The following is a 55358-nucleotide window of genomic DNA, read 5'->3' on the forward strand; positions in this document are numbered from 1 at the left end:
GTCCCACCCCTCGCCCGCGAGGGACGACGGTGCGCCGACGACGGGAGTGACATGACCGACCTTCCCGCCCCCGCCACCGCGGCGACCAGCACCAGCGCCGTGCCGCCGGCCGTGCCCTTCTCGGCCGTGCCCGCACCGTCCGGCCTCTACGACCCGGCCAACGACAAGGACGCCTGCGGTGTCGCCTTCGTGGCCGACGCCCGGGGTCGCAAGAGCCGGCGCATCGTGCAGGCCGGCCTGACCGCGCTGCACAACCTCGACCACCGCGGGGCCGCCGGCTCCGAGCCGAACTCCGGTGACGGCGCCGGGATCCTCACCCAGGTCCCGGACGCGCTGCTGCGCGCCGAGGTCGGCTTCGACCTGCCGCCGCTGGGCGAGTACTCGGTCGGCATCGCGTTCCTGCCCACCGACGAGGCCGAGCGGGCCGCCCGCTACGAGGAGGTCGCCCGTCTCGCCGAGGAGGAGGGGCTCACCGTCCTCGGCTGGCGCGACGTCCCGGTCGACCCCGACGGCGCCGACCTCGGCCCCACGGCCCGGGCGGTCATGCCGCACTTCGCCCAGGTTTTCGTCGCCGAGACGATGGGCGCCCGCGCCGACGAGCGCGCCTTCGGCGGCAACGTCGTCTGCAACGGCGTCACCCGCCTGGAGCGCCGGTCGTTCGTGCTGCGGAAGCGGGCCGAGCGCGCCGCGGTCGACGCGGGCAGCTCCCTGTACATCGCCTCGCTGTCGTCGCGGACGATCACCTACAAGGGGATGCTGACCACCGATCAGCTGCCGCTGTTCTTCCCCGACCTGCGCGACGAGCGCTACGAGTCGGCGATCGCGCTGGTGCACAGCCGGTTCTCCACCAACACCTTCCCGAGCTGGCCGCTGGCGCACCCGTTCCGGTTCATCGCGCACAACGGCGAGATCAACACCATCAAGGGCAACCGCAACCGGATGCGCGCCCGCGAGGCCAAGCTCGCCACCGAGCTGTTCGACGGCCCGGCCGGCACCGCCGCCGAGCTGGGGCTGGACCGCATCTTCCCGGTCACCGCCAGCGACTTCAGCGACTCGGCCACCTTCGACGAGGTGCTCGAGCTGCTGCACCTGTCGGGCCGTTCGCTGCCGCACGCGGTGCTGATGATGATCCCCGAGGCGTGGGAGAACCACGACGAGATGGACCCGGCCCGGCGGGCCTTCTACCGGTTCCACTCCTCGATCATGGAGCCCTGGGACGGGCCGGCCGCCGTCTGCTTCACCGACGGCACGCTGATCGGGGCGGTGCTCGACCGCAACGGCCTGCGCCCGGGCCGCTGGTGGCACACCCGCGACGACCTGGTGGTCATGGCCAGCGAGGTCGGCGTGCTCGACATCCCGGCCGCCGACGTCGTCGCCAAGGGCCGGCTGCAGCCGGGCCGCATGTTCCTCGTCGACACCGCGTCGGGGCGGATCGTCTCCGACGAGGAGGTCAAGGGCGCGCTGGCCGCCGAGCACCCGTACGAGGACTGGCTGCACGCCGGTCTGGTGCACCTGCCGCAGCTGCCCGAGCGCCGCCGCTCGCGCCCCAGCCACGAGTCCGTCGTCCGCCGGCAGATGCTCTTCGGCTACACCGAGGAGGACCTGCGCATGCTGGTCACCCCCATGGCGGCCAGCGGCGCCGAGCCGATCGGCTCGATGGGCACCGACACCCCGATCGCGGCGCTGTCGGACCGCTCCCGGCTGCTCTACGACTACTTCGGGCAGCTGTTCGCCCAGGTGACCAACCCGCCGCTGGACGCCATCCGCGAGGAGCTGGTGACCAGCCTGGGCCGCACCTTCGGGCCCGAGCAGAACCTGCTCACCGCCACCCCGGCGTCCTGCCGGCAGGTGCACCTGCCGTTCCCGGTCATCGACAACGACGAGCTGGCCAAGATCCTGCACATCGACGACGACGGCGACCTGCCCGGGTACGCCGCCGTCCGGATCACCGGTCACTTCGACGTCAACGGCGGCGGCACCGCCCTGGCCGAGGCCGTGGAGCAGCTGCGCACCAAGGTCTCCAAGGCGATCTCGGCCGGCGCCCGGATCATCGTGCTCTCCGACCGGGACTGCGACGAGCAGCGCGCCCCGATCCCGTCGCTGCTGATGACCGCCGCGGTGCACCACCACCTGGTGCGGGAGAAGACCCGCATGGAGGTCGGCCTCGTCGTCGAGTCCGGCGACTGCCGCGAGGTGCACCACGTCGCGCTGCTGCTGGGCTACGGGGCGGCCGCGGTCAACCCCTACCTGGCGTTCGAGTCGATCGAGGACCTCATCCGCGACGGCCACCTCACCGGCGTCGAGCCCGCCCAGGCGGTGCGCAACGTGGTGAAGGCGCTGGGCAAGGGCGTCCTCAAGGTGATGAGCAAGATGGGCATCTCGACCGTCGGCTCGTACACGATGGCGCAGATCTTCGAGGCCGTCGGGCTGTCCCGCGAGGTCGTCGACGAGTACTTCACCGGCACCTCCGCACCCCTGGGCGGCGTCGGCATCGACGTCCTGGCCGAGGAGGTGGCCATGCGCCACCGCCGGGCCTACCCGGTGAACCCCACCGAGCGGGCGCACCGCCGGCTGGAGACCGGCGGGGAGTACCAGTGGCGCCGCGAGGGCGAGGTGCACCTGTTCAACCCCGAGACGGTGTTCCTGCTGCAGCACGCCACCCGGTCGCGGCAGTACGAGGTCTTCGAGAAGTACACGCAGTCGGTCGACAAGCTGTCCGAGGAGGCCGCCACCCTGCGCGGCCTGTTCACGCTGCGGACCGGGGTCCGCCCGCCCGTCCCGCTCGACGAGGTCGAGCCCGCGAGCGAGATCGTGAAGCGCTTCAACACCGGCGCGATGAGCTACGGCTCGATCTCGCAGGAGGCGCACGAGACCCTGGCCATCGCGATGAACCGCCTCGGCGGCCGCTCGAACACCGGCGAGGGCGGTGAGGACCCCGACCGGTTCACGCCCGACCCGAACGGCGACCTGCGCCGCTCGGCGATCAAGCAGGTCGCCTCGGGCCGGTTCGGCGTCACCAGCGAGTACCTGGTCAACGCCGACGACATCCAGATCAAGATGGCGCAGGGGGCCAAGCCCGGCGAGGGCGGCCAGCTGCCCGGCGGCAAGGTCTACCCGTGGGTGGCGCGCACCCGGCACTCGACGCCGGGCGTCGGGCTGATCAGCCCGCCGCCGCACCACGACATCTACTCGATCGAGGACCTCAAGCAGCTCATCCACGACCTGAAGAACGCCAACGACCAGGCGCGGGTGCACGTCAAGCTCGTCGCCGAGGTGGGCGTCGGGACGGTCGCGGCGGGCGTGAGCAAGGCGCACGCCGACGTCGTCCTCATCTCGGGGATGGACGGCGGGACCGGCGCCGCGCCGCTGACCTCGCTCAAGCACGCCGGCTCCCCGTGGGAGCTCGGGCTGGCCGAGACCCAGCAGACGCTGCTGGCCAACGGGCTGCGCGACCGCATCGTGGTGCAGGTCGACGGGCAGATGAAGACCGGCCGGGACGTGATCGTCGCGGCGCTGCTCGGGGCCGAGGAGTTCGGTTTCGCGACCGCGCCCCTGGTGGTCTCCGGCTGCGTGATGATGCGGGTGTGCCACCTGGACACCTGCCCGGTCGGCGTGGCCACGCAGAACCCGGAGCTGCGCAAGCGGTTCACCGGGCGCCCGGAGTTCGTCGTCACCTTCTTCGAGTTCCTCGCCGAGCAGGTGCGCTCCTACCTGGCCGAGCTGGGCTTCCGCTCCATCGACGAGGCCGTCGGCCACGCCGAGCTGCTCGACACCCGCCAGGCCGTGGACCACTGGAAGGCGGCGGGCCTGGACCTGGCGCCGGTCCTCGTCGTGCCCGAGCTGCCCGAGGGCGCCCCGCGGCGCGCGGTCCGCACCCAGGACCACGGGCTCGACGTCGCGCTGGACCAGACCCTGATCCAGCTGTGCGAGGGCGCGCTGCTCGACGCGCGGCCGGTCAGCCTCGAGCTGCCGGTGCGCAACGTCAACCGCACCGTCGGCACGATGCTCGGGTCGATGGTCACCCGCCGCTTCGGCGGGGAGGGGCTGCCCGACGGCACCATCGACCTGACCTTCGGCGGGTCGGCCGGCCAGTCCTTCGGCGCCTTCGTGCCGCGCGGCATCACCATGCGGCTCTTCGGCGACGCCAACGACTACGTCGGCAAGGGCCTCTCCGGCGGGCGGATCGTCGTCCGGCCGTCCCGGGAGGCGCCCTTCCTCGCCGAGGACAACGTCATCGCGGGCAACGTCATCGGCTACGGCGCGACCGGCGGGGAGATCTTCCTGCGCGGCCGGGTCGGCGAGCGGTTCTGCGTGCGCAACTCCGGCGCGCTGGCCGTCGTCGAGGGCGTCGGCGACCACGCGCTCGAGTACATGACCGGCGGGCGCGCGGTGATCCTCGGTGCCACCGGCCGCAACATCGCGGCCGGCATGTCCGGGGGCATCGGCTACGTGCTCGACCTCGCCCGGCACCGGGTGAACCCCGAGATGGTCGACGTCGAGCCGCTGGACGTCGAGTCCGCGCAGTGGCTGCGCGACGTGCTCGTCCGCTACGCCGCGGACACCGAGTCGACGGTGGCCGGCGCGCTGCTGGCCGACTGGGGCCGTTGGTCGGAGCGGTTCAGCGTGATCATGCCGCGCGACTACCGGCGCGCCCTGGAGGCCCGGCGGGCCGCCGAGGCCGCCGGGACCGACGTCGACCGTGCGGTGATGGAGGCGGCACGTGGCTGACGTCGTCGTCCGCAGGTGGAACGAGCAGCAGAGGGAGGCAGCACGTGGCTGACCAGACCGGTTTCCTGAAGTACGAGCGCGCGCTGCCGCCGCGCCGGCCCGTGGAGGTCCGCCTCCTGGACTGGAAGGACGTCTACAGCCGTCGGGAGAACGGGGAGGACCCGCTCTTCCCGACGGCCGCGGTGCGCACCCAGGCCGCTCGCTGCATGGACTGCGGCATCCCGTTCTGCCACCACGCCTGCCCGGTGGCGAACCTGATCCCGGAGTGGAACGACCTCGCCCGGCGGGACGACTGGCAGGACGCGATCGAGCGGCTGCACGCCACGAACAACTTCCCGGAGTTCACCGGGAAGCTGTGCCCCGCGCCGTGCGAGGGCTCCTGCGTGCTGAACCTCCAGGAGTCGCCGGTCACGATCAAGCAGATCGAGTGGGAGATCATCGACCGCGCCTGGGACGAGGGCTGGGTGCAGCCGCAGTCCGCGGCCGAGCGCACGGGCAAGAAGGTCGCCGTCGTCGGGTCCGGCCCCGCCGGGCTGGCGGCCGCCCAGCAGCTCACCCGCGCCGGGCACGAGGTCACCGTCTTCGAGCGGGCCGACCGCGTCGGCGGGCTGCTCCGCTACGGGATCCCCGAGTTCAAGATGGAGAAGTCCGTCCTGGACCGCCGGCTGGACCAGATGCGCGCCGAGGGCACGCGCTTCGTCACCGGTGTCGAGGTCGGCAGCGGGCGGGACGGCGACCCGAGCGTCGAGCAGCTGTGCGCCGACCACGACGCCGTCGTGCTGGCCATGGGCGCGACCGTGGGCCGCGACCTGCCGGCCCCCGGCCGGGAGCTGGCCGGCATCCACCTGGCCATGGAGTACCTGCCCATGGGCAACCGGCAGGCGCTCGGTGAGCTGGACGACCCGCCGATCGACGCCCACGGCAAGCACGTGGTGATCATCGGCGGCGGTGACACCGGCGCCGACTGCCTGGGCACCGCGCACCGGCAGGGCGCGGCCTCGGTGACCCAGCTGGAGATCATGCCGGCGCCGCCGGACCGCCGGGACGAGGCCAGCAACCCGTGGCCCACCTACCCGATGGTCATGCGGGTCTCGAGCGCCCACGAGGAGGGCGGCGAGCGGCTCTACTCGGTCAACACCGAGAAGTTCGTCGGTGACGACGCCGGCAACGTGCGGGCCCTGCTGCTGCACGAGGTGGAGCGGGTCGACGGCCGCTTCCAGAAGGTCGAGGGCACCGAGCGCGAGCTCCCCGCCGACCTGGTCTTCCTCGCCATGGGCTTCACGGGGGCCCAGCGCGAGGGCCTGGTCGACGGCCTGGGCGTGGAGGTCGACGGGCGCGGCAACGTGGTCCGCGACGCGGAGTTCATGTCCACCGTCCCCGGGGTCTTCGTCGCCGGTGACGTGGGCCGTGGCCAGTCGCTGATCGTGTGGGCCATCGCCGAGGGCCGGGCCGCGGCCGCCGGCGTCGACACCTGGCTGACGGGGGAGTCCATGCTGCCCCGGCCGGTGACCCCCACGGCGGTCGCGCTGCGCTGACGTCGCTGTGACACCGCGGTCCTCCGGACCGCACCGCGACCGACCCACCACCTGACGGGGCGGGACCTGCCGACACGCCGGTCCCGCCCCGTCACGTAGTTCGTCGTGGCACTAGCGTTATCCCCATGTCCCGCCGCGCGAAGATCGTCTGCACCCTCGGTCCGGCCACCAGTTCCGCCGAGCAGGTCACCGCCCTCGTCGAGTCGGGCATGGACGTCGCCCGGCTGAACTTCAGCCACGGTGCGCACGAGGACCACGCCGCCGCGTACCACCTGGTGCGCAAGGCCTCCGACAGCACCGGGCGCGCCGTCGCCATCCTGGCCGACCTGCAGGGCCCCAAGATCCGCCTCGGCACCTTCGCCGACGGGCCGGTCACCTGGGCCACCGGCAGCCAGGTCTGCGTCACCGTCGAGGACGTCGAGGGCACCGCCGAGCGGGTCTCGACCACCTACAAGGACCTCGCCAACGACGTGCGCGTCGGCGACCGGCTCCTGGTCGACGACGGCAACCTCTCGCTCAGCGTCGTCCGCGTGGAGGGCCCCGACGTCTTCTGCCTGGTCGTCGAGGGCGGCAAGGTGTCGAACAACAAGGGGCTCTCGCTGCCCGGGGTCTCGGTGAGCGTGCCCGCTCTGTCGGACAAGGACGAGCGGGACCTGCGCTTCGCGCTGCACCTGGGCGTGGACTTCATCGCGCTCTCCTTCGTGCGCTCGCCGACCGACGTCGCCCTGGTCCGCGACATCATGCGCCAGGAGGACATCCACGTCCCCGTCATCGCCAAGCTGGAGAAGCCCGAGGCCGTCCGCAACCTCGACGCCATCGTCGAGGCGTTCGACGGCATCATGGTCGCCCGCGGCGACCTCGGCGTGGAGCTGGCCCTGGAGCAGGTGCCGCTGGTGCAGAAGCGCGCCATCCAGGCCGCCCGCGAGCGGAACAAGCCCGTCATCGTGGCCACCCAGATGCTCGAGTCGATGATCACCAACTCGCGGCCGACCCGTGCGGAGGCCTCCGACGTCGCCAACGCAGTCCTCGACGGCGCCGACGCGGTCATGCTGTCGGGGGAGACCTCGGTGGGGCAGTACCCCATCGGTGCGGTCCGGACGATGGACCGGATCATCGAGGCCGTCGAGAGCGACCACCTGTGGGTGCCCGAGCTCGCGCGCCGCTCGCGCTCGCGGTCGGGGGCGATCGTGCGTGCTGCCCGGGACATCGGCGAGTCGCTCGACGTGAAGGCGCTGGCGACCTTCACGCAGACGGGGGAGACGGCCCGCCGGCTGGCCGCCCTGCACCCCCGGCAGCCGCTGCTCGCCTTCACGGTGGACGCCCGCGTCCGCAGCCTGCTCGCGCTCTCCTGGGGCGTGGAGACCTTCCTGGTGCCCGCGGTCGAGCACACCGACGACATGGTGGCGCAGGTGGACTTCTCCCTGCTGTCGATCGGCCGCCTGGAGGTGGGCGACCGCGTGGTCGTCGTCGCCGGCAGCCCGCCGAACACCGTCGGCTCCACCAACCTGATCCGGGTGCACGAGGTGGGTACCGACTCGTGAGCGAGGTCGCGGGCGAGGTGACCGCCGGCAGCCAGGCGGCCGCCCTCATGACGGTGCTGGACCTCGAGCAGGCCGACACCGACGTCTACGTGGGCCGGACGCCGCGCAGCCCGTTGCAGCGCATCTTCGGCGGTCAGGTGGCCGGTCAGGCGCTGATGGCGGCCACCCGCACGCTGCCGGAGGACCGCTCGGTGCACTCGCTGCACTCCTACTTCCTGCGGCCCGGTGACCCGCACGAGGAGATCCGCTACGCCGTGGACCGGATACGCGACGGGCGCAGCTTCACCACGCGCCGGGTGGTCGCCTGGCAGCGGCGCAACGGTGCCGATGTCGCGATCTTCTCGCTGACCGCGGACGCGTCGGCGCCGCAGCCGGTGGTCGCCGAGCACACCCGGCCGATGCCCGAGGTGCCACCGGCGGAGACGCTGCCCACGCTGGCCGAGCTGGTGGCGCCCTACGGCGAGCACGCCTCGGCGGCGCTGGCCATCAGCCGGTCGGTGGAGCAGCGCCTCATGGAGGACCCCTTCGCCCGCGCGCCGAAGGTCCCGCCGCACACGAAGACCTACGCGTGGATGCGCGTGGCGGGCCGCCTGCCCGAGCAGCCCGCCGTCCACGCCGCGGCCCTGACGTTCGTCAGCGACCTGACACTGCTGTCGGCGGGGCTGGCCCGGCTCGGCGGCGGCTGGGGCGGCCGGTACGTGGGCGCGAGCCTCGACCACGCCGTGTGGTTCCACCAGCCGGTGCAGGCCGACGAGTGGTTCCTCTACGAGACCGACAGCCCGGCGGCGACGGGCGGCCGGGCGCTCTGCTCCGGCGACATCTGGTCGGCCGACGGCCGGCACGTCGCCACGGTGGTGCAGCAGGGCCTCATCCGCTCGCTGGAGCGCTGAGACCCCGCCGCACCGGTCAGGCGGGGCTGTCGGCCTCCTGGGGCTCGCCGGCCGAGGTCTCGTCGGCGGCGACGGGCTCCGGCTCGGCCGCCTGCTCCCGTTCGGCGCGCTCGCGCTCGGCCCGCTCCCGCTCGGCGGCACGGGCCGCCGCCTGCTCGGCGGCCTGGGCGGCGAAGTCGGCGGCCAGCCAGTCGTGCCCCTCGACGAGGAGCGCCCAGACCCGCTCGACGTCGGCGCGCGTGGTCGCCGGCGCGCCGATCGCCACGCGCAGGACGGCCTGACCGCGGACGGTCGTGTGGGTCAGGAAGACCTCGCCGCCGTCGTTCAGCCGGTCGAGCAGGGTCATCGTCGCGACGTCGGCGTCCACCCCGTCCGGCCAGCGCGGCCGCAGGCAGACCAGCGAGAGCGGGTGCGGCGCGACGACGTCGAACCGCTCGTCGGCCGCGGCCCAGCCGGCGAGCTCCTGGGCCAGGGCGACGTGGCCGCGGACGTGGGCACGCAGCCCCTCCGCGCCGTACCACCGGAGCACGAACCACAGCTTGAGGGCGCGGAACCGCCGGCCGAGCTCGATCTGCCAGTCGCGGTAGTCGACGACGGCGCCGGCGTCGGTGGCGGCGTTGCGCAGGTAGTCCGGCAGGATCGCCAGCGCACCGGTGAGCGCCGCGCGGTCGCCGACCCAGAAGAGCGTGGCGTCGAAGCCGGTGAGCAGCCACTTGTGCGCGTCGGTGGTGTAGCTGTCGGCCCACTCGACGCCGTCCTGCAGCGTGCGCAGCTCCGGGGCGACCGCGCTCACCCCGGCGTAGGCGGCGTCGACGTGCAGCCAGACGCCGTGGTCCCGGCAGATCGGGCCGATGGCGGCGAGCGGGTCCACCGCCGTGGTCGAGGTGGTGCCGACCGTGGCGCAGACCAGCACCGGCCGGTAGCCGCGCGCGACGTCCCGCTCCAGCCGGGCGGCGAGCGCGCCGGGGTTCATGGCGAGGTCGCCGTCGACCTCGACGATGCGGACGGCGTCGGTACCCAGCCCGGCGATGCGGACGGCCTTCTCCATGGACGAGTGCGTCTCGCTGGAGACGTACACGGTGGCGCGCTCGGGCTGCACGCCCTGGCGCACGGTGGCGCCGCCGCCGGCCCGGTGCAGCGCGGCGAGCAGCGCGACCAGGTTGGCCCCGGAGCTGGAGTCCTGGACGACGCCACCGCCGGTGCCGGTCGAGCGGAACGACGCGGGGAGCCCGAGGAGCCCGGCGAACCAGTCCATGAGGTGCTGCTCGAGCTCGGTGGCGGCGGGGCTGGTCACCCAGGACATGCCCTGCACGCCGAGGCCCGCGGAGACGAGGTCGCCCAGGACCGAGGGGCCGGAGGTGTTGGCGGGGAAGTAGCCGAAGAAGCCGGGGTGCTGCCAGTGGGTGATGCCGGGCAGGACGACCCGGTCGAGGTCGGCCAGCACCGCGGCGAAGGGCTCGCCCTGCTCGGGTGCCTGCTCCGGAAGCGCCGCCCGGACGTCACCGGGGGAGACCTGCGAGCGCACCGGGAACGTGCCGATGCGCGTCCAGTAGTCGGCGATCCAGTCGACCACCTCGTGGCCGTGCTGCCGGAACTGCTCGGGCGTCATGTGCGGCGCGGGCTCGGTCACCAGCCGAGGGTATTGCCCGCGACGGGCGGGCCCCGGAGGGGTCCTCGAGGAGCGGCGGCAACGGCGGGTGCCCCCGGTGCGACTCGAACGCACACTGCGCGGGTTTTGAATCCGCTCCCTCTGCCGATTGGGGTACGGGGGCGTGCCGGGTGGGACCGGCGCCCGAGAAGAGTAGCGGGGCGGTGCCCGGCGGCCGACGTCGATAGGCTGCCGTCCTGTGAGCAGCGAGCCGATCCGGGTTCTGATCGCCGAGGACGAGGCACTGATCCGCCTCGACCTCAAGGAGATGCTCGAGGAGGAGGGGTACCACGTCGTCGCCGAGGTCGGCGACGGCCAGCAGGCGGTGGAGCGCGCCGAGGAGCTCCGCCCCGACCTGGTCATCCTCGACATCCAGATGCCGGTGCTGGACGGCCTCTCCGCCGCCGAGCGGATCGCGTCGGCGCGGATCGCGCCGGTCATCGTGCTCACCGCCTTCAGCCAGCGGGAGCTGGTCGAGCGCGCCCGCGACGCCGGCGCGATGGCCTACCTGGTCAAGCCGTTCTCCAAGAACGACCTCGTCCCGGCCATCGAGGTCGCGCGGGGCCGGTTCGCCGAGATGACGGCGCTGGACGGGGAGGTCAAGGACCTCCAGGAGCGGCTGGAGACCCGCAAGGTCGTCGAGCGGGCGAAGGGCCGGCTGATGGCCGACCAGGGCATGACCGAGGCCGAGGCCTTCCGGTGGATCCAGCGGACGGCCATGAACCAGCGGACGAGCATGAAGGCGCTGGCGGAGTCGATCCTGGCGGCGACGACGGCCGGCGACGGCACGGCCTGACCCCGCTCAGCGCGCCGGGCCGCGCCTGCCGCGCTGCTCCGTCACAGGACGGTCACCCCCCGTCGTCCTTCGTCCCCGGTGTGAACGTCGAGGTCACGACCTCATCACGGTCCCTCCGCAGCGGGGTGCAACGCCCTGGTCGGCAGCTAGGTTCTGCGCACCGATCGGCGCCCGGTCGGTGGTCGTCGCGTACGCGCCGGCGCCCGGGCGCACTGATGACACTGGGAGTTGCTTGATGCGCACTCGCACTACTGCCCGCAGCATCGCCGTCACCGGTGCTGCCCTGCTGGCGCTGACCGCCTGCGGTGGCGGCGACGAGGGTGGCACGTCGGCCGAAGGTGGTGGCGACAGCGGCGGCGGCGGCGAACGGCAGGTCAACGTCTACGGCACCGACGGCAACATGGGGAACGCCCTGGGGGAGTCGTTCACCACCGAGGGCGCCCTCGCCGGGATGCGGGGCACCACGCCGCTCACCGACCTCGGCGACGACTTCACCAACCGGCTGCTCGAGGTCGACCCGAACCTGCAGGACTTCAACTACGCCGGCGAGACCTACGACGCGATCATGATCTCCGCGATCGCCGCGCAGCTGGCCGGCAGCACCGACCCGGCCGTCTTCGCGCCCTACATCAACGGCGTCACCTTCGGCGGCGACACCTGCACCACCTTCGCCGAGTGCAAGGAGATCGTCGACGGGGGCGGCAACCCCGACTACGACGGCATCTCGGGGCCGCTGGCCTTCACCGAGCCGGGTGAGCCGGCGGTGGCGAGCTTCGGCATCCTGGAGTTCGGCCAGGACAACGCCATCGACTCCGAGGCCACCGAGTTCGTGCTCGCCGGCGACGAGGCCAACGCGGCCACCGACGAGGGGCCCGCCCCGGCTGCCCCGGGTGCCACGTCCGACGACCCGCTGGTGATCGGCACGCTGCTGCCGCTCACCGGTAACCTCGCCTTCCTCGGCCCCCCGGAGGTCGCCGGCGCCCGGCTGGCCGTCCAGGAGATCAACGAGACCGGCGGCGTGCTCGGTCAGCCGGTCCAGCTGGTCGAGGGTGACTCGGGCGATGCCTCCACCGACACGGCCTCGCAGACGGTCAACCGGCTGCTGAACGAGAACGTGGACGTCATCGTCGGTGCCGCCTCCTCCGGCGTGAGCCTGACCGTCATCGACGCGATCACCCGCGCCGGCGTCGTGCAGATCTCGCCGGCGAACACGTCCGACCAGTTCACCACCTACAACGACAACGGGCTCTACTTCCGGACGGCTCCGCCGGACACGCTGCAGGCTCGGGCGCTCTCGGACCTGATCATCAACGACGGCAACAACACCGTCGGGATCATGGCCCTGAACGACCCGTACGGCACCGGTCTCATGGAGAACACCGTGGAGAACCTGGTCGCTGCGGGTCTGTCGGAGGACAGCATCGAGACGCTGACCTACGACCCGCAGGCGGCGAACTTCGACTCCGAGATCCAGCAGATGGTGGAGTTCAACCCGGACGCCATCGTGGTCATCGGCTTCGAGGAGTCGGCCCGCATCATCGAGGGTCTGAACGCCGAGGGCATCGGCCCGGCGCGCGACTGACCCGGCCGGCGGATCGCTGATCCGCCGAGGCCACCAGGGGCCCGGCACCGCACGGTGCCGGGCCCCTGTGCGTCCGCAGCGGGCCCGCGCGGACGGCGCACCGCCACGGGGGCCGGGCCGGGCGCGGCCGCGGGACGCCGCAGCACGACGACGGCGCCGACCCCCCGACAGGGGGCCGGCGCCGTCGTCGTGCCGTCGCGGCTCAGTGCGCCTTGGCGAGGGTCCCGAGGTAGAGCTCGATGACCTTGGGGTCGTGCATCAGCGACTCGCCGGTGGCCGTGTAGGCGTTCCGGCCCTGGTCGAGGACGTAGCCGCGGTCGCAGATCTGCAGGCACCGCCGGGCGTTCTGCTCGACCATGATGATCGAGACGCCGGTCGCGTTGATCCGCCGGCAGCGGATGAACACCTCGTCCTGGTAGGCGGGGGAGAGCCCGGCCGAGGGCTCGTCGAGGAGCAGCACCGACGGCTCCATCATCAGCGCGCGCCCCATCGCGACCATCTGGCGCTCACCGCCGGACAGCGAGCCCGCCTTGATCCTGCGGCGCTCCCCGAGCAGGGGGAACAGCTCCGCGACGTAGTCGAACCGCTGCTTGATCACCTTGGGGCGGAGGTAGGCGCCCATCTCCATGTTCTCCTCGATGGTGAGGGAGGGGAACACGTTGTTGTTCTGCGGCACGTAGCCCACGCCCAGGGACACCAGCCGGTGCGCGGGCGCGGAGGTGATGTCCTCGCCGCGCAGCGTCACCGAGCCGGACCGGACCGGGATGAGGCCGAAGAGTGCCTTGAGCAGGGTGGACTTGCCGGCGCCGTTGGGGCCGATGATCCCCACCAGCTCGCCGTCGTTCAGGTAGAAGTCGCACTCGTTGAGGATGTTGACGCCCGGGAGGTAGCCGGCGACCAGCTGGTCCGCGCGGATCAGCGCGTCTCCGGCCAGCCGGACGTGCTCCTCCCGGGTCGCCGCCCGCTCGGCGGGCGAGAGGTCGCCGGCCGCCTCGGCCCGGGTGGGGCCGCGCCCGGTGATCGCCGGGTCGTCTCCGTCACCGACCGGGCGGTCGAACTCGTACTCGGGGTCGGTGCTCTCGCGCGGATCCCTGCCCTGGCTCGGGTCGATGGTCATCGGTCCGTCCTCTTCTTCTCCCCGCGACCGGGCCGCCCGACGTCATCGGTGCGCTCGTCGTCGGCGATGCTGGCCTCGGCCTCGGCGAGGACGCGGTCCTCTTCCTCCACGGTCAGCGGCGCGTCGTGGTGCGCGCCGAGGTAGGCGTCCACCACGGCACGGTTCTGGCTGATCGACTCGGGCGGGCCCTCGGCGATCACCTTGCCCGCCGCCATGACGACCACCCAGTCGCTGATGTCCCTGACGACGTCCATGTCGTGCTCGACGAAGACCACCGTCATCCCCTGCTCCCGCAGGTCCTTCACGTGCCCGAGCAGGCTCTGGGTCAGCGCCGGGTTCACGCCGGCCATCGGCTCGTCGAGCATGACGACCTTCGGGTCGCTCATGAGTGCCCGTGCCATCTCGAGCAGCTTGCGCTGGCCGCCGGACAGCGTGCCCGCGAAGTCGTCCTTCTTGGCGTCGAGCTTGAACCGGCGCAGCAGCTCCATGGCCTTGTCGGTGTTGGCCTTCTCCTGCGACCGCCAGATCCCCGGCACGAGGGCGCGGAAGAAGCTCTCGCCCTTCTGCCCCTGGGCGCCGAGCAGCATGTTCTGCAGCACCGTGAGCCGGGACAGCGCCTTCGTCAGCTGGAAGGTGCGGACCACACCGAGCCGGGCGACCTGGTGCGGGGAGAGCTTCCCGAGCGGCCGGCCGTCGAACGACCAGGTGCCGCCGTCGGGCTGGTCGAACCCGGTGAGCAGGTTGAACAGCGTCGTCTTCCCGGCCCCGTTCGGGCCGATCAGGCCGGTGATGCCGCCACGCTGGATCTCCAGGTGGTCGACCGAGACGGCCGTCAGGCCGCCGAAGGTCCGGACCACGCCGTCGACCACGATGGCGGGCTCGGGCTTGGCGACCCCGACCTCCCAGGGCACGTCCCGGAGGGCGGCCTGGGCCAGCCGCTGCGGCGGGGCCCCCGCACCCGTCGCCGTCGACGCGGCGTGCGCCCCGGTGGGCGTCGGCTCAGCGGGCATCGAGCATCACCTCTCGTCGGTCACCGAAGATGCCCTGCGGGCGGAAGATCAGCAGCAGGATGAGCCCGAGCCCGATGAGCACGAACCGGATCTGCGCGACGTCGGTCGCGGACAGCAGGTCCTCCGGGATGACCCCGTTGCCGATCAGGGTACGCAGACCGGTGTCCGCGAACTGGATGATGAAGTACAGCAGCATCGCGCCGATGACCGGCCCGAGCACCCGTGCGGCGCCGCCGAGGATCAGCGCTGCGTAGGCCAGGAACGTGTTGGCGTTCTGGTACTGGTCCGGCGTCGCCGACGCGGTGCCGACCGCGTAGACCATGCCACCCAGGGCGCCCAGGACACCGCCGAGCACCAGGGCCTGCATCTTGTAGACGTAGACGTTCTTGCCGAGGGCGCGCACGGCGTCCTCGTCCTCGCGGATCGACTTCACCACCCGGCCCCACGGGCTGCGGACGAGCAGCCAGACGAGCAGGCAGGCGAGGGCCACGAGCACCCACCCGACGAGGGTGACCCACAGGTCCGCGCCGCTCCAGGTGGTGCCGAGGATCCTGAACCGCGCGGCCGGGTCCCACGGCGCGAGCGACACGAACGGGTCGCTGAACCCGGAGAGCCCCCGGGTGCCCGCGGTGACGGGCGTGGCGGAGACCGACCGGAAGGTGAGCCGGAGCCCTTCCGCGGCGGCGATGGTGGCGATGGCGAGGTAGTCGGCGCGCAGGCGCAGCGTCGGGATGCCCAGCAGCAGGGCGAGCACCACGGCGGCGGCGAGACCGATGAGCACGCCCACCCAGAACGGGAGGCCCCACTGGGACACCGAGATCGCGATCCCGTAGCCGCCGAGCAGGGCGAACGCGATCTGCCCGAAGTTCAGCAGCCCCGTGTAGCCGAACTGGATGTTCAGCCCGATGGCGAGCAGCGCGAAGAAGACGGCCTGGAAGCCGATCCCCGCCTTGAGTGCGACGGCGAGTGCGTCGAGGAGTTCAGCCATGGCTCAACCAATCCGGGCCCGGCTGCCGAGGATGCCCTGCGGCCGCACGATGAGGATGACGATGAGGAGGAGCAGACCCCCGACGTACTTCATGTCGTTGGGGATGACCAGCGTGGACATCTGCACGAAGACGCCGACCACGATGCTGCCGATGAGGGCGCCGTACGCGGTCCCCAGGCCGCCGAGGGTCACGCCGGCGAACATCAGCAGGAGCAGCCGGAAGCCCATGTCCCACTGGACCTCGTCGGAGAGCCCGAGGAGCACGCCACCGAGCGCGGCGAGGGCGCCGCCGACCATCCAGACCACCAGGATGACGCGGTTCACGTTGATGCCGGAGGAGGCGGCGAGGTCGCGGTTGTCGGAGACGGCCCGCATGGCCTTGCCGATCGTGGTCCGCTGCAGCATCACGGCCACGAGCACGAGCACGACCAGCGCGATGATCATGGACGTGAGGTCCTTGTTCGTCATCGAGAAGGGGCCGTAGTCGACCGTGCGCTGTCCGCGGTAGTCGGCGTAGGCGTTCGAGCGCCCGCCGTACACGATCTGGTACAGGTAGCGCAGCAGCAGCGACAGCCCGATGGAGATGACCAGCGCCGCCACCAGCCCGGTGCCGCGGCGGCGCAGCGGCCGCCACAGACCCAGTTCGTTGAGGGCGCCGATGCCGGCACCCACGAGCATCGCCAGCAGCGCGGAGACGATCAGGGGCACGCCCGCACCCACGTTGATGAACCAGGCGACGACGGCGCCGATGGTCACCAGCTCGCCGTGCGCGAAGTTGACCAGGCCGGTGGTGCCGAAGATCAGCGAGAGCCCGATGGCCGCCATGGCGATGAGGAGGCCGAACCGGAGGCCCGACACCAGGAGCTCGACCCAGCGGATCGTGCCGCCACCGGCGCCCCGGGTGCCGTCGTCGAGGCCGATGATGACGCCCTGGGTGCGGCCGGCGTCGACGGTGACCGTGCGGCTGTTGCCGGCGTTGAACTCCACCCCCTCGGGGAGCGCGTCCTCGGGGACGGTCACCGTGTACTCGCCCGGCCCCGGGAGGTCGACGGCGAAGCGGCCGTTCTCGTCGGTCTCGTCGGTGCCCACCTCGTCGCCGCCGGCGTCGGTGACGACGACCTCGACGTCCTCGAGGGGGCCGCTCAGGCTCGTCCGGAGGGTGCCGGTGACCTGCTCGGACGCCGCCTGCTCGGCCTGGGCCAAGCCCGGGGTCAGGGTGGCCAGGCCGGCGGTGAACAGCGCGACCAGCAGCAGGCGCAGGACGGTGACGCCTCTGCGGCGGGCTGCACCGGCCGGCGTCGGAGACCCTCGTCGAACGGGCCTGCTTCGTCGACCGTGCCGGCGGACACGGTCCGTCGGGTGCGTCACTCGACCTCCTCGGCGGATTCGTTGAGGTCGGAACCTAACGTAGTTCCGGGGTCCTGCCGCCAGAGTGAGCCGAGCTGTGACCTTTCCGCGACACGCCGTACCGCCCGCGTCACGGCCAGTGGCGCAGCACCGGTCGAGGCGCCGTCCGCCGGGTCAGCCCCCGTCGCGGCGGCTGCGGTTCCGCGCGGCCAGGGTCATGCAGGTCAGCCGCGCGGTGGCGGTCCGCCGCCCCTCGGCGTCGCTGACGTCGATGAGGAAGGTGGACAGCGAGCGGCCCCGGCGGACCGGCGTGCAGACGGCGGTGACCGTGCCGGCGGTCGCGGCGCGCAGGTAGCTCACGTTGAGCTCGACGCCGACCACCTGGTTGTCGGGCCCCGCGCCGAGCGCCGCGGCGACCGAGCCGATGGTCTCCACGAGCGTGCAGGTCGCGCCGCCGTGCAGCAGGCCGAAGGGCTGCTCGTTGCCGGCGACCGGCATCGTGGCGACGAGCCGGTCGGGGTCGTAGTCGGTGATCCGGACGCCGAGCTTGTCGTCGAGGGGGCTGCTCATGCCCTCGGGCAGCCAGGCCGGGGGAGGGGTGCTCACCGGGGCACCGTAGCGGCGTCCCGGGGGCGGCCCGGGTGTCGGTGGGTGCCCCTACGATCGGCGGCGATGTCCGCTCCGGTCTCCACCCCCGCGCCCGCCGTCCCCACGACGACGGCTCACCCGCCCGCCCAGCGCCCGAGGCTGCTGCTCCTGGACGGGCACTCGCTGGCCTACCGCGCGTTCTTCGCGCTGCCGGTGGAGAACTTCTCGACCACGACGGGCCAGCCGACGAACGCCGTCTACGGCTTCACGTCGATGCTGATCAACATCCTGCGGGACGAGCAGCCCACCCACCTCGCCGTCGCCTTCGACGTCGGCCGCAAGACCTTCCGCAGCGAGATCTACGCGGAGTACAAGGCCAACCGCGCCGAGAGCCCGACGGACTTCCGCGGGCAGGTGAGCCTGGTCCAGGAGGTCCTGGGCGCGCTGCGCGTCCCGGTGATCACCGCCGAGGGCTACGAGGCCGACGACGTGATCGCCACGCTCACCGTGCAGGCCGTCGAGCAGGGCATGGACGTGCTGATCGCCACCGGCGACCGCGACGCCCTGCAGCTGGTCAACGAGCACGTCACCGTCCTCTACCCGCGCAAGGGCGTCTCGGACATGACGCGCTTCACGCCGCAGGAGGTCGAGGCCAAGTACGGCCTGTCCCCGGCGCAGTACCCCGATTTCGCTGCCCTCCGGGGGGACCCGAGCGACAACCTGCCCAGCATCCCCAGCGTGGGGGAGAAGACCGCCGCGAAGTGGGTGCGCGAGTACGGCTCGCTGGACGCGCTGGTCGACCAGGTCGACACGGTGAAGGGCAAGGTCGGGGAGAAGCTGCGCGAGCACCTCTCCTCGGTACTGCAGAACCGGCGGCTCACCGAGCTCGACCGGCAGGTGCCGCTGGAGGTGGCGCCGGTGGACCTCGCCGTCCAGCCGTGGGACCGCAACGAGGTGCACACCCTCTTCGACAACCTGCAGTTCCGCGTCCTGCGCGACCGGCTGTTCGCGACGTTGTCCAGCGCGGAGCCGGAGGTGGACGGCGGCTTCGAGGTCACCGTCGACGAGGTGGCCGCCGGCGGGCTGGGAGCCTGGCTGGACGCGCACGCCCGCACCGGCCGCACCGGCGTGATCTTCCGCGGGAGCTGGGGCCGCGGCACCGGCGAGCTCACCGGCCTGGCGCTCGCCGCGGCCGACGACCACACCACCTTCGTCGACCTCGGCCCGGCGCTCGACGTCGCGGACGAGCAGGCGCTGGCCGCCTGGCTGGCCGACGCCGACCGCCCGAAGGTGGTGCACGAGGTCAAGGGCCCGCTGCTGGCCATCTGGGCGCGCGGCTGGGAGCTCGCCGGGGTCGTCAGCGACACCGCGCTGGCCGCCTACCTCGCCCTGCCTGGTCAGCGCTCCTTCGACCTCGGCGACCTGGCGGTCCGCTACCTGCGCCGCGAGCTGAAGGACGCCGCCGAGGAGGAGGCCCAGCTCACCCTGGACGGCCTCGGCCCGTCGGAGGCCGACGTCGCCGCCGAGGCGGCCAAGGCCGACGTGCTCAAGGCGGTGGCGGTCAACGACCTGTCCGACGCCCTCGAGCAGGTGCTCGGGCAGCGCGGTGGCGGGCACCTGCTCGGCGAGATCGAGCTGCCGCTGACCTTCGTGCTCGGCCGGATGGAGCACCGGGGCATCGCCGCCGACCTCGAGTTCCTGCACGAGCTGCAGCGCGAGTTCGCCGAGGGCGTCGCCGCGGCGGCGGCCGAGTGCTACGCCGTCATCGGCCGCGAGGTGAACCTGGGCTCGCCCAAGCAGCTGCAGATCGTGCTGTTCGACGAACTCGGGCTGCCGAAGACCAAGAAGAACAAGACCGGCTACACCACCGACGCCGAGGCGCTGACCAACCTGCTCGCGCAGACCGGCCACCCGTTCCTCGAGCACCTGATGCGCCACCGCGACGTCACCCGGCTGCGCACGGTCATCGACGGGCTGATCCCCATGGTCGACGACGCCGGCCGCATCCACACCACCTTCCAGCAGACGATCGCGGCGACCGGCCGGCTCTCCTCGACCGACCCGAACCTGCAGAACATCCCCATCCGCACCGCCGAGGGGCGGCGGATCCGCCAGGCGTTCGTCGTCGGCCAGGGCTACGAGTCGCTGATGACGGCCGACTACAGCCAGATCGAGATGCGGATCATGGCGCACCTGTCCGGCGACGCGGGCCTCATCGAGGCGTTCACGTCGGGGGAGGACCTGCACTCCTTCGTCGCGTCCCGGGCCTTCGACATCCCGATCGAGGAGGTCGACCCGGAGATGCGCCGCCGGATCAAGGCGATGAGCTACGGGCTGGCCTACGGGCTCTCCGCCTACGGGTTGTCCCAGCAGCTGCGCATCTCCACCGAGGAGGCGCGGGCGCAGATGCACGCCTACTTCGAGCGCTTCGGCGGGATCCGCGACTACCTCGACGGGGTCGTCGACGAGGCGCGGCAGACCGGTTTCACCGAGACCACCCTGGGCCGCCGCCGCTACCTGCCCGACCTGACCAGCGACAACGGGCAGCGGCGGCAGATGGCCGAGCGCATGGCGCTCAACGCCCCGATCCAGGGCTCCGCCGCCGACGTCATCAAGGTGGCGATGCTCAACGTCGAGAAGGCGATCGCGGCCGAGGGGCTGTCGTCCCGGATGCTCCTGCAGGTCCACGACGAGCTCGTGCTCGAGGTGGCGCCGGGGGAGAAGGAGGCCCTGGAGGCCCTGGTCCGCCGGGAGATGGCCGGCGCCGCGCAGCTCTCGGTGCCGCTGGAGGTCTCCGTCGGCGTCGGCTCGAGCTGGGACGCCGCGGCGCACTGACGGCGGGCGCCCGCGTTACGGGCTCTTGTCGATCCCCGGTGGCGGAGGCGCCCGATGTGTCGGGAGCGGCCTCCCGGTCCACACCCGGAGCATGGGCTCTCCACCCCCGTCCGCTCCGACCCCGCCCGCGGTGCCCGCCTGGCTGGCCCGGTCGTCCGCCGTGGGCGGCCGGCTGCTCGTCCTCGCGGTGCTGCTCTGGCTGCTCGCCGGCTTCGCGGTCAAGGTGACGCTGCCGCTGGTGGCCGTGCTGATCGCGCTGCTCGTCGCCGGCATCCTGGCGCCGCTGGTGGAGTGGGCGCACGGCCGCGGGGCGCCGCGCGGGCTGGCCGCCGGCGCCGCGGTGCTGCTGCTGGTCGCCGTCCTGGGTGGCACCCTGCTGGCGCTCGGCACGCGCATCGCCGGCCAGCTGCCCCGCCTCCGCGACCAGTTCCAGCAGGTGTCCACCGACCTGTCCCAGCGTTTCGGCGTCGAGTTGCCGGGCTTCGGGTCGGTCGGGGGTGACGGGGGCGGCTCCGGTGGCGGGACCAGCGCCGGGGACCTGCTGGGACCGGCGCAGGCACTGGCCGAGGTGGTGGTCGCCACCTTCCTCGTCGTGGCGCTGACCTACCTCTTCCTGCACGGGGGGCCGGGGATCTGGCGCTGGCTGCTCGGGAAGTTCGGCGGCCGGGTGCGCGAGGACGTCGACGCCGCGGGCCGGGCGGCCTGGACGACCGTCGGTGGCTACGTCCGCGGGCTGACCATCGTGGCCGTCTTCGACGCCGTGGGCATCGGGGTGGGCCTGCTGCTGCTCGGGATCCCGCTGGCGCTGACGCTCGCGGTCCTGCAGTTCCTGGCGTCCTACATCCCCACGATCGGCGCCTTCGTCGCCGGGCTCGTCGCCGTCGTGGTCGCCTACGCCTCCGACGGGCTCGTCACGGCCGCCCTCGTGCTCGGCCTGGTGGTGGTCGTGCAGCAGCTCGGCAACTCGTTCGTCGAGCCGTACGTCATGCGCAACCGGCTACCGCTGAACGCCGCGACGGTGCTGGTCGCGGTCACCGTGGGCGGCGTGCTGTGGGGCATCCCGGGGGCGCTGCTGTTCGTCCCGCTCGCCGCGGCGGTCTCCGCCGCCGCCCACGAGCTGTGGGTGCGGCACGGGTCCCGGCCCGTCGCCGGAGGGTCGACCTCGACCTGAGCTTCAGGGTCTGGTGGCGACCAGGACCAGCGTGCCGGGGACCAGGGCGCCGCGTTCGGGTGACCACTGCCCCCAGTTCTCCGTGCGCCCGGGGGTCCACTCCGGCTCGACCAGGTCCTCGAGCACCAGCCCGGCACCGACCACGGCCCGCACCCAGTCGCCGACCGTGCGGTGGTGCTCGACGTAGACGGCGCGCCCGGCGTCGTCGGTCTCCACGTACGGCGTGCGGTCGAAGTAGGAGGAGGTGATCCGCAGGTCCGCCGGCTCGGGGGAGTCGGGGAACGGCCAGCGCATCGGGTGGTTGACCGAGGCCGCGAACCGGCCGCCGGGACGCAGCACCCGCGCCACCTCCCGCAGCGCCGTGGCCACGTCGGCGACGAAGGGCAGCCCGCCGAACGCCGAGCTGACGGCGTCGACGGAGGCGTCGGCCAGCGGGAGCGCCCCGGCGTCGGCCTGGAGCAGCGGTACGGCGATCCCGGTGGTGCGGTTGAGCCCGGCGGCCCGGGCGAGCATCCCGCCGGAGAGGTCCATGGCCACGACCTCGGCCCCGGCCCGCCGCAGCCAGCGCGCGCAGGGCGCCGAGCCGCAGCCGATCTCCAGCACCCGCCGGCCGGCGACCTCGCCGAGCAGGTGCGCGTCGGCCTCCCGGAGGCCCTCCGGGCACCACAGGAAGTCGACGTCCCCGAGGTCCGCGCCGTGCTCGGCCAGGTAGGCCGGGGCTGCGGCGTCCCACCAGCGGCGGTTCGCCCGCGCCGACTCCTCGGTGCCGGCGGCGCGCCGGGCCACCCCGGCCGGAGCGGGGTAGCCGTCGCTGCCGAGGGGCAGGTCGGGGTCGGGAGGCGGGATGCTCATGACACGCCGATCGTGACACGCCGCCGGCCGGGGACGAGCGGCCGCACCCAGGTGGACCGGACGGTCCGGGCGTCCGTACGATGGAGGGGCGCCAGAGGTCTGTCGTGACCTTCCCCACCGGGAATGCCCGCGCCGGTTCTCCCCGCTGTTCCTCCCCGCGACCCGACGGTCGCGGGTCGTCCTGTCCCTACGCATAAACCGTCCGGAGCAACCAACCACATGACCTCCACTCAGGTCCGTCCTTCCAGCACCCCCCAGGTCGCCATCAACGACATCGGCACCGCCGAGGACTTCCTCGCGGCGATCGACCAGACGATCAAGTACTTCAACGATGGCGACATCGTCGAGGGCGTCATCGTCAAGGTGGACCGGGACGAGGTGCTGCTGGACATCGGCTACAAGACCGAGGGCGTCATCCCCTCGCGCGAGCTGTCCATCAAGCACGACGTCGACCCCAACGAGGTCGTCAGCGTCGGCGACGAGGTGGAAGCCCTCGTCCTCCAGAAGGAGGACAAGGAAGGGCGGCTGATCCTCTCCAAGAAGCGTGCGCAGTACGAGCGCGCCTGGGGCACGATCGAGGCCAAGAAGGAAGCCGACGAGGTCGTCACCGGCACCGTCATCGAGGTCGTCAAGGGCGGCCTCATCCTCGACATCGGCCTCCGCGGGTTCCTCCCGGCGTCGCTGGTCGAGATGCGCCGCGTCCGCGACCTGCAGCCCTACGTCGGCCGCGAGCTCGAGGCGAAGATCATCGAGCTCGACAAGAACCGCAACAACGTCGTGCTCTCCCGCCGGCAGTGGCTGGAGCAGACCCAGTCCGAGGTCCGCAGCGAGTTCCTCAACAAGCTCGCCAAGGGCCAGGTCCGCAGCGGCGTCGTCTCCTCGATCGTCAACTTCGGTGCGTTCGTGGACCTGGGCGGCGTCGACGGCCTGGTGCACGTCTCCGAGCTGTCCTGGAAGCACATCGACCACCCGTCCGAGGTCGTCGAGGTGGGCCAGGAGGTCACCGTCGAGGTCCTCGACGTCGACCTGGACCGCGAGCGGGTCTCCCTGTCGCTGAAGGCGACGCAGGAGGACCCGTGGCGCCAGTTCGCCCGCACGCACCAGATCGGTCAGGTCGTGCCGGGCAAGGTCACCAAGCTGGTCCCCTTCGGTGCGTTCGTGCGCGTCGACGAGGGCATCGAGGGTCTGGTGCACATCTCCGAGCTGGCCGAGCGTCACGTGGAGATCCCGGAACAGGTCGTGCAGGTCGGCGACGAGATCCTGGTCAAGGTCATCGACATCGACCTGGACCGCCGCCGGATCTCGCTGTCGCTCAAGCAGGCCAACGAGGGTGTCGTCGGCGACGAGGAGACCTTCGACCCGGCCGCCTACGGCATGGCCGCGTCCTACGACGAGCAGGGCAACTACATCTACCCCGAGGGCTTCGACGCCGAGACCGGCGAGTGGCTCGAGGGCTACGACGAGGCCCGCGAGACGTGGGAGCGGCAGTACGCCGAGGCCCAGGCGCGTTACGAGGCGCACCGCAAGCAGATCGCGGCGGCCAAGGAGGCCGACGCCGAGGCGGCGGCCGGCGGCAGCTACTCCAGCGCCGAGGCGACGCCGGACGCCCCGAGCACGGGTGGCACGCTCGCCAGCGACGAGGCGCTCGCCGCGCTCCGCGCCAAGCTGGCCGGCGGCGAGTGACCTGAGGGTCTGACCCGCGCAGCACCGCACGTCGGAGGCCCAGGACCGATCACCGGTCCTGGGCCTCCGTCCGTCCCACGGGTCGACCTGACCCGCCGGGTACGACGAAGGCCCGTGGACGGCGTCCACGGGCCTTCGTGCGTGCAGGGACCGGGACCGCGCGCTGGGTCCGTACGGAGCGCAGGGCGGCGCGGGAGAGCCCGGCGGCCTGGTCGTCCTCGCCCTTCCCGGGCGAGGGCTCAGAGGCTCAGGATGATGGCGAACGCCGTGCGCGGGCGGCCACCGGAGCCCGCGAGGAAGCTCCAGGTGTGCCGGCCGGTGGTCGGCGTCGAGAACATCCAGCGCAGCAGCGAGCTGCGGTGGGCGACGGCCGGGCGCTGGAGAGCCATGCGCTCGCGGACGGCCGGGATGTCGGCGCAGCGCACGCCCGAGGCGGAGCCGAGCCGGTGCCGGCCGGCGGCGCGGGACGACGGGGACGCGGCGGGCGTGGAACGGGACATGTCTCGGTCTGCCTCTCTGGGCGGGGAAGATCGCCGGGGCAGACGTTAACGGTGGTGCGTGTGTGACTGGAGGGAACGACCCCTGCGTGTCGGCCGCGTGTTACCTCTCCGTGATCTCCAGTCGGTCGGTCGCTACTGTCCGTGCGTGCTGAGGATCGGACTGACCGGCGGGATCGGCTCGGGCAAGAGCACCGTGTCCGGCTTGCTGGTGGAACGCGGAGCGGTGCTCGTGGACGCCGACCGGATCGCCCGTGAGGTGCTCGCGCCCGGCACCCCTGGGCTCGCCGCTGTCGTCGAGGAGTTCGGCGAGGGGGTGCGGTCCGCCGACGGTTCCCTGGACCGCGCCGCTCTCGCCGCGGTCGTCTTCTCCGACGACGGTGCGCGGCGTCGGCTCGACGCGCTGGTCCACCCGCTGGTGCGGCAGCGCTCGGCCGAGCTCGTCGCCGCGGCCCCGGACGACGCCGTGCTCGTCAACGACGTCCCGCTGCTCGTGGAGACCGGGCAGGCGGGGAGCTACGACCTCGTCGTCGTCGTGGAGGCGGAGCGGGAGACGCGCGTAGCCCGGCTGGTCGCGCGGGGGCTCACCGAGGCCGACGCCCGTGCCCGGATCGCCGCCCAGGCCACCGACGAGCAGCGTCGGGCGGTCGCGGACGTCGTCCTGGACAACAGCGGAACGCTCGAGCAGCTGGCCGAGCAGGTCGACCGGCTCTGGGTGGAGCTCGTCGAGCCGGCCCGTGGCTGACGCGGCGTCGGCGCGGGGGAGCGGTGGCGCGGCAGGCGACGTGGGCCGTCGTCGAGGTGACCGGTGACGGCGGTGCTGCACGACCGGGCGCCACCCGGGAACGACGGAACCCCAGGCGCCGGCCGGCGTCCTGGGGTTCGTGCGGTGGGCGATACTGGGTTCGAACCAGTGACCTCTTCCGTGTCAAGGAAGCGCGCTACCACTGCGCCAATCGCCCGATCCGGTCAGCCGACCGGTTCCCTCCTCCGCGCTCGTGCCCCGCGAGGAAGCGACGAGGTGGAGACGGGATTTGAACCCGTGTAGACGGCTTTGCAGGCCGTTGCCTCGCCTCTCGGCCACTCCACCGCACGCGGGCACCAGTCTCTCGACCGGTGCCCGAGGTTCCGAGCGGACGACGGGATTCGAACCCGCGACCCTCACCTTGGCAAGGTGATGCTCTACCAGCTGAGCCACGTCCGCGTTACGGGGAGAACTCTAGCGGACGTCCTGAGGGGGTGTGCAGGGGGGGTCCCCCCGCCCCCTCCCTGGGGGCGCCGCCGGAGCGTCTCCGCAGGTCAGCGCCCAGGCGAGTCCGGTCCGCCGTTGGACAGGAGGGCGTCGAGCTCCTGGTCGAGCTGCAGCAGCGTCCCCTCCGACCCGGAGGGGACGAGCGCCTCGGTGTGCCGGAGGAAGGCGGTGACCGTCGCGCGGGACAGCTCGAAGAGCGCCTCGCCCGACGGGGCGCGCAGGTGCAGGTACAGCAGGTCGGCCGTCGCACGTGCCGGCCAGACCCGGACGTCGCCGTCGCCCGCCGGGTGCTCGAGCCCGGCCTGGAGCAGCTCGCGGCTGACCAGCCAGGCGATGCCCTCCTCGCCCTCGCTCTCGTCGGTCTCGCCGAAGGCGATGCGCACGGCGTAGGGGTCGGTCGGGTCGTAGCACAGCAGGGCCGGGACCTCGGTCCACGACCGCGGGCCGACCAGCTGAAGAGTGATGGGGGAGATGTGGCCCGGGGTCCATCGGCTCGTCATGACAGTTCCAACGACCGCGGTTGGCAGAAGTGACGTGCTTCGTGTCGTCCAGTCACACCAGCATCATGCGCCACAGGAGGGGGTTCTGAACCTCGGGAGCGCGTCCTTCCGAATGCCTCGTGTGACCATGGGAGCCGTGAGCCGACCGGTCCTCCGGCCGGAGGACGGCGTCGGCGACGCCGAGCTCCTCCGGCGCATCCGCGCCGGGGACCGCGACGCCGTCGACGAGCTGTACCAGCGGTTCCGCGTGCCGGCGTTCGCGCTGGCCCGGCGGATCCTCGCCGACGACGGCCTGGCCGAGGACGTCCTGCAGGAGGTGTTCCTCGGCGTCTGGCGCGACCCGGACGCCTACGACCGCGCGCGGGGCAGCTTCTCCTCCTGGCTGCTGGCCGTCGTCCACCACAAGGCGGTCGACGCCGTCCGCCGCGAGGAGTCCCAGCGCCGGCGGCAGCACCGGGCGGAGGACCAGGCCGTGCTCGAGGGGCCGGTGGCCGCCCGCGACGTCGAGGACGACGCCTGGTCGCGCGTCGTCTCCCAGCAGGTGCGCTCCGCACTCGGTGAGCTGCCCGACGCCCAGAGGGAGGCGCTCACCTTGGCGTACTACGGCGGTTACACGCAGCGGGAGGTGGCCACGCTGACGGGGACGCCCCTCGGCACGGTGAAGACGAGGATGCTGGCGGGCATGCGACGGCTCAGGTCGGAGCTCGGCGGGCTCGGTGGCCCGCCCGGGGGCAGGGCGCCGGAGGGCGGCTCGCCGGTGGACGGGACGGCGCGATGAGCGGCGAGCACCCCTACGACGAGCTCGCGGTCGGCTGGGCCCTGCACGCCCTCGAGCCCGAGGACGACGCGCGCTTCGCCCGGCACCTGCCCGGCTGCGACCGCTGCGCCCGCACCGTGGCCGAGACGTCCGAGGTCATGGCTGCCATGGCGCGCGACCTGCCGGCCGCCGAGCCCTCGCCCGCGCTCCGCGACCGGCTCCGCGCCGCGGTGGAGGAGACCGAGCAGCTGCCGCCCCGGGGGGCCGCAGCCCCGGCGCCCCTCCTCCCGCGCGGGGAGGAGCCGGCGTCGCCCCCGGCGCGGCGGAGGCTGCTGCCGATGGTGCTCGTCGCGGCCGCGGTCGCCTCCGTCGTGGGGCTGGGGGTGTGGGTCGCCGCGCTCGACCGCGCCCGCGACGACCTGCGTGCCACGGTCGCCGCTCAGGAGCAGGTGGTGGCGGAGCTCCTGCGTCCCGGACGGGCCGCGATCGCGCCGCTCGCCGACGACGAGCGGCAGGTGGCGACGGTCGTGGCGCGGGACGGCGCGGTCCAGGTGGTCATCGACGGGCTGGCACCCAACGACGCGTCGTCCTCGACCTACGTGCTGTGGGGGCTCGGCGCCGGTGATCCCGTGGCGCTGGGCACGTTCGACGTCGAGCGTTCGCAGATGGAGGTCGAGAACGTAGGCTCCGAGGGGACCGGTCTCGACGGCTTCCCGGAGTACGGCATCAGCATCGAGCCCGGTCGGCAGGCTCCGTCGACCCCGACGGAGGTAGTCGCAACCGGGCAGGTGGCCAGCTGAGCGCGCGAGAGACGACGACGGCACCCGTGGGGGGACCACGGCGCCGGCCGGAGACCCCGGCGGAGCGGCGCGCCCGGTTCGACGCCGACGAGGTGCACAGCCTGCGCGAGCGCGTCGCCGAGGCCCGCTGGCGCCGGCGGCTGGCGCTGCGCCGCAGCATCGACCACTCCTACCGGGTGGGCGTGGGCATCGTCGGCGGCCTCGTCGTCGCGCTGGGCCTGATCACCATCCCCCTGCCCGGCCCGGGGTGGCTCACCGTGATCGCCGGTCTCTTCATCCTGGCCACCGAGTTCACCTGGGCCGAGCGGTTGCTCGCCTTCACCAAGCGCCACGTCGCCCGCTGGACCGCGTGGGTGGGTGCCCAGCGGGTGTGGGTGCGCCTGCTGATCGGGCTCGCCACGGCGGCCTTCGTGTACGGGATCCTCGTCGTCGGGCTGCACCTGATGGGCGTGCCGGAGTGGGTGCCGGGGTGGGTGCCGCTCTGGCGATGAGCGTCTGGCACAATCGGATGCGCAACGGGCGATTGGCTCAGTGGTAGAGCGCTTCGTTCACACCGAAGAGGTCACTGGTTCGAACCCAGTATCGCCCACCGGCACGAGGGCCAGGGAAACCCGGAGACGGGGGAACCTGGCCCTCGGTGGTTCCCGGCTGCCGCGGCGGCGCGGGGCGGTCGACCGCGGGACCATGGTGCCGATGGCCGCCCAGCCCGACCGCGCCGCCCGGCTCCAGCTGGTCCTGGACCGCGACGGGCCGACCTGCGTGTGGTGCGGGCGCCCCTTCTCCCCGCTGGTCCGCCCCACGACCGAGCACGTCGTGCCCCGGGTCAAGGGCGGGCCGTCGTGGCTGGAGAACGAGGTGGCGGCGTGCGGCCGGTGCAACGGGGAGCGGGGGCACCGCAGCCCGGTGGAGTGGCTCGAGGAGTGCCGACGCCGGGGGTGGCCGGCCGACGGCGACCGGCTGGGACGCGCCCTGGGCGACCTGGCCGCGGCGATCGTGCGCACCGGCGGGCAGCGGCGGGCCCGGCCCTACCTCGACGCGCAACTGCGCCGCCTGCGCCGGTCGCACCCGGCGGCCTAGGGTCGGGGCCGTGACGACGACCGGGCGCGTGGCGCGGATCTGGGTCTACCCCGTCAAGTCCCTCGGCGGCACGGCGCGGGAGCGGGTGCACCTGCACGCGACGGGGCCCGAGGGCGACCGCGCCTGGACGGTCGTCGACGCGGAGAGCGGCCACGTCGTGCGCGGCAGGCACGCGCCGGGGCTCGCGGCCGTGGCGCCGTCCGGCGACCCGGGGACCGACGCCGGCGCCGTCGCCGCGGCGCTCGGCCGGCCGGTGCGGATCGAGCCGGCGCGGGGTGGGTCGGCGGCCGACGCCGCGCCGGTGCACCTGGTCTCCCGGCAGGCCATCGACCGCGCCGCGGCGGGCGACGTCCCCGAGGGCTGCTCGGCCGAGGACCCCCGCGCCAACCTGCTGCTGGACCTGCCCGACGACGACGAGCGCGCCTGGGTGGGCCGCGAGCTGCGCATCGGGACCGCCCGGCTGGCCGTCGTCCGCACGCCGAAGCACTGCCTGGGCGTGTACGCGGAGGTGCGGCAGCCCGGGGAGATCGCCGTCGGCGACCCGGTCCTGCTCTAGCGTCGTCGGCCATGCGTCGCTGGTGGGCCGCGGGGGCGGCCGTGCTGCTGCTGACCGCCTGCGGGGGCGTTCCGGAGCCCCCGGGACCGGCCGGTGCGCCCACCCGGGCCACCGCGTCGCCGGATCCCACCCCGGCACCCGACGGCTTCACCGTGGTGGCGACCGGCGACGTCCTGGTGCACCAGGGGCGGGCGCTCACCTCCGGCGCGCTGCGACCCGACGGCTCCTACGACTTCAGCGGGGTGTTCGCGCCGGTCTCCGGGATCATCGGCGGGGCGGACCTGGCGATCTGCCACCTCGAGACGCCGGTGGCACCCGAGGGCGGGCCGTACCGCGGCTACCCGAGCTTCAGCGTCCAGCCCGAGATCGTCGACGCGCTCGCGGGCGCCGGGTACGACCTCTGCTCGACGGCGTCGAACCACTCGCTGGACGCCGGCTTCGACGGGCTGACCCGCACCGTCGACGCCCTGGAGGGCGCCGGCATCGTGGTCACCGGCACCTACCGCAGCGAGGCGGAGAGCGCGCAGCCGACGGTCGTCGAGGTGGGCGGCGTCCGGGTGGGCCACGTCGCCGCGACGTTCAGCCTCAACGGCGTGCCGGCGCCCGCCGGGCGGGAGTGGTCGGTCGACGTCACCGCGGTGCCCGACGTCGCCGGGATGCTGGCCGGGGCGGCGCGGGCGCGGGCGGCGGGGGCCGAGGTCGTGATCGCGAGCCTGCACTGCTGCCGGGAGTACGAGCACGAGCCCACGCAGGCCCAGGAGGAGGCGGCGCGCGCCCTGCTGGCCTCGCCCGACGTCGACCTGGTGCTCGGCCACCACGCGCACGTGGTGCAGCCCGTCGAGCGGATCGACGGCGAGTGGGTCGCCTACGGCCTCGGCAACCACGTCGCCGAGCACGCCACCCGCGGCCACCCGACCGAGGACTCGGTGGCCGCGCGGTTCACCTTCACCCGCGGGGACGACGGCCGGTTCACCGTCTCGGCGGCCGAGGCCGTGCCCCTGCGCATCGAGTTCGGCGCCGGCGTGCGGGTGGTGCCGGCCGACCCGGTGAGCCACGTGCGGATCTCCGAGGTCCTCGACCGGCGCGGCGCGGTCGCGGACGGGCTGGAGGTCGTCCGGGACTGAGCGCCGGGCGCACTAGGCTCGGGGCCGCAGAACGGGCGTCGCACGACACCCGCCGCCTCGATCCCTGGAGCATGCTCGTGTCCACCCAGCCCTCGCCCACCGCCGTCGGACCGATCCGGGTGCCGGCCGGGACGACGGCGCAGGACGCGCTGAAGGCGGCCGGGGTCCCGATGAAGGGCCCCGACGGCGCGGTCGTCGTCCGGGAGGTCGCCACCGGTGACCTGAAGGACCTCGCCTGGGCACCGGCGGCCGACGCCGAGGTGGAGGCGGTCGCGGCGTCCAGCGCCGATGGTCGCGCGGTCATCCGGCACTCGGCCGCGCACGTGCTCGCCCAGGCCGTCCAGGACCTGTTCCCGGGGACGCGGCTGGGCATCGGCCCGCCGGTCGAGAACGGCTTCTACTACGACTTCGACCCCGAGCGGCCGTTCACCCCCGAGGACCTGCAGGCGCTGGAGAAGCGGATGCAGGAGATCGTCAAGGCCGGCCAGTACTTCTCGCGCCGCGAGATCGACGACGCCGACGCGCAGGCCGAGCTCGCGCACGAGCCCTACAAGCTCGAGCTGATCGGGCTCAAGGGCGGCGCCTCCGACGCGGCCGAGGGCGCCGACGTCGAGGTCGGCGGCGCGCAGCTGACCATGTACGACAACCTCGACCCGCGCACCCGCGAGCGGGTCTGGACCGACCTGTGCCGCGGCCCGCACCTGCCGCGCACCTCGAGCATCCCGGCGTTCAGCCTCACCCGCAGCGCCGCGGCCTACTGGCGGGGCAGCGAGAAGAACCCGCAGCTGCAGCGCGTCTACGGAACCGCCTGGGAGAGCAGGGACGCGCACAAGGCCTACCTCGAGCACCTGGCCGAGGCCGAGCGCCGCGACCACCGCCGGCTCGGCGTCGAGCTGGACCTGTTCAGCTTCCCCGACGAGATCGGCTCCGGGCTGGCGGTCTTCCACCCCAAGGGGGGCGTGGTCAAGCGGGAGATGGAGGACTACGTCCGCCGCCGGCACATCGAGGAGGGCTTCGACTACGTCGGCACCCCGCACATCACCAAGAGCGGGGTCTTCGAGACCTCCGGCCACCTGCCGTACTACGCCGACACGATGTTCCCCGGCATGGAGCTGGAGAACAGCGAGTACCGGCTCAAGGCCATGAACTGCCCCATGCACAACCTGATCTTCCGGTCCCGCGGGCGGTCCTACCGCGAGCTGCCGCTGCGCTTCTTCGAGTTCGGCACCGTCTACCGCTACGAGAAGTCCGGCGTGGTGCACGGCCTGACCCGGGTGCGCGGGCTGACCCAGGACGACTCGCACAGCTACGTCACCCCCGAGCAGGCACCCGGCGAGATCCGGCACCTGCTGGCCTTCGTCCTGGGCCTGCTGCGCGACTTCGGCCTGGACGAGTACCACCTCGAGCTCTCCACCCGCGGCGACGACCCCGAGAAGCAGGGCAAGTTCATCGGGTCGGACGAGGAGTGGGCGGTCGCCACGCAGGTCCTGGCGGAGGCGGCGGAGGAGACCGGGCTCGAGCTCGTCCCCGACCCCGGCGGCGCAGCCTTCTACGGCCCGAAGATCTCCGTGCAGGCGCGCGACGCCATCGGCCGCACGTGGCAGATGTCGACCATCCAGTACGACTTCAACCAGCCCGCCCGCTTCGGCCTGGAGTACACGACGCCCGAGGGTGGCCGCGCCCGGCCGGTGATGATCCACTCGGCGAAGTTCGGCTCGATCGAGCGGTTCTTCGGCGTCCTCACCGAGCACTACGCCGGCGCCTTCCCCGCCTGGCTGGCCCCGGTCCAGGTCGTGGGGATCCCGGTCACCGACGAGCAGGTGCCCTACCTGGCCGACGTCGCGCTGAGGCTCAGGGCGCGCGGCATCCGGGTGGAGGTCGACGACTCCGACGACCGGATGCAGAAGAAGATCCGCACGGCGTCGAAGCAGAAGGTGCCCTTCGTGCTCATCGCCGGGGCCACCGACGCCGAGGCCGGCGCGGTCTCCTTCCGCTTCCGCGACGGCAGCCAGGACAACGGGGTGCCGGTCGACGCCGCCGTCGAGCGGATCGCCGCCTGGATCGCGACCCGCAGCAACGCCGACCCGACGGCGGAGAACGCGGCGGTCCCCGGATGAGCGAGGACAACGCCCCGTACCGGGTGCCGGTCAGCTCGGACGAGGGCGGCCCCGCGACGGTGTTCGAGCACCTGTGGACCCCCTACCGGATGGCCTACATCCGCGGGGAGGGCAAGCCCACCGGGGCGCACGACTGCCCGTTCTGCGTCATCCCCACCCTCGGCGACGAGGAGGGGCTGGTGGTGGCGCGGGGCACGTCGGTCTTCGCCGTCCTCAACCTCTACCCGTACAACGCCGGCCACCTGATGCTGGTGCCGTACCGGCACGTGCCGGACTACACCGACCTCACGCCCGGGGAGGTGGCCGAGCTGGGCGCGTTCACGCAGACGGCGATGCGCGTGGTCCGCGCGGTGAGCGGGGCCCACGGGTTCAACATCGGCATGAACCAGGGGGCCGTGGCGGGGGCCGGCATCGCCGACCACCTGCACCAGCACGCCGTGCCGCGCTGGGGCGGGGACACCAACTTCATGCCGGTGGTCGGGCTCACCCGGGTGCTGCCGCAGGTGCTGGGGGAGACCCGGGCGCTGCTCGCCGACGCCTGGGCCGACCACGCCGCACCCGTGGCGGAGGCCTGAGTGCTCGGCGTCAACGCCCGCCCCGTGGTGGCCAAGGTGGTCAACCCGCTGGCGGCGCGGCTGGCCCGCGTGGGGGTCACGCCGGACGCGGTGACGGTCACGGGGACGGTCGGCGCGATCGCGGGGGCCGCGGGGCTGATCGCGACCGGGCACCTGTTCTGGGGCGCCTTCACCGTCACCGTCTTCGTCCTGCTGGACATGCTCGACGGCGCGCTCGCCCGGCTGCGCGGCGGCGGCTCGGTGTTCGGCGCGGTGCTGGACTCCACCGGCGACCGCGCCGCCGACGCCGCGATCTTCGGCGCCCTGGTCTGGTGGTTCTCCGGCGCCGGCGACAACCGGCTGCTGGTGCTGCTCGCGCTGCTCTGCCTGGTGCTGGGGGTGCTCACCTCCTACATCAAGGCGCGCGCCGAGGGGATGGGCCTGGCCTGCGACGTGGGGGTGGTCGAGCGGACCGAGCGGCTGATCCTCGTGCTGACCGGCACGGGCTTCACCGGGCTGGGCATCCCGTACGCCGTGCACGTGGCGCTGTGGGTGCTCCTGGCCGGCAGCGCCGTCACGGTGGCCCAGCGGGTGCTGGCGGTCAGGCGGGCCGCCGACGGCCGGCGGATCGACCCGTGAGCGCCGCCCGGCAGCGGCTCGCGGGCCGGCTCTCCGACGCCGGCTACGCGGCGGGCTGGCGGGCGGTGCGCATGCTGCCGGAGCCGGCCGCGCGGGCGTTGTTCGACCAGGCGGGGGGATGGGCCGCCGGTCGCGACGGCAGGGGCGTGCGGCAGCTGCGGGCCAACCTGCGGGTGGTCACCGGCGGCCGGCTGACCGAGCCGGAGCTCGCCGAGCTCACCCGCCGCGCGATGCGCTCCTACGCCCGCTACTGGCAGGAGGCGTTCCGGCTGCCGACGCTGACCGCGCAGCGCATCCGGGCGGACAGCGACGTCCCCGGGATCGAGCACATCGCCCGCGCCCGCGCCGAGGGGCGGGGCGTGGTCGTCGCCCTGCCGCACAGCGGCAACTGGGATGCCGCCGGCGCCTGGTTCACCGACTGGCTGGACGGGCCGTTCATGACCGTCGCCGAGCGGCTGCGCCCGGAATCGCTGTACCGGCGCTTCCTCGCGTACCGCGAGGCGCTGGGCTTCCGCGTGGTGCCGCTCACCGGTGGCGAGCGGCCCAGCTCGGAGGTGCTGCGGGAGTGGCTCGCCGACGGCGGCGTGGCCTGCCTGCTCGTCGACCGCAACCTGGGCGCCGGTGGGGTCCCGGTCACCTTCTTCGGCCGGCCGGCCACCATGCCCGGCGGTGCGGCGCTGCTCGCCGAGCGCACCGGCGCCGCGCTCCTCCCCGTCGTCTGCCAGTTCACCCCCGGTGGGTGGCGGATGTGCGTGCACCCCGAGGTGCCGGTGCGGGGCCCCGGCCGGCTGAAGGACCGGGTGTCGACGGCGATGCAGCAGGTCGCCGACGTGTTCACCGCCGGGATCGCCGAGCGGCCCGAGGACTGGCACATGCTGGGCCGGGTGTGGCCCGACGTCCCCCCGGACCCGCCCCGCGGGGAGGCGGCGTCCTGATGCGCATCGGCCTGGTCTGCCCCTACCGGTGGGACGTCCCCGGCGGAGTCCAGTACCACGTGCGCGACCTCGCCGGGACGCTGCGCGGCATGGGGCACCACGTGGAGGTGCTGACCCCGGCCCAGCACGAGGAGTCCGTCACCGACCCCTGGCTCACCTTCGCGGGCCGCACCGTCCCGGTGCCCTACAACGGCTCGATGGCGAGCCTGCAGTTCGGGCCTGTCTCGGCCGCGCGGGTGCGCCGCTGGCTGCGCGAGGGCCGCTTCGACGTCGTCCACGTGCACGAGCCGGCCACGCCGTCGGTGTCCCTGCTGGTGTGCATGATCGCCACCGGGCCGATCGTGGCGACCTTCCACGCGGCGACCACGCGGTCCAAGTGGCTGGCCGCCGTGGGCCCCATGGCCCGGCCGTGGCTGGAGAAGATCAGCGGCCGGATCGCCGTCTCCGACTTCGCCCGGCGGGTGCAGGTCGAGCACCTCGGCGGGGACGCGGTCATCCTGCCCAACGGGGTGCACGTGCCCTTCTTCGCCGAGGGCCCCGCGCTGCCGGGCTTCGGGCGGGGCAGCGGCGGACCACCGACCATCGGGTTCGTCGGCCGCTTCGACGAGCCGCGGAAGGGCCTGCCGGTGCTGCTGCAGGCCATGCGGACCGTCGTCCGGGCGCACCCGGGCACCCGGCTGCTCATCGCCGGGCGCGGCGACGCCGACCAGCTGTGGTCCATGGTGGGCCCCGACCTCCGGCCGCACGTCACGCTGCTGGGGGAGGTGTCGGAGGCGGACAAGGCGGCGCTGCTGCGCAGCGTGGACGTGTACTGCGCCCCCAACCTGCTCGGCGAGTCCTTCGGCGTGATCCTCATCGAGGCGATGGCCGCCGGGGCGCCGGTCGTCGCGAGCGACCTCGACGCCTTCGTCCGGGTGCTGGACGACGGCGCCGCGGGCGTGGTGGTGCGGCGCGACGATCCGGCCGCCCTCGGGCAGGCGCTGTCGGACCTGCTCGCCGACCCGGGCAGGCGGGCCGAACTGGCCGCGCGCGGCTCCCGGGCAGCCGCCCGCTACGACTGGCAGGTGCTCGCCCGGCGCATCCTGGCGGTCTACGAGACCGTGCTCCCGCCGGGGGGCGGCGTGGTCACCGCCGCACCGGACCACGACTTCCCCGGGGTGCCGCCGACGGGCACCGCGGCCGGACCTCCCCGCATCCGGCGGCCGCGCCGCTAGCCTCGGGGACCGTGACGCCCGAGGCCTGGTTGCTGCTCGCCGCCGGAGTGCTGCTGCTCCTGGCGGTCTGGACCGGGTGGACGCTGGTCCGGCTGCGCCGGCTGGCGGCGCGGGTGGACCGGGCCTGGGCCACGCTGGACGCCCAGCTGCAGCGTCGTGCCGGCCTGGCCGAGGAGCTGGCCCGGCAGCACCCCGCCGCGCTCGGCGAGGGTGTCCGCGCCCGGCTGGCCGCCGGCGCCGCCGGGGCGCGTGCCGCCCGCGACACCGGGGACCGCGAACTGGCCGAGAACGCGCTGGGCCACGAGCTGCGGGAGCTGCCCGCGGACCTGCCCGGCGTCCCGGCCGCGCTGCGCACGGACCTGGCCGGCACCCAGACCCGGGTCGCGCTGGCCCGCCGCTTCTACAACGACGCCGTCCGCGACACGCGGGAGCTGCGCGGCCGCCGCTCGGCCCGCTGGGCGGGCCTGCACCGCCGGCGCCCGCTGCCGCGCTACTTCGACATCGACGACCGGCTGGGCGGCATCGGGGTCGGCGCCGACGTCGCCGGACGGCGCGCATCCTGACCGCCGTAAGGTTGCTCGCAACTCGACCGGGACAGCGAAGGCGGACCTCAGTGGCAGAGCACCTCGACCGGATGGACGGCGGGACCGGTACCGGTACCGACCGCGTCAAGCGCGGCATGGCCGAGCAGCTCAAGGGCGGCGTCATCATGGACGTCGTCACCCCGGAGCAGGCCCGCATCGCCGAGGACGCCGGCGCCGTCGCCGTCATGGCGCTGGAGCGGGTGCCGGCCGACATCCGGGCCCAGGGCGGGATCGCGCGGATGAGCGACCCCGACATGGTCCAGGGCATCATCGACGCGGTCTCCATCCCCGTGATGGCCAAGGCCCGCATCGGCCACTTCGTCGAGGCGCAGGTGCTCCAGTCGCTCGGCGTCGACTACATCGACGAGTCCGAGGTGCTCACCCCCGCGGACGAGGCGCACCACATCGACAAGCACGCGTTCACCGTGCCGTTCGTCTGCGGCGCCACCGACCTCGGCGAGGCGCTGCGGCGGATCTCCGAGGGCGCGGCGATGATCCGCTCCAAGGGCGAGGCCGGCACCGGCAACGTCGTCGAGGCGACCCGCCACATGCGGGCGCTGCGCGCCGGCATCCGCCGGCTGGCGACCCTGGACGAGACCGAGCTGTTCGTCGCGGCCAAGGAGCTGCGGGCCCCGCACGACCTGGTCACCGAGGTGGCGCGGCTCGGCAAGCTGCCCGTCGTCCTCTTCACCGCCGGTGGCATCGCCACGCCCGCCGACGCGGCGATGATGATGCAGCTCGGGGCCGAGGGCGTGTTCGTCGGTTCGGGCATCTTCAAGTCCGGGGACCCGGCGCAGCGCGCGGCCGCCATCGTGCAGGCCACCACCTTCCACGACGACCCGGACGTGATCGCCAAGGTCTCGCGCGGGCTCGGCGAGCCGATGGTGGGGATCGACGTCGCGACGCTCCCGGAGAGCGAGCGGTACGCCACCCGCGGCTGGTGAGCGTGGACGTCCGGCGGCGCATCGGCGGGCTGGACGTCGCGCGCGGGCTCGCCGTCCTCGGCATGTTCGCCGCCCACATGCAGGTGGGCGGCGACCTGCACCCGGACCCGCAGACCTGGACGGCGGTGGTCGACGGGCGCTCGTCGATCCTCTTCGCCACCCTGGCCGGGATCTCGGTGGCGCTGCTCTCCGGGCGCGACCGGCCGCCGGAGGGTCCGGAGCTGAACCGCGTGCGGTTGCGGATCTTCGTCCGGGCGCTGTGGGTCCTCGCCATCGGGTGGGCGCTGGAGGAGCTGGGCACCTTCGTCGCGGTGATCCTGGGCGTGTACGGGGTGCTCTTCGTGCTCGTGCTGCCGTTCCTGCGCTGGCCGGTCCGCCGGTTGCTGGTCACCGCGGCGGTCGTCGCCGTCGCCGTCCCGCCGCTGCTCGTCGTCGCCGGCCAGGTGCTCACCACGCTGGAGGTGGCCGACTCGCTCGCCGCCTCCCTGCTGGTCACCGGCTACTACCCGGCGCTGCTCTGGATCGCCTTCGTGCTGGTCGGCCTGGCGGTGGGCCGGCTGGACCTGGCCTCTCCCGCGGTGCGCGCGCGGCTCGCCGCGGCCGGTGCGGCGGCCGCCGTGGTCGGCTACGGCCTGGGCTGGGCGAGCACCCGGCTGCTGGCCGGTGGGGTGCCCTCGCCGGGGCCCGAGGCCGGCTTCACCGCCCCGGGGGTCTTCGACACCGGCTGGCTGACCGGCGCGGAACCGCACAGCGGGACCACCTTCGAGGTCGTCGGCTCGACCGGCGTCGCCCTCCTCGTGGTGGCCGGGTGCCTGGTGGCCGCCGAGCGGCTGCCGCGGCTGACCTCCCCGGTGGCGGCCGTGGGGGCGCTGGCGCTCACCGTCTACGCCGCCCACCTCGTGGCGATCCGCGTCCTCATGGCCGTCATGCCCGGCCAGGTGCAGGGCGCGGTCCTGTGGCTGTGGTTCGCCGCCGCCGCGCTGGCCGGGGCCTGGGCGTGGCGGCGCACGATCGGCCGCGGCCCGCTGGAGTCGCTTGTCACCTGGACGTCGAGCCGGGCGGCCGGGCTCGCCCCGTCGGCGCCGGCTGTCTAGGCGACGCCGTAGCGTGGGCGGCCGTGTCCACCGGCCCCACCCGCCCCGTCGTCGGGGTGCTGGCCCTCCAGGGCGACGTCCGCGAGCACGTCGCCGCGCTGCAGGCGGGGGGCGCCGAGGCCCGGCAGGTGCGCCGCCCCGAGGAGCTGGCCGCCGTCGACGGGATCGTCCTCCCCGGCGGCGAGTCGACCACCATGGCGAAGCTGGCCGCCCGGTGGGGGCTGCTCGAGCCGCTCCGGGACGCCGTCCGCGCCGGGCTGCCCGCCTACGGCAGCTGCGCCGGGATGATCCTGCTCGCCGACCGGCTGCTGGACGCGCCGCCGGGCCAGGAGACCGTCGGCGGGCTGGACGTCACGGTGCGCCGGAACGCCTTCGGCCGCCAGGTCGACTCCTTCGAGACCCGGGTCGAGCTCGACGGCCTGGCCGGCGGGCCGCTGCACGCCGTCTTCATCCGCGCCCCGTGGGTCGAGGAGGCCGGGCCGGGGGTGCAGGTCCTCGGCCGGGTCGTCGGCGGACCGGCCGACGGTAGGATCGTCGCGGTCCGCCAGGGGGACGTGGTGGCCACCAGCTTCCACCCCGAGCTGACCGGGGACCGCCGGGTGCACGCGCTGTTCGTCGACATCGTGCGCCGTCACCTGGCCGACGCAGAGAGGGGAGAGCCGTGAGCGGCCACTCCAAGTGGGCGACGACCAAGCACAAGAAGGCCGGGATCGACGCCAAGCGCGGCAAGCTCTTCGCCAAGCTGATCAAGAACATCGAGGTGGCGGCCCGCACCGGCGGCGGTGACCCCGCCGGCAACCCGACGCTCTACGACGCCATCCAGAAGGCCAAGAAGAGCTCGGTGCCCAACGACAACATCGACCGCGCGGTCAAGCGCGGCGCGGGCCTCGAGGCCGGCGGCGTCGACTACCAGGGCATCACCTACGAGGGCTACGCCAGCGGCGGCGTCGCGGTGCTCATCGAGTGCCTCACCGACAACAAGAACCGCTCGGCGATGGAGGTCCGCACCGCCATGACCCGCAACGGCGGGTCGATGGCCGACCCCGGCTCGGTCTCCTACCTCTTCTCCCGCAAGGGCGTCGTCGTGGTGCCCAAGTCCGGTGACGTCGACGAGGACAGCGTGCTCATGGCGGTGCTGGACGCCGGCGCCGAGGAGGTGCGCGACCTCGGCGACACCCTCGAGGTGCTCTGCGAGCCCACCGACCTCGTCGCCGTGCGCACCGCGTTGCAGGACGCCGGCATCGACTACGACTCCGCCGAGGCCGGCTTCCAGCCCAGCGTCCAGGTGCCGCTCGACGCCGAGGGCGCGGCCAAGGTCTTCCGCCTGATCGACGCGCTCGAGGACTGCGACGACGTGCAGAACGTCTACGCCAACTACGACGTGTCCGACGAGGTCATGGAGCAGGTGGCGGCCGACGCCTAGAAGGACCCCCGTCCTCCTCACCCCTCGCTGCGCTCGGGGCGCGCCTCTGGACGGGGGCCGTTCCAGTACGTCACCGGGCGTGTTGGCGGGGTCCGGTCGGGGAGCGGGGTTAGCCTCGGTCGAACACCAGTTCGGCTGACGGGAGCGTGACCATGCGGGTGCTCGGCATCGACCCGGGCCTCACCCGGTGCGGGTGGGGGGTGGTCGACGGGCGCCCCGGCGCGCGGCCGACGGCGGTCGGCGTCGGCGTGGTGCGCACGCTGGCGGAGCTGGACCTGGAGCTGCGGCTGCTGGAGCTGCACACCGCGGTCGCCGCGCTGCTGCGCGAGCACCGCCCCGACGTGGTCGCGATCGAGCGGGTGTTCACCCAGAACAACAAGGGCACCGCCACGGGCACCGCGCAGGCGGCCGGGGTGGCCGCGCTGGCCGCGGCCCAGGCCGACCGGCCGGTCGCCTGGCACACGCCCAGCGAGGTCAAGGCGGCCATCTCCGGCAACGGCCGCGCGGACAAGGAGCAGGTCACCCTCATGGTCACCCGGGTCCTCGGGCTCGCCGCCGCCCCCAAGCCGGCCGACGCCGCCGACGCCCTCGCCCTCGCGGTCTGCCACGCCTGGCGCGGGCCGGCGCAGCAGCGGCTGCGCACGGCGGCGATCGCCGGCGGGATCGGCGCGCCGGTGCGCAGCACCACGCTGCCGCGGTGGACGGGGGTGGCGGCCCGATGATCGCCAGCGTCAGCGGGCGGGTCGCCGCGGTCTCCCCGGACGGCGCCGTCGTCGAGGTGGGCGGCATCGGCCTCGCGGTGCAGTGCACCCCGGGCACGATCGCCCGCCTGCAGGTGGGGGAGTCCGCCCGGCTGGCGACCACCCTCGTGGTGCGCGAGGACTCGCTCACCCTCTACGGCTTCGCCGACGACGACGAGCGCCAGCTGTTCGAGCTGCTGCAGACCGCCAACGGCGTCGGCCCGCGCCTGGCCCAGGCGGTGCTGGCCATCCACCCGCCGCGGGAGGTCCGCCGGGCCGTCTCGACGGCCGACGTCAAGGCGCTGATGCAGGTGCCCGGCATCGGCAAGAAGGGCGCCGAGCGGCTGATCCTCGAGCTGCGCGACCGGCTGGGCTCCACCACCACCGACACCTCCCTCGACGTGCCCGCGCCCGCGGGGCTGCCGTCGGTGACGCCGGTGGCGCCCTGGCGCGACCAGCTCACCAGCGCGCTGGTCGGCCTCGGCTGGAGCGGCAAGGAGGCCGAGACCGCGGTCGGCCAGCTCGCCCCCGTGGCCGACGAGCAGATCGCCGCGACCGGCAGCGTGGAGGTCGCGGTGCTGCTCCGGCGCGCTCTCCAGCTGCTGGGCAGGTCGTGAGCGCCCCGTTCGACCGGTCCCTGACCGGTGACCTGGCCGCCGACGTGACGCCGGAGTGGCCGGTGTCGCCGCAGGCCGGCGACGAGGAGCGGGTCGTCGAGTCGGCGCTGCGGCCGCACTCGCTGGACGACTTCATCGGCCAGCCCAAGGTGGCCCGCCAGCTCGCCCTGGTCCTCGAGGGCGCCAAGCGGCGCGGCCGCACCCCCGACCACGTGCTCCTGTCGGGGCCGCCCGGGCTCGGCAAGACCAGCCTCGCGCTGATCATCGGCTCCGAGCTCGGCACCTCGGTGAAGATCACCAGCGGCCCGGCGATCGAGCGCTCCGGCGACCTCGCGGCGATGCTCTCGAACCTCGCGCCCGGTGACGTCCTGTTCATCGACGAGATCCACCGCATCGCCCGGCCCGCCGAGGAGCTGCTCTACATGGCGATGGAGGACTTCCGCGTCGACGTCGTGGTGGGCAAGGGGCCCGGGGCGACGGCGATCCCCCTGGAGATCAACCCGTTCACCCTCGTCGGGGCCACCACCCGTGCCGGGCTGCTGACCGGCCCGCTCCGCGACCGGTTCGGCTTCGTCGGGCAGATGGAGTTCTACGAGCCGGCCGAGCTGCAGCGGGTGCTCGCCCGCAGCGCCGCCCTGCTCGGCGTGGAGCTCACCGACGAGGGGTCGGCCGAGATCGCCGGACGGTCCCGCGGCACCCCGCGCATCGCCAACCGGCTGCTGCGCCGGGTCCGCGACTACGCCGAGGTGGAGGCCGACGGCCGCGTCACGCGCCAGGTCGCCGAGGCCGCGCTGGCGCTCTACGACGTCGACCACCTGGGGCTGGACCGCCTCGACCGCGCCGTCCTCGAGGCGCTCGTGGGCAAGTTCGGCGGCGGGCCGGTCGGCGTCGCCACCCTCGCCGTGGCCGTGGGCGAGGAGCCGCACACCGTCGAGGAGGTGTGCGAGCCGTTCCTCGTGCGCGCCGGGCTGCTGGCGCGCACCCCGCGCGGGCGGGTCGCGACCGAGGCCGCCTGGGAGCACCTGGGGCGGCCGGTGCCGCGCGGCGGGGTCCCCCTCGGCCGGGTCACAGCAGACCCACAGGTACCGGGGTCGTCGTCAGACACCCTCTTCGACGCCTAGACTCCGGAGCGCTGGCGCGCAACTCGCAGGCCGGGCCGTGCGCGTCCCGCCTGGTCGCCGCGCGCACGGCACCCGATGCACCCGAGCGGTCCCGTCCCGGACCGCACCACCGCGAGGCCTGTCGCGGAAGAGAGGCACACCTGTCGTGGAGTACTTCCCGCTGATCATGCTGGCCCTGCTGGCCGTCGTGCTGTTCGTGCTGCCGGCCCGGCAGCGCAAGCGCATGCAGGAGCAGCACGCCGCGCTGCAGGCCTCCCTCGAGATCGGCACCCCGGTGATGACCACCAGCGGCATGCACGGCACCGTGGCCGCGCTGGGTGACACGACGCTGGACCTGGAGATCGCCCCCGGCGTGGTGGTCACCTTCGCCCGGCAGGCGATCCTCGAGGTGCGCCGCCCGGCCGGTGCCGCGCCGTCCGACGGGGGCAGCGCGCGCCCCGCCGACGGCACCGTCTGACCCGGAGGAGCTCCGTGGCCAACCGCACGCTCCCGGCGGGGCGATACTTCGCCGCGTTCGTGCTCATCGTCGCCGTGCTGTACGGGCTGGTGTTCTTCACCGGCGACACCCGCACCCCTCAGCTCGGTCTCGACCTGCGCGGCGGCACCACGGTCACCCTGACCGCCCAGACCCCCGGCGGCCAGGCGCCGGCCCCGGAGGACCTGGAGCTGGCCCGCCAGATCATCGAGCAGCGCGTCAACGGCCTCGGCGTCGCCGAGGCCGAGGTGGTCACCGAGGGCGACAGCAACATCGTCATCTCCGTCCCCGGGGACGACGGCGAGCAGGCCCGCCAGCTCGGCGCGACCGCGCAGCTGCGGTTCCGGCCGGTGGTCCAGGGCCCGGCGCCGGCGGTCCCGGCGGAGGAGGACCCGGCCGCCGAGGACCCCGCCGCAGAGGACCCGGCCGCCGAGGCCCCGGCCGCCGAGGGGGCCGACGGCGCCGTGGCCGAGCCGGCCCTGCCCGACCCCGACGCACCCCCGGTCACGCAGGAGGAGGCGGCGGCCGAGTTCGCCACCCTCACCTGCGAGGCGGACAACATCACCGGCGACACCGCGCGGCCCGAGGACTTCGTGGCCGCCTGCAGCGAGGACGGCACCGCCAAGTACCTGCTCGGCCCCACGATCATCGAGGGCACCGAGATCGACGACGCCAACGCCGGCACCGAGCCCTCGGACGGCAGCTGGGTCGTGCTGCTGGACTTCCAGTCCGACGGCCTGTCCACGTGGGCCGCCTACACCACCGCCAACGTCGGCTCGCCCGTCGCCTTCACGCTGGACGGGCGGGTCATCTCGGCGCCCACCATCAACAGCGCGATCACGACGAACCCGACGACGATCACCGGTCAGTTCGACCAGGAGTCGGCCACGGAGCTGGCCAACCAGCTGCGCTACGGCGCCCTGCCGCTGACCTTCACCCAGGCCACGGCGCAGTCGATCTCCACCGAGCTCGGCGAGGAGCAGCTCCAGGCCGGGCTGATCGCCGGCGCCATCGGCATCGCCCTGGTGTTCGTGTACGCCCTGCTCTACTACCGGCTGCTCGGCCTGGTGATGATCGCCAGCCTCGTGCTCTCGGCGGTCGTGGTCTACGCCTGCCTGATCCTGCTGGGCCGGGAGATCGGGTTCACCCTGAGCCTCGCCGGCATCGCCGGGTTCATCGTGTCGATCGGCATCACCGCCGACTCCTTCGTCGTCTACTTCGAGCGGCTCAAGGACGAGATCCGGGAGGGCCGGTCGCTGCGCTCCGCCGTCCCGCGGGCCTGGGTGCGCGCACGGCGCACGATCCTGTCGGCGGACGCGGTCAGCTTCCTGGCCGCGGCGATCCTGTACGTCCTGGCGATCGGCGACGTGAAGGGCTTCGCCTTCACCCTCGGCATGTCCACCGTCCTGGACCTGGTCGTCGTCTTCCTCTTCACCCACCCGCTGATGGCCGTGCTGTCGCGGTTCAAGGGCTTCGGCCGGAACCGCTTCTCCGGGCTGGGCCGGGTGGAGCACACCCGCCGGCCCGGGGCGCAGGCGCCGTCCGGGGAACTCGTCGGGGCCGCCGCGGGCGGCCGCCAGGACAGGAGCACCTCATGACCCGCCCCACGGACCCGGCGGAGCCGACGCCCGCGGATCAGCCGGTGGGCACCGGCGAGGAGGCGCTCGCCGACGCGGGCCTGCCGCAGGACCCGGCCGGTGACGAGACCGCCCCGCCCTCGGCGCCCCGGGCCGGTCGCGGGGGCCTGGCGCACCGGCTCTACAACGGGGAGGCGGGGCTCGACGTCGTCGGCCGGAGCCGGCTGATCTACAAGATCACCGCGATCGTGGTGCTGCTCTGCGTCGTCACGATCGTCTTCCGGGGCTTCAACTTCGGCATCGACTTCGAGGGCGGGAACAGCTTCCGGCTGCCCGGGTCCCAGGAGCAGCTGGCCGACGCGCGGGCCGCGGCCGAGGACGCCGGCGCCCAGGTGGCGACGGCGCAGATCGTCGGCGGGGACACCCTGCTCATCCGCACCGAGCAGCTCGACAACGAGGCCGAGCGGGCCGTGGTGGAGAGCCTGGCCGACGCGGTCGGCATCGAGCCCGCGCAGGTGAGCCCGGAGTCGGTCAGCGCCGACTGGGGACAGGACATCACCGACCAGGCGCTCGTCGCGCTCGCGGTGTTCCTCGTGGCGGTCGTGCTCTTCCTGGCCGTGCGGTTCCAGCCGAAGATGGCGGTGGGCGCCATGGCCGCGCTCGCGCACGACATCGTGATCACCGCCGGCGTGTACTCGCTGATCGGTTTCGAGGTGACCCCGTCGACGGTGATCGGCTTCCTCACCATCCTCGGGTTCTCCCTCTACGACACCGTGGTGGTGTTCGACAAGGTCGACGAGAACACCCGCGACCTGGGGACCAGCGCGCGGATGACCTGGGGCGAGGCGGCCAACCTCGCCGTCAACCAGACGTTGATGCGGTCGATCAACACGTCGGTCATCGCGCTGCTCCCGGTCGCCGGCCTGCTCTTCGTGGGCGCCGGGCTGCTGGGCGTCGGCACCCTCAAGGACCTGGCGCTCGTGCTCTTCGTGGGCCTCGCGGCCGGCACGTACTCCTCGATCGTCCTCGCGACGCCGATCGTCGCCGACCTCAAGGAGCGGGAGCCCGAGGTGCAGGCGCTGCGCCGGCGGGTGCTGGCCCGGCGCTCCTCGGCGGCCCGCACCGGCGGTGCCGCCGCGCCGAGCGGGCCGGTGGCGAGCGCCCGGCGGCGCCGGCCCTCCGGCGGGGTGGCCGTGGCCGACCTGCCCCGGAGCGTGCCCGCGGACGTCGTGGTGGAGTCGCCGGCGTCGGTGCGCCCGGACGGGCCGCGGGGCGCCTCGGCTGCGCCGCGGCCGGGTGCCCGGCCGCAGCGCCCGGGCACCGGCCGCCCGTCGGGCAAGCGCCGCCGGTGAGCGCGGCGGCCGCGGAGCTCCCGCTCGACCAGCTCATCGCCTCGCTCACCGTCGACGTCCCCGACCACCCCGAACCGGGGATCGTTTTCCGGGACCTCACCCCGGTCTTCGCCGACGGCGCCGCCTTCCGGCGGATGGTCGCCGGGCTGGCCACCCCGGGGGCGTCGGACCCGCGGACGGCGGCGCTGGCCGCCCGCGGCGCCGGCGATCGGCCGTTCGACGTCGTCGCCGGGGTGGAGGCGCGCGGGTTCCTGCTCGCCGCGGCCGTCGCGCTGGACGCCGGCGTCGGTGTGGTGCCGGTGCGCAAGGCGGGCAAGCTGCCGCGTGAGCGGGTCTCGGCCGACTACACGCTGGAGTACGGCACCGCGACGCTGGAGCTGCACGCGGACTCCGTCCGGCCCGGCCAGCGGGTGCTGCTCGTCGACGACGTGCTCGCCACCGGCGGCACGCTCGGGGCGGCCGTCGCGCTGGTGGAGCAGCTCGGCGGCGTGGTCGCCGGCATCTCGGTGGTCGTCGAGCTCGCCGCGCTCGGTGGCCGCCAGCTGCTGGCACCCCACACCGTGCACGCCCTCTGGGCCACCTGACGGGGGGAGATCACGCCCGCGGGCACGGCGGGGCCTGGCGCGCTCCCGCTAGCATGGTGAGGGTCCCCCCTCTGCCAGCCGCAGGAGTCGCCGTGGCCTCCGACGTAGCCGCCGACGCGGCTGCCGCGCGGGCCGAAGCAGCCGCCGGCGGGGCCGTCGCCGATGCCGTGACCGAACCGCCCGTGCGCAGCCCGCTGCCCGAGCGGCCGGCGGTCCGCCGTCCCGACGACGTCGGCCCCGAGCCCGACGCCGAGCCGGGCATCCCGCGCCGGCGCGTCCGCGACCGGCTCGCCCGCCGGATCGTCGCCGGCCAGCGCAGCGGTCTGGTCCGCCCGGTCCTGGAGCCGCTGGCCGCCCTGCACCGGCAGAGCCACCCGAAGGCCGACCTGGCGCTGCTGCAGCGGGCCTACGACGTCGCCGAGACGGCGCACAGCAGCCAGAAGCGCAAGAGCGGCGACCCGTACATCACCCACCCGCTCGCCGTCGCCACCATCCTCGCCGGCCTGGGCATGGACACGACGACGCTGATCGCGGCCCTGCTGCACGACACGGTCGAGGACACCGGCGTCACCCTGGAGACCATCACCACCGACTTCGGGTCGGAGGTCGCCCACCTCGTCGACGGCGTCACGAAGATCGACAAGGTCAAGCTGGGCGACGCCGCCCAGGCCGAGACGATCCGCAAGATGATCGTCGCGATGTCCCGCGACCCGCGGGTGCTGGTCATCAAGCTCGCCGACCGGCTGCACAACATGCGCACGCTGCGCTTCCTCCCGCCGGAGAAGCAGGAGAAGAAGGCGCGCGAGACGCTGGAGATCCTCGCCCCGCTGGCCCACCGGCTGGGCATGAACACGATCAAGTGGGAGCTGGAGGACCTCGCGTTCGCCACGCTCTACCCCAAGCGCTACGACGAGATCGTGCGGCTGGTGGCCGAGCGGGCGCCGTCGCGGGACACCTACCTCGCCGAGGTCACCGCGTCGGTGACCGAGCAGCTTCGGGCGGCGAAGATCGAGGCCGTCGTCACGGGGCGGCCCAAGCACTACTACTCGATCTACCAGAAGATGATCGTCCGCGGCCGGGACTTCACCGACATCTGGGACCTCGTCGGCATCCGCATCCTGGTCGACTCGGTGCGCGACTGCTACGCGGCGCTGGGCATCATGCACGCCCACTGGCAGCCGGTGCCCGGCCGCTTCAAGGACTTCGTGGCCATGCCGAAGTTCAACATGTACCAGTCGCTGCACACGACGGTCATCGGGCCGCAGGGCAAGCCGGTCGAGCTGCAGATCCGCACCCACGACATGCACCGGACCGCCGAGTACGGCATCGCGGCGCACTGGAAGTACAAGGAGAAGGCCCGCGCCGGCGGCAAGCCCGCGGCGGGGGAGAGCGGTGCGCCGCCCAAGGCGGGCTCGGCCGACGACATGCTGTGGCTCCGCCAGCTGCTGGACTGGCAGCGCGAGGCCCAGGAGCCCGGCGAGTTCCTCGAGACCCTGCGCTACGACCTCGGGCCGCAGGAGGTGTTCGTCTTCACGCCCAAGGGCGACGTGATGAGCCTCCCCGGGGGTGCCACGCCGGTGGACTTCGCGTTCGCGGTGCACACCGAGGTCGGCTACCGGACCATCGGCGCGCGGGTGAACGGCTCGCTGGTCTCGCTGGACAGCAAGCTCAACAACGGCGACGTCGTGGAGATCTTCACCTCCAAGTCGCCCACCGCCGGCCCCTCGAAGGACTGGCTGACCTTCGTCGGCTCCTCCCGCGCGCGGACGAAGATCCGCCAGTGGTTCACCAAGGAGCGCCGCGAGGACGCGGTCGACGCCGGCAAGGAGGCGCTGACCCGCGCGATGCGCAAGGCGGGCCTGCCGCTGCAGCGGCTGCTCGGGGGCGAGGCGCTCTCGACGCTGGCCAAGGACCTGCGGTTCGCCGACGTCACCGCCCTGTACGCCGCGGTGGGGGAGAACCAGCTGTCGGCCGCCTCGGTGGTCGAGAAGCTCATCGCCGCCCTGGGTGGCAGCGAGGGCGCGGCGGAGGACATCGCCGAGACCGCGATCCCGACCCGCCGCCCGGTGGCGCGGCGCCCGGCGCGGGGCGACCCGGGGATCATCGTCCACGGCATGACCGACGTCTGGGCCAAGCTCGCCAAGTGCTGCACCCCGGTGCCCGGCGACGACGTGCTCGGCTTCGTGACCCGCGGCGGGGGCGTCAGCGTGCACCGGACCGACTGCACCAACGCCGGCGACCTGCGCAGCAAGCCTGAACGTCTGGTCGAGGTCGAGTGGGCCTCGTCGCCGGGGTCGGTCTTCCTGGTGGCCATCCAGGTGGAGGCCCTCGACCGGCACCGCCTGCTCTCCGACGTCACCAAGGCGCTGGCCGACGAGCGGGTGAACATCCTGTCGGCGTCGGTGCAGACCAGCCGCGACCGCGTGGCGATCAGCCGGTTCACCTTCGAGCTCGCCGACCCGGCCCACCTGGGCGCGGTGCTGCAGACGGTGCGCAACGTCGACGGCGTCTTCGACGTCGAGCGCGTGACGGCCTGAGCCGGCGCGACGCCGCGTCGCCGGACCGCGTTGCCCCTCCGTGATCAGGTCACCTGATCGCGAGGGGTCCTGGCTCACCTCTGACGGTGAGCCAGGACCCCTGCAGGTGAGCCAGGAGGTCCGCCGTCAACCGACGACGGATGCGTCCTCGATGGTGACCGGGATGTTCGGGGCGCCGTCGCCGGGCCCCTCCGCGCCCTGGACCCCGCCGGCGGCGACCGCGTCCAGCACGCCCAGGCCGGCCTCGTCGACCGTGCCGACCACCGTGTACTCCGGGGGCAGCTCGGTGTCGACGAAGGTCAGGAAGAACTGGCCGCCGGTGCTGTTCGGCGCCGCGGTCTTGGCCATGGCCACGGTCCCGCGGGGGTAGGTCGTGTCCGGCGTGACCTCCTCGGCGTACTTGTAGCTGGGCCCGCCGGAGCCGGTGCCGGTCGGGTCGCCGCACTGCAGCACGCCGAAGGTCTCGGCATCGACCAGCCGGTGGCAGGGCGTGCCGTCGTAGAAGCCCTGCTCGGTGAGGTAGACGAAGCTGGCCGCGGCGCAGGGGGCCTGCGCCCGGTCCAGCGTGAGGGTGACGTCGCCCTGGTTCGTGCTCATGAGGACGGTGGCGGTGCCCTGGGTGGGGGTGGCCTCCGGGTTCGGCGGGGTGCCCACGTCGGTCAGGTTGGTGTTCCCGGACTCGTCGGGCAGGTACTCGCAGGTCACCGTGCCGTCCGCGTTGGTGGTGCGCGCCGCCGACGAGGTGGCCGCGGGCGTCGTCGGCTCGGCCGCCAGGTCGTCGGTCGGGTCGTCCCCGCCGAACACGCCCGTGACGAGCAGGGCGACCCCGGCGACCACGACGACGGCGAGCGCGGCGAGCAGCAGCCCGAGGTTGCGGCGGCGCTTCTTCGCCTGCTCGGCACGGCGCTCCAGCTGGCGCTGCAGGTGACGCTGCGCGGCTTCCCGGCGCTGCTTGTTCGTGGGCACGGGGGCGGACTCCTCGGGCGGACGGGGCTCGGTCGGCGGCCGCGGCGGCGGGCGGCGGCGCTGGTCGGGGAGGGAGTCTAGGTGGCGGGACTGGGCGTTCCCTGGCAGCGCCGGAAGCCCGTGCGCCCCCGCGTAACCTGCACGGGTGCTCATCCGCTCGTTCCCCGCCGGCGCGTTCGGCACCAACTGCTACGCCGTGGCGTCCGGACCGGGCCAGGAGTGCGTCGTCGTCGACCCGGGCATGGACGCCGTCGAGCCCCTCGCCCGGATGCTCGCCGAGGACGGCCTCAAGCCCGTCGCCGTCGTGCTCACCCACGGCCACCTGGACCACACCTTCTCGGTGCTGCCGGTGTGCGACGGCTACGACATCCCCGCCTACCTGCACCCCCGGGACTCCGGGATGCTCTCGGACCCGGCCCGGTGGCACGGACCCCAGCTGGCCCCGCTGATCACCGGCGTCCGGCTGCCCGACCCCGCCGACGTGCTGCCGCTGGACGACGGCGCGGTGCTCTCGCTCGCCGGCGTCGACCTCACCGTGCGGCACGCGCCCGGGCACACCCAGGGCTCGGTGGTCTTCGAGCTCGACCTCGGCGAGGCGCCCGGCCTGCTCGCCGGTGACGTCCTCTTCGCCGGCTCCGTGGGCCGGGTGGACCTGCCCGGCGGCTCGTGGGACGCGATGCTCTCGTCGCTGCGCGACGTCGTCCTGCCGCTGGACGACCAGACGGTCGTGCTGCCGGGGCACGGTCCGGCGACGACGATCGGCCGCGAGCGGGCGACCAACCCCTACCTGGCCGAGGCGGCCGCCGCGCCGAAGGGCCGGGGGCTGTGACCGGCCTGACCGCCCCGAAGGGCACCTTCGACACCCTCCCGCCGGACTCCGCCCGATTCCTGGCCGTCCGCGACACGCTGACCGCACCCCTGCGGCGGGCCGGCTACGGCTACGTCGAGACCCCGGTGTTCGAGGAGACCGCCGTCTTCTCCCGCGGTGTCGGTGAGTCCACCGACGTCGTGACGAAGGAGATGTACACGTTCACCGACCGCGGCGGGCGCTCGCTGACCCTGCGCCCCGAGCTCACCGCCGGCTTGATGCGGGCCTTCATCGAGCACCGCCTGCACGGCGGGGCGCTGCCGGTGAAGCTCTGGACCGTCGGCACGGCGTTCCGCTACGAGCGGCCGCAGGCGGGCCGGTACCGCCACTTCACCCAGGTGGACATGGAGGCGCTCGGCGTCGACGACCCGGCGCTGGACGCCGAGGTGGTGGCGCTGGGGGTGCAGGGGTTCCGCGATCTCGGGCTGACCGACTTCGAGCTGCTGCTCACCTCGCTGGGCGACGCCACCTGCCGGCCGCAGTACCGGGAGCTGCTGGTCGCCTACCTCGAGAAGCTCGACCTGGACGAGGAGACCCGCCGCCGGGCCGCCATCAACCCGCTGCGGGTGCTCGACGACAAGCGGCCCGAGGTGCAGGCCCAGCTCGACGACGCCCCGCTGATGGTCGACCACCTGTCGGACTCGACCAAGGCGCACTACGACGCCGTCCGCCAGCACCTGACCGACCTCGGCGTGACGTGGACCGAGGCGCCGAAGCTGGTGCGCGGCCTGGACTACTACACGAAGACGACGTTCGAGTTCGTGCACTCCGGGCTGGGCGCGCAGTCGGCGATCGGCGGCGGGGGGCGCTACGACGGGCTGTCCGCGGCGCTGGGCGGGCCCGACGTCTCCGGCATCGGCTACGCCGTCGGGGTGGACCGCACGCTGCTCGCCGTCCAGGCCGAGGGGCTGGACCTCGGCGCGGTCGCCGGGGTGCAGGCCTTCGTGGTCCCGCTGGGCGCCGAGGCCAAGCGGGTGGCGGTCCGCCTGGTGGGGCAGCTGCGGCAGGCCGGCGTCGCCGCCGACACCGTGTACGGCGACCGCGGGCTCAAGGGCGCGATGAAGGCCGCCGACCGCTCCGGCGCCACGCACGTCGTCGTCGTGGGGGAGCGGGACCTGGCCGACGGGGTCGGCCAGCTCAAGGACATGCGCACCGGCGAGCAGGTGGCCGTCCCCGTGGGCGAGCTGTTCGACCGGGTGCGTGCGAGTGTGGAGGAGTGAGCACTTCGATGGAGCAGCGACCGCTCGGGAAGACCGGGGCCGACGTCAGCGTGATCGGGCTGGGCACGTGGCAGCTCGGCGGTGACTGGGGCGACGTCGACGAGGACACCGCCGCCGAGGTGCTCGACGCCGCGCTGGACGCCGGCGTGACCCTGCTGGACACCGCCGACGTCTACGGCGACGGCCGTTCCGAGGAGCGGATCCGCAAGGCGCTCGCGCCGCGCGCCGACCGGCCGTTCGTGGCGACGAAGGCCGGCCGGCGCGCCGACCCCTTCGAGGCCGCGCAGTACACCCCGGAGAACCTGCGTGCCTGGGTCGACCGGTCGCGCCGCAACCTCGGCGTGGACACCCTGGACCTGGTGCAGCTGCACTGCCCGCCGACCGCCGTCTACTCCGACCAGCGGGTCTACGACACCCTCGACGGGTTCGTCGCGGACGGCTCGATCGCCGCCTACGGCGTCTCGGTGGAGACCGTGGCCGAGGGGCTGACCGCCCTGCAGCACGAGGGCGTGGCCACCATCCAGGTCATCCTCAACATCTTCCGGCGCAAGCCGCTGGAGGAGCTGCTGCCCGCCGCGGCCGCCGCCGGGGTGGGTGTGCTGGCCCGCGTGCCGCTGGCCAGCGGGCTGCTGACCGGCAAGTACGACGAGTCGACGACCTTCCCGGCCGACGACCACCGGAACTTCAACCGCAACGGCGAGGCCTTCGACGTCGGCGAGACCTTCGCCGGCGTGCCGTTCGACGTCGGCGTCGCCGCGGCCCGCGAGGTCGCCGAGATCGCCGGCGACGCGGTGCCCACCGCGGCGTTCGCGCTGCGCTGGGTCATCGACCAGCCCGGCGTCACCACCGTCATCCCGGGGGCGCGGAACGTCACCCAGGTCCGCGGCAACGTCGCGGCCGCCACGATGGCGCCGCTCTCGGACGCCCAGCTCGCCGACCTCGAGCGGGTGTACGACGAGCGCATCCGCGCCCACGTGCACGACCGCTGGTAACGCCCCCTCCTCTCTCGAAAGGCACCACCGTGCTCCGCACCCACGACGCCGGAACGCTGCGCGCGTCCGACGCCGGCACCACCGTCACCCTCGCCGGCTGGGTGGCCCGCCGCCGCGACCACGGCGGGGTGGTCTTCCTCGACCTGCGCGACGCCTCCGGGTACGTGCAGGTCGTCGTCCGCGAGGAGGAGGCCCACCACCTGCGCAACGAGTACTGCGTGCTCGTCACCGGTGAGGTGCGGCGCCGCCCCGAGGGCAACGAGAACCCCGAGCTGCCCACCGGCGACGTCGAGGTCGCCACCTCCGAGCTGCGGGTCCTCTCGTCGTCGGCGCCGCTGCCGTTCCCCATCGAGACCGACCAGGCGGCGTCCGACGACGTCCGCTACAGGTACCGCTACCTCGACCTCCGCCGGCAGGGTCCGGCGAAGGCGATCCGGCTGCGGTCGGAGGTCAGCCGGATCGCGCGCGGGGTGATGGCCGGGCACGGGTTCACCGAGGTGGAGACGCCGAACCTCACCCGCTCCACCCCCGAGGGTGCGCGGGACTTCCTCGTGCCCGTGCGCCTGCAGCAGGGGAAGTGGTACGCGCTGCCGCAGTCCCCGCAGCTGTTCAAGCAGCTGCTGATGATCGGCGGCCTGGAGCGGTACTACCAGATCGCCCGCTGCTTCCGGGACGAGGACTTCCGCGCGGACCGGCAGCCGGAGTTCACCCAGCTGGACTTCGAGATGAGCTTCGTCGAGCGCGACGACGTGCTGGCGGTCGCCGAGGACGTCGTGCGGGCGCTGTGGCGGGAGCTGGCCTCCTACGAGATCCCCGAGATCCCGCGGATGACCTACCGCGAGGCGATGGACCGGTTCGGCTCGGACAAGCCCGACCTCCGGTTCGGCATCGAGCTCACCGAGCTGACCTCCTACTTCGCCGGGACGCCGTTCCGGGTGTTCCAGGCGCCCTACGTCGGCGCGGTCGTCATGCCCGGCGGCGGATCGCAGCCGCGGCGGGCGTTCGACGCCTGGCAGGACTGGGCCAAGTCGCGCGGCGCCCGCGGGCTGGCCTACGTGACGATCGCCGAGGACGGCACCCTGGGCGGACCGGTCGCCAAGAACATCTCCGAGGAGGAACGGGCCGGGCTGGTCGAGGCCGTGGGGGCCGAGCCGGGGGACTGCGTGTTCTTCGCCGCCGGTGCCCGCCGCTCCTCGCAGGAGCTGCTCGGCGCGGCGCGCAACGAGATCGCCAGGCGGCTGGAGCTGATCGAGCCGGGCAGCTGGTCGTTCCTCTTCGTCGTCGACTTCCCGATGTTCGAGGAGACCGAGGACGGCGACTGGACCTTCATGCACCACCCGTTCACCTCGCCCACCCCCGAGTGGCGCGACCGGTTCGCCGAGGACAAGGGCGCGGCGCTGTCCGACGCCTACGACATGGTGATCAACGGCAACGAGGTGATGAGCGGCTCGGTCCGCATCCACGACGCCGAGCTGCAGGAGCGGGTGTTCGAGACCCTCGGCATGTCCCGCGAGGAGGCCCGGGAGCGGTTCGGCTTCTTCCTCGAGGCGTTCGCCTACGGCCCGCCGCCGCACGCGGGGGCGGCGCTGGGCTGGGACCGGCTCTCGGCGCTGCTGTCGGGGGTGGAGTCGATCCGCGAGGTGATCGCGTTCCCCAAGACCGGCGCCGGCTTCGACCCGCTCACCGGCGCGCCGACGCCGATCACCGAGGCGCAGCGCAAGGAGGCCGGCATCGACGCGAAGCCGGAGGAGCCGGCGCTCCCCGGCGAGCCGGGTGCGCCCGGCCCGTCCGACCCGACGAAGTAACCGTTCGCCCGGCCGGCCCGGCCGACGGGCCGGCACGGGTAGGTGACGCCGGGGTGGTCGCGCTCTGCCCACGGGGGGTGGGCAGACCGCGACTGCCCGGGTGGGTACCCGCCGGGGTGGTGGGTC

The 55358-nt window shown here is 73.7% G+C and carries 48 protein-coding genes and 5 tRNA genes; 39 read left to right on the forward strand and 14 right to left on the reverse strand.

The annotated features are described in order from the left end of the window. The first annotated feature begins 51 nt into the window (after nucleotides 1–51). From gltB to E9549_RS08875, 4 genes are all read left to right on the forward strand, one after another. Nucleotides 52–4728, forward strand: coding sequence for a glutamate synthase large subunit (gene gltB / locus E9549_RS08860; RefSeq protein WP_236826180.1), 4677 nt, complete (start codon nucleotides 52–54; stop codon nucleotides 4726–4728). 44 nt (nucleotides 4729–4772) lie between these two features. Then, nucleotides 4773–6263, forward strand: coding sequence for a glutamate synthase subunit beta (locus E9549_RS08865; RefSeq protein WP_236826181.1), 1491 nt, complete (start codon nucleotides 4773–4775; stop codon nucleotides 6261–6263). A 125-nt stretch (nucleotides 6264–6388) separates the two neighbouring features. Further along, a complete protein-coding gene (gene pyk, locus E9549_RS08870) occupies nucleotides 6389–7804 on the forward strand; it encodes a pyruvate kinase (RefSeq protein ID WP_236826182.1) in 1416 nt (471 codons plus the stop codon). Continuing rightward, complete coding sequence (locus E9549_RS08875) at nucleotides 7801–8694, forward strand: acyl-CoA thioesterase II (RefSeq protein ID WP_236826183.1); 894 nt, start codon at nucleotides 7801–7803, stop codon at nucleotides 8692–8694. Before pyk ends, E9549_RS08875 begins: the two co-directional genes overlap by 4 nt. Before the next feature lie 16 nt (nucleotides 8695–8710). Here E9549_RS08875 and E9549_RS08880 read toward each other — a convergent pair whose 3' ends face one another. Continuing rightward, the gene (locus E9549_RS08880; protein WP_236826184.1) at nucleotides 8711–10324 is read right to left on the reverse strand and encodes a pyridoxal-dependent decarboxylase; all 1614 of its coding nucleotides are present in this window, start codon (nucleotides 10322–10324) and stop codon (nucleotides 8711–8713) included. A 68-nt stretch (nucleotides 10325–10392) separates the two neighbouring features. After that, a tRNA-Leu gene (locus E9549_RS08885) sits at nucleotides 10393–10466 on the reverse strand. 75 nt (nucleotides 10467–10541) lie between these two features. Here E9549_RS08885 and E9549_RS08890 point away from each other — a divergent pair. Both E9549_RS08890 and E9549_RS08895 read left to right on the forward strand, forming a co-directional pair. Next, nucleotides 10542–11138, forward strand: coding sequence for an ANTAR domain-containing response regulator (locus tag E9549_RS08890; RefSeq protein WP_236826185.1), 597 nt, complete (start codon nucleotides 10542–10544; stop codon nucleotides 11136–11138). A 235-nt stretch (nucleotides 11139–11373) separates the two neighbouring features. Next, nucleotides 11374–12720, forward strand: a complete 1347-nt coding sequence (locus tag E9549_RS08895) for an ABC transporter substrate-binding protein (RefSeq protein WP_236826186.1) — start codon at nucleotides 11374–11376, stop codon at nucleotides 12718–12720. 202 nt (nucleotides 12721–12922) lie between these two features. Here E9549_RS08895 and E9549_RS08900 read toward each other — a convergent pair whose 3' ends face one another. The 5 genes from E9549_RS08900 to E9549_RS08920 form a co-directional block, all read right to left on the reverse strand. Then, complete coding sequence (locus E9549_RS08900; protein WP_236826187.1) at nucleotides 12923–13837, reverse strand: ABC transporter ATP-binding protein; 915 nt, start codon at nucleotides 13835–13837, stop codon at nucleotides 12923–12925. Beyond that, the gene (locus E9549_RS08905) at nucleotides 13834–14847 is read right to left on the reverse strand and encodes an ABC transporter ATP-binding protein (RefSeq protein WP_236826188.1); all 1014 of its coding nucleotides are present in this window, start codon (nucleotides 14845–14847) and stop codon (nucleotides 13834–13836) included. The genes E9549_RS08900 and E9549_RS08905 overlap by 4 nt, the downstream gene beginning before the upstream one ends. Beyond that, nucleotides 14837–15835, reverse strand: coding sequence for a branched-chain amino acid ABC transporter permease (locus tag E9549_RS08910; protein ID WP_236826189.1), 999 nt, complete (start codon nucleotides 15833–15835; stop codon nucleotides 14837–14839). The genes E9549_RS08905 and E9549_RS08910 overlap by 11 nt, the downstream gene beginning before the upstream one ends. A 3-nt stretch (nucleotides 15836–15838) precedes the next feature. Next, entirely contained in the window at nucleotides 15839–17203 is a 1365-nt protein-coding gene (locus E9549_RS08915) for a branched-chain amino acid ABC transporter permease (RefSeq protein WP_236826190.1), read from the reverse strand. A 153-nt stretch (nucleotides 17204–17356) separates the two neighbouring features. Continuing rightward, the gene (locus E9549_RS08920; protein WP_236826191.1) at nucleotides 17357–17788 is read right to left on the reverse strand and encodes a PaaI family thioesterase; all 432 of its coding nucleotides are present in this window, start codon (nucleotides 17786–17788) and stop codon (nucleotides 17357–17359) included. 66 nt (nucleotides 17789–17854) lie between these two features. Here E9549_RS08920 and polA point away from each other — a divergent pair, with 66 nt between their 5' ends. Together polA and E9549_RS08930 are read left to right on the forward strand one after the other, a co-directional pair. Beyond that, a complete protein-coding gene (gene polA, locus E9549_RS08925; RefSeq protein WP_236826192.1) occupies nucleotides 17855–20605 on the forward strand; it encodes a DNA polymerase I in 2751 nt (916 codons plus the stop codon). Between the two features lie 130 nt (nucleotides 20606–20735). Continuing rightward, complete coding sequence (locus E9549_RS08930) at nucleotides 20736–21776, forward strand: AI-2E family transporter (protein ID WP_236826193.1); 1041 nt, start codon at nucleotides 20736–20738, stop codon at nucleotides 21774–21776. Nucleotides 21777–21779: 3 nt separating this feature from the next. Here the strand turns inward: E9549_RS08930 and E9549_RS08935 are convergent, their stop codons facing one another. Continuing rightward, entirely contained in the window at nucleotides 21780–22628 is an 849-nt protein-coding gene (locus tag E9549_RS08935) for a class I SAM-dependent methyltransferase (protein WP_236826194.1), read from the reverse strand. Between the two features lie 219 nt (nucleotides 22629–22847). Here E9549_RS08935 and rpsA point away from each other — a divergent pair, with 219 nt between their 5' ends. Next, a complete protein-coding gene (rpsA, locus tag E9549_RS08940; RefSeq protein ID WP_236826195.1) occupies nucleotides 22848–24311 on the forward strand; it encodes a 30S ribosomal protein S1 in 1464 nt (487 codons plus the stop codon). 239 nt (nucleotides 24312–24550) lie between these two features. Here the strand turns inward: rpsA and E9549_RS08945 are convergent, their stop codons facing one another. Continuing rightward, nucleotides 24551–24811 (reverse strand): hypothetical protein, encoded by a 261-nt coding sequence (locus E9549_RS08945; RefSeq protein ID WP_236826196.1) that lies wholly within the window; start codon nucleotides 24809–24811, stop codon nucleotides 24551–24553. 145 nt (nucleotides 24812–24956) lie between these two features. Here E9549_RS08945 and coaE point away from each other — a divergent pair, with 145 nt between their 5' ends. Beyond that, the gene (gene coaE / locus E9549_RS08950; protein WP_236826197.1) at nucleotides 24957–25553 is read left to right on the forward strand and encodes a dephospho-CoA kinase; all 597 of its coding nucleotides are present in this window, start codon (nucleotides 24957–24959) and stop codon (nucleotides 25551–25553) included. A gap of 145 nt (nucleotides 25554–25698) precedes the next feature. Here the strand turns inward: coaE and E9549_RS08955 are convergent. The 4 genes from E9549_RS08955 to E9549_RS08970 form a co-directional block, all read right to left on the reverse strand. Beyond that, nucleotides 25699–25770 (reverse strand) — tRNA-Val (locus E9549_RS08955). 57 nt (nucleotides 25771–25827) lie between these two features. Beyond that, a tRNA-Cys gene (locus E9549_RS08960) sits at nucleotides 25828–25898 on the reverse strand. 41 nt (nucleotides 25899–25939) lie between these two features. Then, nucleotides 25940–26012 (reverse strand) — tRNA-Gly (locus tag E9549_RS08965). A 95-nt stretch (nucleotides 26013–26107) separates the two neighbouring features. Further along, nucleotides 26108–26560 (reverse strand): SsgA family sporulation/cell division regulator, encoded by a 453-nt coding sequence (locus E9549_RS08970; RefSeq protein ID WP_236826198.1) that lies wholly within the window; start codon nucleotides 26558–26560, stop codon nucleotides 26108–26110. Nucleotides 26561–26687: 127 nt separating this feature from the next. Here E9549_RS08970 and E9549_RS08975 point away from each other — a divergent pair, with 127 nt between their 5' ends. The 25 genes from E9549_RS08975 (at nucleotide 26688) to E9549_RS09095 (ending at nucleotide 49381) form a co-directional block, all read left to right on the forward strand. Then, entirely contained in the window at nucleotides 26688–27338 is a 651-nt protein-coding gene (locus E9549_RS08975) for a sigma-70 family RNA polymerase sigma factor (RefSeq protein WP_236826222.1), read from the forward strand. Beyond that, nucleotides 27335–28117 carry an anti-sigma factor domain-containing protein gene (locus tag E9549_RS08980; protein ID WP_236826199.1) on the forward strand — a complete coding sequence of 261 codons (783 nt, stop codon included), beginning with the start codon at nucleotides 27335–27337 and terminating at the stop codon, nucleotides 28115–28117. The genes E9549_RS08975 and E9549_RS08980 overlap by 4 nt, the downstream gene beginning before the upstream one ends. 26 nt (nucleotides 28118–28143) lie before the next feature. Beyond that, nucleotides 28144–28608, forward strand: coding sequence for a TIGR02611 family protein (locus E9549_RS08985; protein WP_236826200.1), 465 nt, complete (start codon nucleotides 28144–28146; stop codon nucleotides 28606–28608). A 26-nt stretch (nucleotides 28609–28634) separates the two neighbouring features. Further along, a tRNA-Val gene (locus E9549_RS08990) sits at nucleotides 28635–28706 on the forward strand. Between the two features lie 104 nt (nucleotides 28707–28810). Continuing rightward, nucleotides 28811–29194 carry an HNH endonuclease gene (locus tag E9549_RS08995; RefSeq protein ID WP_236826201.1) on the forward strand — a complete coding sequence of 128 codons (384 nt, stop codon included), beginning with the start codon at nucleotides 28811–28813 and terminating at the stop codon, nucleotides 29192–29194. Between the two features lie 10 nt (nucleotides 29195–29204). Then, nucleotides 29205–29750: an MOSC N-terminal beta barrel domain-containing protein gene (locus tag E9549_RS09000; protein ID WP_236826202.1), complete on the forward strand. Its 546-nt coding sequence runs from the start codon at nucleotides 29205–29207 to the stop codon at nucleotides 29748–29750. 11 nt (nucleotides 29751–29761) lie between these two features. Beyond that, on the forward strand, nucleotides 29762–30874 hold the full coding sequence (locus E9549_RS09005) for a CapA family protein (protein ID WP_236826203.1): 1113 nt from the start codon (nucleotides 29762–29764) through the stop codon (nucleotides 30872–30874). Nucleotides 30875–30951: 77 nt separating this feature from the next. Beyond that, nucleotides 30952–32991 (forward strand): threonine--tRNA ligase, encoded by a 2040-nt coding sequence (thrS, locus tag E9549_RS09010; protein WP_236826204.1) that lies wholly within the window; start codon nucleotides 30952–30954, stop codon nucleotides 32989–32991. Beyond that, nucleotides 32988–33566 carry an HIT domain-containing protein gene (locus E9549_RS09015; RefSeq protein ID WP_236826205.1) on the forward strand — a complete coding sequence of 193 codons (579 nt, stop codon included), beginning with the start codon at nucleotides 32988–32990 and terminating at the stop codon, nucleotides 33564–33566. Before thrS ends, E9549_RS09015 begins: the two co-directional genes overlap by 4 nt. Beyond that, the gene (gene pgsA / locus E9549_RS09020) at nucleotides 33567–34184 is read left to right on the forward strand and encodes a phosphatidylinositol phosphate synthase (RefSeq protein ID WP_236826206.1); all 618 of its coding nucleotides are present in this window, start codon (nucleotides 33567–33569) and stop codon (nucleotides 34182–34184) included. Then, the gene (locus E9549_RS09025) at nucleotides 34181–35119 is read left to right on the forward strand and encodes a phosphatidylinositol mannoside acyltransferase (RefSeq protein WP_236826207.1); all 939 of its coding nucleotides are present in this window, start codon (nucleotides 34181–34183) and stop codon (nucleotides 35117–35119) included. The genes pgsA and E9549_RS09025 overlap by 4 nt, the downstream gene beginning before the upstream one ends. Beyond that, complete coding sequence (locus E9549_RS09030) at nucleotides 35119–36333, forward strand: glycosyltransferase family 4 protein (protein WP_236826208.1); 1215 nt, start codon at nucleotides 35119–35121, stop codon at nucleotides 36331–36333. Before E9549_RS09025 ends, E9549_RS09030 begins: the two co-directional genes overlap by 1 nt. An 11-nt stretch (nucleotides 36334–36344) precedes the next feature. Next, a complete protein-coding gene (locus E9549_RS09035; protein ID WP_236826209.1) occupies nucleotides 36345–36896 on the forward strand; it encodes a hypothetical protein in 552 nt (183 codons plus the stop codon). Between the two features lie 71 nt (nucleotides 36897–36967). Further along, nucleotides 36968–37861 (forward strand): pyridoxal 5'-phosphate synthase lyase subunit PdxS, encoded by an 894-nt coding sequence (pdxS, locus tag E9549_RS09040; protein ID WP_236826223.1) that lies wholly within the window; start codon nucleotides 36968–36970, stop codon nucleotides 37859–37861. Continuing rightward, nucleotides 37858–38955, forward strand: coding sequence for a heparan-alpha-glucosaminide N-acetyltransferase domain-containing protein (locus E9549_RS09045; protein ID WP_236826210.1), 1098 nt, complete (start codon nucleotides 37858–37860; stop codon nucleotides 38953–38955). Before pdxS ends, E9549_RS09045 begins: the two co-directional genes overlap by 4 nt. 23 nt (nucleotides 38956–38978) lie before the next feature. Continuing rightward, nucleotides 38979–39620 (forward strand): pyridoxal 5'-phosphate synthase glutaminase subunit PdxT, encoded by a 642-nt coding sequence (gene pdxT / locus E9549_RS09050; protein WP_236826211.1) that lies wholly within the window; start codon nucleotides 38979–38981, stop codon nucleotides 39618–39620. Next, entirely contained in the window at nucleotides 39617–40378 is a 762-nt protein-coding gene (locus E9549_RS09055; RefSeq protein ID WP_236826212.1) for a YebC/PmpR family DNA-binding transcriptional regulator, read from the forward strand. Before pdxT ends, E9549_RS09055 begins: the two co-directional genes overlap by 4 nt. Nucleotides 40379–40530: 152 nt before the next feature. Then, a complete protein-coding gene (gene ruvC / locus E9549_RS09060; protein WP_236826224.1) occupies nucleotides 40531–41100 on the forward strand; it encodes a crossover junction endodeoxyribonuclease RuvC in 570 nt (189 codons plus the stop codon). Continuing rightward, nucleotides 41097–41735, forward strand: a complete 639-nt coding sequence (gene ruvA / locus E9549_RS09065; protein ID WP_236826213.1) for a Holliday junction branch migration protein RuvA — start codon at nucleotides 41097–41099, stop codon at nucleotides 41733–41735. The genes ruvC and ruvA overlap by 4 nt, the downstream gene beginning before the upstream one ends. Nucleotides 41736–41779: 44 nt before the next feature. Beyond that, nucleotides 41780–42856, forward strand: a complete 1077-nt coding sequence (gene ruvB / locus E9549_RS09070) for a Holliday junction branch migration DNA helicase RuvB (RefSeq protein WP_236826225.1) — start codon at nucleotides 41780–41782, stop codon at nucleotides 42854–42856. Between the two features lie 145 nt (nucleotides 42857–43001). Then, on the forward strand, nucleotides 43002–43313 hold the full coding sequence (gene yajC, locus E9549_RS09075; RefSeq protein ID WP_236826214.1) for a preprotein translocase subunit YajC: 312 nt from the start codon (nucleotides 43002–43004) through the stop codon (nucleotides 43311–43313). Nucleotides 43314–43327: 14 nt separating this feature from the next. Beyond that, the gene (gene secD / locus E9549_RS09080) at nucleotides 43328–44929 is read left to right on the forward strand and encodes a protein translocase subunit SecD (protein WP_236826215.1); all 1602 of its coding nucleotides are present in this window, start codon (nucleotides 43328–43330) and stop codon (nucleotides 44927–44929) included. Then, complete coding sequence (secF, locus tag E9549_RS09085; RefSeq protein WP_236826216.1) at nucleotides 44926–46260, forward strand: protein translocase subunit SecF; 1335 nt, start codon at nucleotides 44926–44928, stop codon at nucleotides 46258–46260. The genes secD and secF overlap by 4 nt, the downstream gene beginning before the upstream one ends. Beyond that, entirely contained in the window at nucleotides 46257–46844 is a 588-nt protein-coding gene (locus E9549_RS09090; protein ID WP_308113103.1) for an adenine phosphoribosyltransferase, read from the forward strand. The genes secF and E9549_RS09090 overlap by 4 nt, the downstream gene beginning before the upstream one ends. Nucleotides 46845–46936: 92 nt before the next feature. Then, nucleotides 46937–49381, forward strand: a complete 2445-nt coding sequence (locus E9549_RS09095) for a bifunctional (p)ppGpp synthetase/guanosine-3',5'-bis(diphosphate) 3'-pyrophosphohydrolase (protein WP_308113101.1) — start codon at nucleotides 46937–46939, stop codon at nucleotides 49379–49381. Between the two features lie 126 nt (nucleotides 49382–49507). Here the strand turns inward: E9549_RS09095 and E9549_RS09100 are convergent, their stop codons facing one another. Further along, complete coding sequence (locus E9549_RS09100) at nucleotides 49508–50347, reverse strand: peptidylprolyl isomerase (protein WP_236826217.1); 840 nt, start codon at nucleotides 50345–50347, stop codon at nucleotides 49508–49510. A 145-nt stretch (nucleotides 50348–50492) separates the two neighbouring features. On the opposite strand from E9549_RS09100, the gene E9549_RS09105 reads away from it, so the two are divergent. Genes E9549_RS09105 through aspS form a run of 4 tightly spaced genes read left to right on the forward strand, consistent with a single transcriptional unit; the run spans nucleotide 50493 to nucleotide 55232 of the window. Continuing rightward, nucleotides 50493–51176 (forward strand): MBL fold metallo-hydrolase, encoded by a 684-nt coding sequence (locus E9549_RS09105; protein WP_236826218.1) that lies wholly within the window; start codon nucleotides 50493–50495, stop codon nucleotides 51174–51176. Continuing rightward, the gene (gene hisS / locus E9549_RS09110; protein ID WP_236826219.1) at nucleotides 51173–52435 is read left to right on the forward strand and encodes a histidine--tRNA ligase; all 1263 of its coding nucleotides are present in this window, start codon (nucleotides 51173–51175) and stop codon (nucleotides 52433–52435) included. The genes E9549_RS09105 and hisS overlap by 4 nt, the downstream gene beginning before the upstream one ends. An 8-nt stretch (nucleotides 52436–52443) precedes the next feature. Beyond that, entirely contained in the window at nucleotides 52444–53427 is a 984-nt protein-coding gene (locus tag E9549_RS09115) for an aldo/keto reductase (protein WP_236826220.1), read from the forward strand. A 29-nt stretch (nucleotides 53428–53456) separates the two neighbouring features. Continuing rightward, nucleotides 53457–55232, forward strand: a complete 1776-nt coding sequence (gene aspS, locus E9549_RS09120) for an aspartate--tRNA ligase (protein ID WP_236826221.1) — start codon at nucleotides 53457–53459, stop codon at nucleotides 55230–55232. Nucleotides 55233–55358 lie beyond the last annotated feature (126 nt).

The sequence above is a fragment of the Blastococcus sp. MG754426 genome (assembly GCF_021699055.1).
GTDB lineage: Bacteria > Actinomycetota > Actinomycetes > Mycobacteriales > Geodermatophilaceae > Blastococcus.

Coding starts and splice junctions, on each gene's coding strand:
- E9549_RS08910 (WP_236826189.1), bottom strand. CDS start 15,835: ATGGCTGAACTCCTCGACGCACTCGCCGTCGCACTCAAGGCGGGGATC.
- E9549_RS08995 (WP_236826201.1), top strand. CDS start 28,811: ATGGCCGCCCAGCCCGACCGCGCCGCCCGGCTCCAGCTGGTCCTGGAC.
- E9549_RS08935 (WP_236826194.1), bottom strand. CDS start 22,628: ATGAGCATCCCGCCTCCCGACCCCGACCTGCCCCTCGGCAGCGACGGC.
- E9549_RS09005 (WP_236826203.1), top strand. CDS start 29,762: ATGCGTCGCTGGTGGGCCGCGGGGGCGGCCGTGCTGCTGCTGACCGCC.
- E9549_RS08980 (WP_236826199.1), top strand. CDS start 27,335: ATGAGCGGCGAGCACCCCTACGACGAGCTCGCGGTCGGCTGGGCCCTG.
- E9549_RS08905 (WP_236826188.1), bottom strand. CDS start 14,847: ATGCCCGCTGAGCCGACGCCCACCGGGGCGCACGCCGCGTCGACGGCG.
- E9549_RS09015 (WP_236826205.1), top strand. CDS start 32,988: ATGAGCGAGGACAACGCCCCGTACCGGGTGCCGGTCAGCTCGGACGAG.
- E9549_RS09115 (WP_236826220.1), top strand. CDS start 52,444: ATGGAGCAGCGACCGCTCGGGAAGACCGGGGCCGACGTCAGCGTGATC.
- ruvA (WP_236826213.1), top strand. CDS start 41,097: ATGATCGCCAGCGTCAGCGGGCGGGTCGCCGCGGTCTCCCCGGACGGC.
- ruvC (WP_236826224.1), top strand. CDS start 40,531: ATGCGGGTGCTCGGCATCGACCCGGGCCTCACCCGGTGCGGGTGGGGG.
- polA (WP_236826192.1), top strand. CDS start 17,855: ATGTCCGCTCCGGTCTCCACCCCCGCGCCCGCCGTCCCCACGACGACG.
- secF (WP_236826216.1), top strand. CDS start 44,926: ATGACCCGCCCCACGGACCCGGCGGAGCCGACGCCCGCGGATCAGCCG.
- E9549_RS08975 (WP_236826222.1), top strand. CDS start 26,688: ATGGGAGCCGTGAGCCGACCGGTCCTCCGGCCGGAGGACGGCGTCGGC.
- rpsA (WP_236826195.1), top strand. CDS start 22,848: ATGACCTCCACTCAGGTCCGTCCTTCCAGCACCCCCCAGGTCGCCATC.
- gltB (WP_236826180.1), top strand. CDS start 52: ATGACCGACCTTCCCGCCCCCGCCACCGCGGCGACCAGCACCAGCGCC.
- E9549_RS08895 (WP_236826186.1), top strand. CDS start 11,374: ATGCGCACTCGCACTACTGCCCGCAGCATCGCCGTCACCGGTGCTGCC.
- E9549_RS08900 (WP_236826187.1), bottom strand. CDS start 13,837: ATGACCATCGACCCGAGCCAGGGCAGGGATCCGCGCGAGAGCACCGAC.
- pdxS (WP_236826223.1), top strand. CDS start 36,968: ATGGACGGCGGGACCGGTACCGGTACCGACCGCGTCAAGCGCGGCATG.
- E9549_RS09030 (WP_236826208.1), top strand. CDS start 35,119: ATGCGCATCGGCCTGGTCTGCCCCTACCGGTGGGACGTCCCCGGCGGA.
- E9549_RS08945 (WP_236826196.1), bottom strand. CDS start 24,811: ATGTCCCGTTCCACGCCCGCCGCGTCCCCGTCGTCCCGCGCCGCCGGC.
- pyk (WP_236826182.1), top strand. CDS start 6,389: ATGTCCCGCCGCGCGAAGATCGTCTGCACCCTCGGTCCGGCCACCAGT.
- E9549_RS08970 (WP_236826198.1), bottom strand. CDS start 26,560: ATGACGAGCCGATGGACCCCGGGCCACATCTCCCCCATCACTCTTCAG.